Source organism: Symploca atlantica LB2515, assembly GCF_052546295.1.
Genome location: NZ_JBQWMT010000001.1, coordinates 519045 through 576715, shown reverse-complemented (window position 1 = coordinate 576715; position 57671 = coordinate 519045). Strand labels below are relative to the sequence as shown.

Annotated in this window: 46 protein-coding genes, 1 pseudogene and 1 CRISPR repeat array (2 of these 48 cut by a window edge); of the genes and pseudogenes, 15 read left to right on the top strand and 32 right to left on the bottom strand. The window is 44.1% G+C overall.

Features of this window, described 5'->3' with window-relative positions; all coding sequences use genetic code 11:
• The 15 genes from ACT7WV_RS02425 to ACT7WV_RS02355 all read right to left on the bottom strand — a co-directional run.
• Nucleotides 1-1418, bottom strand: partial view of a ShlB/FhaC/HecB family hemolysin secretion/activation protein gene (locus ACT7WV_RS02425; protein ID WP_445101373.1) — the 5' portion only. The gene continues 304 nt to the left of window position 1, outside the view; the window shows 1418 of its 1722 coding nt (coding positions 1-1418); the start codon lies at nt 1416-1418; its stop codon lies off the left edge, out of view.
• Nucleotides 1419-1869: 451 nt separating this feature from the next.
• On the bottom strand, nt 1870-3258 hold the full coding sequence (gene rppB / locus ACT7WV_RS02420; protein WP_445101372.1) for a two-component system sensor histidine kinase RppB: 1389 nt from the start codon (nt 3256-3258) through the stop codon (nt 1870-1872).
• Nucleotides 3245-3952: a two-component system response regulator RppA gene (rppA, locus tag ACT7WV_RS02415; protein WP_445101371.1), complete on the bottom strand. Its 708-nt coding sequence runs from the start codon at nt 3950-3952 to the stop codon at nt 3245-3247. The genes rppB and rppA overlap by 14 nt, the downstream gene beginning before the upstream one ends.
• Before the next feature lie 4 nt (nt 3953-3956).
• A complete protein-coding gene (locus tag ACT7WV_RS02410) occupies nt 3957-5432 on the bottom strand; it encodes a multicopper oxidase family protein (protein WP_445101370.1) in 1476 nt (491 codons plus the stop codon).
• Between the two features lie 116 nt (nt 5433-5548).
• Nucleotides 5549-6073 carry a cupredoxin domain-containing protein gene (locus ACT7WV_RS02405; protein ID WP_445101369.1) on the bottom strand — a complete coding sequence of 175 codons (525 nt, stop codon included), beginning with the start codon at nt 6071-6073 and terminating at the stop codon, nt 5549-5551.
• 20 nt (nt 6074-6093) lie between these two features.
• Nucleotides 6094-8355 (bottom strand): heavy metal translocating P-type ATPase, encoded by a 2262-nt coding sequence (locus ACT7WV_RS02400; RefSeq protein WP_445101368.1) that lies wholly within the window; start codon nt 8353-8355, stop codon nt 6094-6096.
• 44 nt (nt 8356-8399) lie between these two features.
• Nucleotides 8400-8744, bottom strand: coding sequence for a hypothetical protein (locus ACT7WV_RS02395; protein WP_445101367.1), 345 nt, complete (start codon nt 8742-8744; stop codon nt 8400-8402).
• 292 nt (nt 8745-9036) lie between these two features.
• A CRISPR array of direct repeats spans nt 9037-10338; the repeat unit is 37 nt; unit sequence GTTTCAATCCCTAATAGGGATTATAGGTAATTTCGAG.
• Between the two features lie 260 nt (nt 10339-10598).
• On the bottom strand, nt 10599-10886 hold the full coding sequence (cas2, locus tag ACT7WV_RS02390; protein WP_445101366.1) for a CRISPR-associated endonuclease Cas2: 288 nt from the start codon (nt 10884-10886) through the stop codon (nt 10599-10601).
• A gap of 6 nt (nt 10887-10892) precedes the next feature.
• Complete coding sequence (gene cas1d, locus ACT7WV_RS02385; protein ID WP_445101365.1) at nt 10893-11897, bottom strand: type I-D CRISPR-associated endonuclease Cas1d; 1005 nt, start codon at nt 11895-11897, stop codon at nt 10893-10895.
• A gap of 190 nt (nt 11898-12087) precedes the next feature.
• On the bottom strand, nt 12088-12681 hold the full coding sequence (gene cas4, locus ACT7WV_RS02380) for a CRISPR-associated protein Cas4 (protein ID WP_445101364.1): 594 nt from the start codon (nt 12679-12681) through the stop codon (nt 12088-12090).
• A gap of 33 nt (nt 12682-12714) precedes the next feature.
• Nucleotides 12715-13536: a CRISPR-associated endoribonuclease Cas6 gene (gene cas6 / locus ACT7WV_RS02375; RefSeq protein ID WP_445101363.1), complete on the bottom strand. Its 822-nt coding sequence runs from the start codon at nt 13534-13536 to the stop codon at nt 12715-12717.
• A 47-nt stretch (nt 13537-13583) separates the two neighbouring features.
• Nucleotides 13584-15872, bottom strand: a complete 2289-nt coding sequence (gene cas3, locus ACT7WV_RS02370) for a type I-D CRISPR-associated helicase Cas3' (protein ID WP_445101362.1) — start codon at nt 15870-15872, stop codon at nt 13584-13586.
• The gene (cas5d, locus tag ACT7WV_RS02365; RefSeq protein WP_445101361.1) at nt 15865-16656 is read right to left on the bottom strand and encodes a type I-D CRISPR-associated protein Cas5/Csc1; all 792 of its coding nucleotides are present in this window, start codon (nt 16654-16656) and stop codon (nt 15865-15867) included. Before cas5d ends, cas3 begins: the two co-directional genes overlap by 8 nt.
• 107 nt (nt 16657-16763) lie before the next feature.
• Entirely contained in the window at nt 16764-17804 is a 1041-nt protein-coding gene (cas7d, locus tag ACT7WV_RS02360) for a type I-D CRISPR-associated protein Cas7/Csc2 (protein WP_445101360.1), read from the bottom strand.
• Between the two features lie 11 nt (nt 17805-17815).
• Nucleotides 17816-20527, bottom strand: coding sequence for a CRISPR-associated protein Csc3 (locus ACT7WV_RS02355; protein ID WP_445101359.1), 2712 nt, complete (start codon nt 20525-20527; stop codon nt 17816-17818).
• 189 nt (nt 20528-20716) lie between these two features.
• Here ACT7WV_RS02355 and ACT7WV_RS02350 point away from each other — a divergent pair, with 189 nt between their 5' ends.
• Nucleotides 20717-21589, top strand: a complete 873-nt coding sequence (locus tag ACT7WV_RS02350) for a helix-turn-helix transcriptional regulator (protein WP_445101358.1) — start codon at nt 20717-20719, stop codon at nt 21587-21589.
• Between the two features lie 276 nt (nt 21590-21865).
• Complete coding sequence (locus ACT7WV_RS02345; RefSeq protein ID WP_445101357.1) at nt 21866-22309, top strand: Hsp20/alpha crystallin family protein; 444 nt, start codon at nt 21866-21868, stop codon at nt 22307-22309.
• Nucleotides 22310-22412: 103 nt separating this feature from the next.
• On the opposite strand, the gene ACT7WV_RS02340 is transcribed toward ACT7WV_RS02345, so the two are convergent.
• The 5 genes and pseudogenes from ACT7WV_RS02340 to ACT7WV_RS02320 form a co-directional block, all read right to left on the bottom strand.
• Nucleotides 22413-25442: a plasmid replication protein, CyRepA1 family gene (locus tag ACT7WV_RS02340; protein WP_445101356.1), complete on the bottom strand. Its 3030-nt coding sequence runs from the start codon at nt 25440-25442 to the stop codon at nt 22413-22415.
• Nucleotides 25443-25644: 202 nt separating this feature from the next.
• Nucleotides 25645-26097, bottom strand: a complete 453-nt coding sequence (locus tag ACT7WV_RS02335; RefSeq protein ID WP_445101355.1) for a nitrate reductase associated protein — start codon at nt 26095-26097, stop codon at nt 25645-25647.
• Between the two features lie 254 nt (nt 26098-26351).
• Nucleotides 26352-26603 (bottom strand): annotated as a pseudogene (locus ACT7WV_RS02330) (formate dehydrogenase accessory sulfurtransferase FdhD); the annotation flags it as partial.
• A gap of 202 nt (nt 26604-26805) precedes the next feature.
• Complete coding sequence (locus tag ACT7WV_RS02325; protein ID WP_445101354.1) at nt 26806-27180, bottom strand: hypothetical protein; 375 nt, start codon at nt 27178-27180, stop codon at nt 26806-26808.
• 85 nt (nt 27181-27265) lie between these two features.
• Nucleotides 27266-28036 (bottom strand): ADP-ribosylglycohydrolase family protein, encoded by a 771-nt coding sequence (locus ACT7WV_RS02320; protein ID WP_445101353.1) that lies wholly within the window; start codon nt 28034-28036, stop codon nt 27266-27268.
• 236 nt (nt 28037-28272) lie between these two features.
• On the opposite strand from ACT7WV_RS02320, the gene ACT7WV_RS02315 reads away from it, so the two are divergent.
• Nucleotides 28273-28992: a cytochrome b/b6 domain-containing protein gene (locus ACT7WV_RS02315; protein ID WP_445101352.1), complete on the top strand. Its 720-nt coding sequence runs from the start codon at nt 28273-28275 to the stop codon at nt 28990-28992.
• A 61-nt stretch (nt 28993-29053) separates the two neighbouring features.
• On the opposite strand, the gene rfbB is transcribed toward ACT7WV_RS02315, so the two are convergent.
• The 3 genes from rfbB to ACT7WV_RS02300 form a co-directional block, all read right to left on the bottom strand.
• Entirely contained in the window at nt 29054-30148 is a 1095-nt protein-coding gene (gene rfbB, locus ACT7WV_RS02310) for a dTDP-glucose 4,6-dehydratase (RefSeq protein ID WP_445101351.1), read from the bottom strand.
• A 280-nt stretch (nt 30149-30428) separates the two neighbouring features.
• A complete protein-coding gene (locus ACT7WV_RS02305; protein ID WP_445101350.1) occupies nt 30429-31988 on the bottom strand; it encodes a TonB family protein in 1560 nt (519 codons plus the stop codon).
• 221 nt (nt 31989-32209) lie between these two features.
• Complete coding sequence (locus tag ACT7WV_RS02300) at nt 32210-32929, bottom strand: precorrin-2 C(20)-methyltransferase (RefSeq protein WP_445101349.1); 720 nt, start codon at nt 32927-32929, stop codon at nt 32210-32212.
• A gap of 41 nt (nt 32930-32970) precedes the next feature.
• On the opposite strand from ACT7WV_RS02300, the gene ACT7WV_RS02295 reads away from it, so the two are divergent.
• On the top strand, nt 32971-33675 hold the full coding sequence (locus ACT7WV_RS02295; protein WP_445101348.1) for an esterase/lipase family protein: 705 nt from the start codon (nt 32971-32973) through the stop codon (nt 33673-33675).
• Between the two features lie 69 nt (nt 33676-33744).
• Here the strand turns inward: ACT7WV_RS02295 and ACT7WV_RS02290 are convergent, their stop codons facing one another.
• Nucleotides 33745-35724 carry a cation:proton antiporter gene (locus tag ACT7WV_RS02290; RefSeq protein WP_445101347.1) on the bottom strand — a complete coding sequence of 660 codons (1980 nt, stop codon included), beginning with the start codon at nt 35722-35724 and terminating at the stop codon, nt 33745-33747.
• 1046 nt (nt 35725-36770) lie between these two features.
• Here ACT7WV_RS02290 and ACT7WV_RS02285 point away from each other — a divergent pair.
• Nucleotides 36771-38081 carry an ArnT family glycosyltransferase gene (locus tag ACT7WV_RS02285; protein WP_445101346.1) on the top strand — a complete coding sequence of 437 codons (1311 nt, stop codon included), beginning with the start codon at nt 36771-36773 and terminating at the stop codon, nt 38079-38081.
• A 595-nt stretch (nt 38082-38676) separates the two neighbouring features.
• On the opposite strand, the gene ACT7WV_RS02280 is transcribed toward ACT7WV_RS02285, so the two are convergent.
• A complete protein-coding gene (locus tag ACT7WV_RS02280; RefSeq protein WP_445101345.1) occupies nt 38677-39069 on the bottom strand; it encodes an AbrB family transcriptional regulator in 393 nt (130 codons plus the stop codon).
• A 484-nt stretch (nt 39070-39553) separates the two neighbouring features.
• On the opposite strand from ACT7WV_RS02280, the gene ACT7WV_RS02275 reads away from it, so the two are divergent.
• The 8 genes from ACT7WV_RS02275 (at nt 39554) to sppA (ending at nt 47199) form a co-directional block, all read left to right on the top strand.
• Entirely contained in the window at nt 39554-39997 is a 444-nt protein-coding gene (locus tag ACT7WV_RS02275; RefSeq protein ID WP_445101344.1) for an Rrf2 family transcriptional regulator, read from the top strand.
• Between the two features lie 18 nt (nt 39998-40015).
• Complete coding sequence (locus tag ACT7WV_RS02270) at nt 40016-40405, top strand: GFA family protein (RefSeq protein ID WP_445101343.1); 390 nt, start codon at nt 40016-40018, stop codon at nt 40403-40405.
• A gap of 34 nt (nt 40406-40439) precedes the next feature.
• Nucleotides 40440-41420, top strand: coding sequence for an adenosylcobinamide-phosphate synthase CbiB (gene cbiB / locus ACT7WV_RS02265; RefSeq protein WP_445101342.1), 981 nt, complete (start codon nt 40440-40442; stop codon nt 41418-41420).
• A 114-nt stretch (nt 41421-41534) separates the two neighbouring features.
• The gene (locus ACT7WV_RS02260; protein ID WP_445101341.1) at nt 41535-42509 is read left to right on the top strand and encodes a M23 family metallopeptidase; all 975 of its coding nucleotides are present in this window, start codon (nt 41535-41537) and stop codon (nt 42507-42509) included.
• Between the two features lie 271 nt (nt 42510-42780).
• Nucleotides 42781-43374: a peptidoglycan-binding protein gene (locus ACT7WV_RS02255; protein ID WP_445101340.1), complete on the top strand. Its 594-nt coding sequence runs from the start codon at nt 42781-42783 to the stop codon at nt 43372-43374.
• Between the two features lie 200 nt (nt 43375-43574).
• Nucleotides 43575-44120, top strand: coding sequence for a bifunctional pyr operon transcriptional regulator/uracil phosphoribosyltransferase PyrR (pyrR, locus tag ACT7WV_RS02250; RefSeq protein WP_445101339.1), 546 nt, complete (start codon nt 43575-43577; stop codon nt 44118-44120).
• A 106-nt stretch (nt 44121-44226) separates the two neighbouring features.
• Complete coding sequence (gene fni, locus ACT7WV_RS02245; RefSeq protein WP_445101338.1) at nt 44227-45255, top strand: type 2 isopentenyl-diphosphate Delta-isomerase; 1029 nt, start codon at nt 44227-44229, stop codon at nt 45253-45255.
• A gap of 126 nt (nt 45256-45381) precedes the next feature.
• Nucleotides 45382-47199, top strand: a complete 1818-nt coding sequence (gene sppA, locus ACT7WV_RS02240; RefSeq protein ID WP_445101337.1) for a signal peptide peptidase SppA — start codon at nt 45382-45384, stop codon at nt 47197-47199.
• Between the two features lie 155 nt (nt 47200-47354).
• Here the strand turns inward: sppA and ACT7WV_RS02235 are convergent, their stop codons facing one another.
• The 4 genes from ACT7WV_RS02235 to ACT7WV_RS02220 all read right to left on the bottom strand — a co-directional run bounded on the left by ACT7WV_RS02235 (nt 47355) and on the right by ACT7WV_RS02220 (nt 52777).
• Nucleotides 47355-48032 (bottom strand): GDYXXLXY domain-containing protein, encoded by a 678-nt coding sequence (locus tag ACT7WV_RS02235; protein ID WP_445101336.1) that lies wholly within the window; start codon nt 48030-48032, stop codon nt 47355-47357.
• A 54-nt stretch (nt 48033-48086) separates the two neighbouring features.
• Nucleotides 48087-49457, bottom strand: a complete 1371-nt coding sequence (locus tag ACT7WV_RS02230) for a DUF2157 domain-containing protein (RefSeq protein WP_445101335.1) — start codon at nt 49455-49457, stop codon at nt 48087-48089.
• A gap of 103 nt (nt 49458-49560) precedes the next feature.
• Nucleotides 49561-50778, bottom strand: a complete 1218-nt coding sequence (locus ACT7WV_RS02225; RefSeq protein WP_445101334.1) for an AAA-like domain-containing protein — start codon at nt 50776-50778, stop codon at nt 49561-49563.
• Nucleotides 50779-51340: 562 nt separating this feature from the next.
• Nucleotides 51341-52777, bottom strand: a complete 1437-nt coding sequence (locus tag ACT7WV_RS02220) for an AAA-like domain-containing protein (protein ID WP_445101333.1) — start codon at nt 52775-52777, stop codon at nt 51341-51343.
• Between the two features lie 589 nt (nt 52778-53366).
• Between ACT7WV_RS02220 and ACT7WV_RS02215 the strand changes: the two genes are divergently transcribed.
• Nucleotides 53367-54920, top strand: a complete 1554-nt coding sequence (locus ACT7WV_RS02215) for a sensor histidine kinase (protein ID WP_445101332.1) — start codon at nt 53367-53369, stop codon at nt 54918-54920.
• On the opposite strand, the gene ACT7WV_RS02210 is transcribed toward ACT7WV_RS02215, so the two are convergent.
• The 3 genes from ACT7WV_RS02210 to rpaB form a co-directional block, all read right to left on the bottom strand.
• Nucleotides 54921-55460, bottom strand: coding sequence for a DUF456 domain-containing protein (locus ACT7WV_RS02210; RefSeq protein ID WP_445101331.1), 540 nt, complete (start codon nt 55458-55460; stop codon nt 54921-54923). It abuts the gene before it with no gap.
• Nucleotides 55461-56129, bottom strand: coding sequence for a cofactor assembly of complex C subunit B (locus tag ACT7WV_RS02205; RefSeq protein WP_445101330.1), 669 nt, complete (start codon nt 56127-56129; stop codon nt 55461-55463).
• A gap of 74 nt (nt 56130-56203) precedes the next feature.
• Entirely contained in the window at nt 56204-56944 is a 741-nt protein-coding gene (rpaB, locus tag ACT7WV_RS02200; RefSeq protein WP_445101329.1) for a response regulator transcription factor RpaB, read from the bottom strand.
• A 198-nt stretch (nt 56945-57142) separates the two neighbouring features.
• Between rpaB and radA the strand changes: the two genes are divergently transcribed.
• On the top strand, nt 57143-57671 hold the 5' end (the start) of the coding sequence (radA, locus tag ACT7WV_RS02195; RefSeq protein WP_445101328.1) for a DNA repair protein RadA. The gene runs 995 nt beyond the window's last position; only the first 529 of its 1524 coding nucleotides appear in the window; the start codon lies at nt 57143-57145; its stop codon lies off the right edge, out of view.

The following is a 57671-nucleotide window of genomic DNA, read 5'->3' as shown; positions in this document are numbered from 1 at the left end:
TGTAAGGCGCTTTGACGATAACCCCGGACACTAGATTGTCCGCCAAGGCTAAATTGTTCTAGGGAGACTAAAGATTGATCAGCTAGCTGCATTTCCGACTTTAATACCAAAATTGTATCTGGTGCTAAGAGGCGCAGATACTCAGCTTTACCGTGCCAGGTCAAAAATCGACTATCGGGGGCATCATCATTAATTGTGGCAGCAAAAGCACCGAGTCCTAAACTAAATTGCGATCGCAAAGCTAAGACTTGCCGATTACTGCGTTTGGTATATTCCTGAAAAAAGCGGAGGGCGGAAATTTTGAGCTCGCCGTCTCTATTCGCCCCTTCATACAGAGGAAAGGGCCCAATATTATTAAAGCCGATGATGGTTTGCGCTTCTTCACGAGAAGCCGTTAAGCCCAAAACAAATTCTTCTGTGGCAGTTTTGCGGAGGGGTTGACGGTAGGTTAGTTGATATTGCCGCGATTTTGATTCAATATCGAGAATATCCAGGGGTTTTTCCAGGATGTTACTGTTAGCGCGACCATGGGAGAGACTAAGAGTAGCGTTAAGAGAATTAAGTGGGACGGCGTAGCTGATGGTATCTAGGGCTTTGCTACCTTCTGATTGGCTATAGGATACACTGAGGCGATCGCCAAATCCTAAAAGATTGCCATGGGTAAGTTGAAACTGACGGCGAATCGTACCCACACTGGTGGAACCCTGGTTACTGGTACTCACTAAGGCGGAAAAAGCGTCAGCTTCTTTTATGTTAACTCTCAACACACTCAAGTCAGCACTTGACCCTGCTCCCCACTCAACTGATAAATTGGCGATTAAGGGGTCAAGTTGCAGTACATTGAGAGCGTTAAGCAACCTTTCTTCTTCCAGGGGGGTTTCTCTGGCAACAGCAAGTCTGCTGCGAATATATTTCGGTGTTAGTCGCCTGGTGCCAGTGACTTCAATCGCCTCGATTTTTCTTAACCTCCTGGGTAAGGCTACGGCAGTTTCTGCTACGGAGGGGACGGTGGATGCTTCTCCATTCAGGATGTTCTCTTGTCTGGTTATTTCTGTTTTTTCTTCTTCCTGTTCCGCTTTAGAGTTGGCTTCTCTTGCTATTTCTTGTCCAGTTGCGTAACTCTGATCAGAAAGCTTAAAATGAAAACTGCTATCTACAAAATAGTAAGTATTGTCTTCTGCTGTATTAGCTGGCAACCAAACCCTATTTTCCTTAAAGACAGTATCACTAGTAGACTCAGCGAAGCTAGCAATATCTAAATCTAATTCTTGAGTTTCCTCTAGTAGCTGATCCCCAGAGGAGGCAGTATAGTTTTCGGTTCTCCCAGTTTGATCAAGCATCAGTTGCGCCTTGACGCCAGCCATCGGCCAAAGTGCCAACACAACTGAATTAATCAACAAGAGGCGATAGAAATTCATAATTCATCTTGAACTCCTAACTAACTGAGTTCCCACCGCCGCACCCACCCACTGTTGCACGTCCACCATCACTAGCTGCTCTGACACAGGTAATTAAAAAAGCCACGGTATACACTGAGAGCCTTTAATCTCTAGAGTCTGAAAGCTTAAAGTTTGTCTCCTCTAGGTTGGTGGATAGTTTGTGATTCTCACTCTAGACCTGAAAAATCAAACAAATACTAACAGTACTATTTTTTGCATCTTTTTTTATGCTTTTCTCTAGCTATATTCTCTAATATTTTTAATATTGTCTAGTAGACAAATAGTACTACTAAATGATTTGTGAAATATTGATAGTTGTCTGAATTAGCTGATATCTTGATCTGTTGATTAATTAGGAATAAAAAAGTTTCACAAAACTTTTTTTCTCAACTAAAAATAAGAATCTTTCCACCTAACCAATAATATTTTTTCACTCCTCTGAAGGATCAACTAGACGAGAACAGGCACTCTCAGACGGAGCAACTGACAATGGCAAGCGAATCGTGAAAGTGCTACCTTTGCCTAACTCACTAGCCAGGGTTAAGCTACCTTGGTGCGCCTTAACGATTGCCTGAGCAATGGCTAAACCCAATCCAGCGCCACCTGTATGGCGAGAGCGATCGCTATTGACTCGATAGAAGCGCTCAAAAATCTTGGCCTGTTCACTTGGCGCAATGCCAATGCCAGTATCTTGGATACTTACCAAAGCCTGAGAGTCGCCGTAGTCTAAGATTACACGCACATCCCCGACCGCAGCAGTATATTGGATAGCATTAATGATTAAATTAGAAATCAGGCGGTAAAGCTGCTCTTGATCACCGAGTACATAGAGTGGTTGATGCACCCTCAACTCGGAAGTAAACGTTATTTTGGCAGAAACTGCCAACGCGGCTAATTCCTCAACTAAGTCACTAACCAGATCATTGAGACAACACAGTGTGCTGCGCATCGATAAAGCTTGTCGCTCTAGACGAGCTAGCAACAGTAAATCAGCAACTAATTGTGTAAGTCGTCGATTCTGACGCTCAATCGTTTTGAAGATATCCCGCGCCTCTAACTCAGACAAATGAGAGAGGCGTAAGGCTGATTCAAGCGTCGCCTGTGTCGCCGCTAAAGGTGTCCGCAATTCATGGGCAGCATCTGCGGTAAATTGTTGGATTTGTCGATAAGATTGGTAGATTGGTTGCATAGCTAACCGGGTCAACCACCAACTAGAGACGGTAACTAAGCTCATTGCCACAGGTAATCCTAAAAACAAAATCCATCTAACATTAGTCAGATAGTTGTCGAAGTCTTTAAGAGAACGTCCCACTTGCAAATATCCCCAAGGAAGATTGTCTTGGGTATGCAGTGACAAGGAAATTTGATCATAGCGATCGCCTTGAGTATCCTTGATCGTCTGCCATAATTGGTCTGTTGGTGTTACAGGTAAACCTTCTGGGATGATTCCCGCTACAGCAACCAGGTTTCCTGAAAGGTCGATTAAACGTACATAATAGTTACCTCGGTGGATAGCACCGAGAGTATGATGCTCCAGATTAGCTCCCTTGCTAATACAGCGTTCGTTACCTGGGCAAAGATCGGGCAAAACCCTCTTGACTCCAGGCTCCAGCCGTCCAGGTTGCTGGAGAATCTGCTCAATAATATCGTGTAAAGTACCAGCAACTGACTCGATTTCTCGGTCTATAGTTACCCAGTGAGCATGAGCGATCGCTTCATAAACTCCCAATCCACACAAGCCCAAAATCACACCCATCACGCCAGCATACCAGCTTGCCAATCGCCAGCGGGTCAGGTTAAACAGCTTATTTTGATTCATTTCTCAGATTGAGACGATAACCCATGCCATAGACAGTTTCAATCATCAAGCCAGTGCAGCCGGAAGATACGAGTTTGCGTCGCAATAAACGCATTTGAGCTGCCACCACATTACTCACAGGTTCGGCCCCCATTTCCCAAAGCCGATTCAAGAGCTGCTCACGAGTGATAATTTGGTTAGGATACTCCATAAAATACTCCAGTAACTGGAATTCTTTGGCTGTCAGAGGAATTACCTGCCTTTGGCTATTCGGGTTCTCCATGCAAATGCTGCCAGTGCTGTAGTCGAGGGTAAGGTTACCCAGCCGAAGTTGTTGAGGCTGTAGCTGGGGAGAACGGCGCTGTAAGGCTCTCAGCCGTGCTAGTAGTTCCGCCATGCCAAAGGGTTTGACTAAATAATCATCAGCCCCGGCATCTAATCCAGCCACTTTATCTTCCATGCGATCTTTGGCTGTGAGCATCAAAATCGGTAAGGGACTATTTTTAGCCCGCAAGCGTTGGCATAGTTCTAATCCAGAAAGTCCTGGTAGTAACCAATCGAAGATTGCTAGGGTGTATTGCGTCCACTGACTCTCTAAATATTCCCAGGCTTGAGTCCCATCGATAGCCCAGTCAACCACATATTTTTCCTGGTTTAAGGTTCGCTTGATGGCAGCACCTAAATCTGGCTCATCTTCAACTAGCAGAACTTTCATCAGGCTACTTCTGTATTTCCAGGAGACCCATCATACCTAAATCCTCGTGATCTAGAATATGGCAATGGTAGACGCTCTTACCAGTGAAATCCCGAAAGCGAACTCGCAGGCGAACTGTCTCACCAACTGGTACTAAAACTGTATCTTTCCACATTAGATAAGGTGTTGGCTGGTCATTGCGCCTGATTACTTGGAAAGGGTTAGTGTGTAGGTGGAAGGGGTGATCCATAACACCTGTATTGACAATTTCCCAGTCCTCAATTGTATCTAGCTTCACCTGAGTATCTACTCGCTGCGGGTCAAAGGCTTTACTGTTAATCTGAAAAACCATACCCTGCCTAGGAGCCATACCATGGTTGAGGGTGAAGCGTCTCACTGTTTGCGGCTCAGGCAATGCTTCTAGAGGAATCAGTTTTTCAGGTGACGGCAGAGGTTCGACTTGACCAGTATAGGTGAGTGTTGCCAAAGTCTGGGTGTTCGCTGTATTTGAGTTTCTCTGGCGGCCCATCATGCCACCTCTACCCATCATGCCACCTCTACCCATCATGCCCATATCACCACGGTTATAGGGCAGATTCAACAGTCGATATTGACCTGGTTGCCGTTCTCCACGCACCAGTACCTCCGCTCGTTCACCTGGAGTTAACAGTAATTCTGTCAGTTCCACTGGTTCAGATAAAGCACCGCCATCAGTGCTAATTAAATAAAAGGGGTGATCTTCCAGAGTCAGGCGGTAAAACCGAGAACTCGAAGCATTGAGCAGGCGTAGACGCAACAAGCCACCAGTGGGGATAGATAAGCTTGGGTTAACTTGGTCGTTGACTGTGACTAGCGAACCTTCCCGTCCCTGCATTTGTGACATGTGGTGTGGCGGCGTAACTCGCCCATCGGCACCCAAGGCAAAATCTTTGAGGAACAGAAACACTTCTTTCGCAGCGCGCAGTTCCGGTATTTTGTCTAACTCTCCCCTAATCACAAATATTCCACCCAAACCGCCAAAAACTTGCTCAGCTACTAAACCATGCCTGTGGGGATGGTAGTAGAATGTGCCTGCCGGATGGTCTTGGGGAATTGTAAATTCGTAAGTGAAAGTCTCGCCAGGGGGAATGTTGAGGAAGATATTGTCGGCATTGCCAGTCGGGGGGAGGTGCAAGCCATGATAATGGATATTTGTTGGCTCTGAGAGGTTATTGGTAAAACGGAGGCGTACGCTATCGCCCGGTTGAGCTTCAAGGGTAGGGCCAGGAATCTGTCCGTTATAGCTCAGCAGATAGGCTTGCTGACCCGCTAAACTAAGGGGAGTTGAGCGAGCGTCAAGGGAGACATCCAGAAGACCTCCGGTGCTGGTATGCTTATTAAGGCTGGAAGTCAAAATTTTCTGGGGCTGTGGCGTCTGAGCTGTGGCACATCTGCTGAGGAAGATACTAGCGGCAGTGGATGTACTCAGAGTCAAGAATTGTCGGCGGTTGATGTAGGGCATGGTGATCACTGCTAACGTCGATGAAAGGCGACTGGCGAGGGATCGAGGTAGCAAAACTTATGATTTGGGATTTTTGGCGCTTCCTTTCCCCTTGATACCCCTATTGTGTAACTCCTCTACTTAGTAGTACTTGCAGTATCTTCTACTTCTACAACTCCACGAAACATATTCATGCCACAATGAAAGGTGTAAGTTCCCGGCTGTTGTGGTGTAAATTCTAAGGGCGTTGTTTGATTAAGCAGCAAATCAACAGCTTTATGAAAGTCGGGTAACAACACTTTTTCTAGGCAACTACTGGGGTCTTTGCGAAAGAAATTGAGCCGCACAGGTTGACCACTCTTAACTACGATTCTATCCGGTTCATAGCCGCCATCAACAGTAATTTTTACTTCCTGAATCCCTTGATTAGCTTCAGCCTGCTGGGCTTGACTTTTACTGAGCAAAAACCACCAAAGTTCTAAACCAATTAATGCTAAACCACCTAGGGTAACGCCTACCTTCAGTGGTAAAGGTTGCTCAATGGGTCGAAATTCACTAGTTGGTGCTGCTGCTTGAGGTATTTGGGCTGTTGTCGTTTGGGCAATTCCTAGTAAAAGTCCTAAACTAATCAGGCTAGTAGTTATTTTTTGTTTATCTAACATTAGCTAAGTTCCTACTCAATTTACAAACGGGCTTGGGGTTGGAAATTGCGTAAACGTAGAGCATTAGTAACTACAGAAACTGAACTAAATGCCATCGCTGCACCAGCAATAATTGGGTTGAGTAACCAACCAAAGAAGGGGTAAAGAATGCCAGCAGCAATAGGAATCCCCGCACTGTTGTAAATAAAGGCAAAGAAAAGGTTTTGGCGAATATTTCTGATCGTGGCGTGACTTAGTTCAATGGCGGTGACAATACTGCGTAAGTCGCCAGAAATTAGAGTAATATCACTAGCAGCAATAGCAACATCGGTGCCTGTGCCAATGGCAATTCCCACATCGGCTTGGGCTAAAGCTGGTGCATCATTGATACCATCGCCCACCATGGCGACAATTTTATTTTCGGCTTGCAGTGCTTTGACTTGTTCAGCTTTTTGATCTGGCCGAACTTCGGCAAATACTCGCTTAATGCCTACTTCTTCGGCGATCGCTTTTGCGGTTTGCTGATTATCTCCAGTTAGCATCACCACCTCTAAGCCCATTTTCTGCAATGCCTTGACTGCCTCAACTGAAGATGGTTTCAGGGCGTCAGCTATCCCCACTAATCCCGCAACTTTGCCATCAACCGCAATCCAGGCGGTGGTTTTGGCGGCAGCTTCCCAAGTTTGTCGCTGTGCTTGCAGTGCTTGGTTAGCAATCCCCAATTCTTCCATCCAACGCTGGGTGCCAATTTGGACAAGTCTCTGTTCGACGATTCCTTGAACGCCTTTACCAGTAACGGCTTCAAATTCCTGGGTTTCTGGCAGTGGCATTGTCACCCCCTGAGATTTGGCATACTCAACCATTGCCTCTGCTAAGGGGTGTTCTGAGTTGCGTTCCACGGCAGCGGCTAAGCGCAGCAGTTTGATTTCGTTACTATTAGCAGTACCATCAATAGTTAGATAGTTAGTAACGCTGGGCTTACCTTGGGTAATCGTGCCAGTTTTATCTAAGACAATTGTTTGCAGTTTATGGGTTAGTTCCAAACTGTCGGCACCCTTAATTAAAATGCCATTTTCTGCACCTTTGCCAGTGCCAACCATGATTGAGGTAGGAGTGGCTAAACCGAGGGCACAGGGGCAGGCGATAATTAGGACACCGACTGTAGTAATTAGGGCGAGGGTAAGGTTACCCATGAAATCAAACCAAATTACGAAAGTTGCGATCGCAATCGCCATCACCACGGGCACAAACCAGCCTGTAACCTGATCAGCTAATTTCTGAATCGGTGCCTTACTTCCTTGCGCCTCCTGCACTAGCTTGACAATCTGCGCCAGCACTGTATCTTTGCCTACTCGTGAAGCCTGGAATTTAAAACTGCCTGTCTTATTAATTGTTGCGCCAATTACCTCATCCCCGGCTTGCTTCTTGACTGCCAAGGGTTCTCCTGTTACCATCGATTCGTCTATGGTGGAAGAACCGTCAATTACTTCTCCATCTACTGGGATTTTTTCTCCCGGACGCACAATGACGATATCGCCTAACTTCACTTCAGCTATTGGCAAATCTATTTCTTGATTATCCCGAATCACACGGGCTGTTTTGGCTTGCAGCCCCATAAGTTTGCGGATTGCCTCGGAAGTCTGTCCTCTAGCACGATTTTCTAATAATCTTCCTAGTAAAATCAGGGTGATCACTACTGCGGCGGCTTCGTAGTAAACTGCTGGTTCTAGCCCCTGAGATCTTAAGATGCCGGGAAAGAAAGTGGCAAAGATGGAATACAAATAGGCAGCGCCAGTACCCAAGGCGACTAAAGTATTCATATCTGCGGCATGGCGCTTTAAGGCTTTCCAGGCACCGACAAAAAAGGATTTGCCACACCAAAACATCACTGGTGTTGTTGCCACTAATTGCACCCAAGGGTTATGCAACCATCCTGGGATTAATGGCAGATGTAAGCCCATCATGGCTGGTAATGAGCCGACTACGAGTAGTGCACTGATGGTAGCACCAAGGATTACCTTATGCTTCAAGTCTGTTTGTTCGGCTTGACGGGCATCTTTTTCTGCATCCTCTCCGCCAGCACCCATTGCTTCTAATGGCTGGGCAGTATATCCAGCATCGGCTACGGCTTGCTGAATTTGTTCTAAGTTAGTGCGTTGAGGATTGTATTTAACTGTGCCTTGTTCCATGGCAAAGTTGACGCTACACTCCATAACGCCGGGAACGCCTTGGATTGCTTGTTCGATGCTACTAGCACAGGAGGCACAACCCATGCCTTGTAATCGTAGATGGCTTGTTTCCATGACTAACTCTAAATCACATTAGTGTGTAGCTGCTAAGGGGGCAACTACTCTTTTGGGGTTGGGCTGTTCATCATCTGCCCAGGTTGCTGATTATGGTTTCTCATCATCCCAGTGCCGTCTCCCATCATCGAGTTGCACTGTTCCCTCATTTGTTGCATCTGCCCCATCATTTGTTGCATCTGCCCCATCATTTGCTGCATCTGCCCCATCATTTGTTCATCGTGTTGGCGCATTTGCTCTGGGTTCATTTGCTGCATAGGATTAGATTCAGTGGGCGTTGCTGGCATCTGCGGCTTGGTTTGGGCAAATGAGGGCATCACACTCAGTGTTAGCAAGGCTATACCAGCGGCAGCAGCGCTAGTAAGGGTTTTACTATATATATTCATCATCTGGTTTCCATCCTTGAGTTGGTGTTCAACTACGCTTCTTGGGACTAGTTTAAAATCTCCAGTTAACTGGAGATTCTATGAAAAGCAATAAAAATTTACGAACTTCCCCAAATGCTTGGTAGTTTCAACCAAAACGCTATATTAATTTCAAGCTCTCATGAAAAAATGAAAACAGCATGAAATGCCACAGCTCATTAAGATCTGTGGTTGACTAAGGCTGTGTATTTTATTCCTTAATTTAGAGTTGATTAGAATTTTAACTATCCATAGTGGATAGTATTTGTCTCACCTTGTTTCAACCCCTAATAGGGATTATAGGTAATTTCGAGCTGCACCGAGTAATCAGCCTCGCTTGTGAGCCCAGTAGTAAGTTTCAATCCCTAATAGGGATTATAGGTAATTTCGAGATTCATGATGTTTTCCCTTGGTCGATATTACTTATTCTACGTTTCAATCCCTAATAGGGATTATAGGTAATTTCGAGCCTCAGCAGCTATGTTGTTGAGGTTTTGTACCTTGGGGTTTCAATCCCTAATAGGGATTATAGGTAATTTCGAGTAGAGAAAAAGCAGCAATTAGAGGCGATCGCTTGTGAGGTTTCAATCCCTAATAGGGATTATAGGTAATTTCGAGATGCGATCGCGTCACTCCAATCAGTCTTATCCTCTACTTCAGTTTCAATCCCTAATAGGGATTATAGGTAATTTCGAGAAGAGCGCCTAAGTCAGGTACAGCTACCCTAGAAAGTTTCAATCCCTAATAGGGATTATAGGTAATTTCGAGTTCGAGCCATCTGCTTGGCTGTTTCATCATCCCAGTGCGAGTTTCAATCCCTAATAGGGATTATAGGTAATTTCGAGTTCACATCCCAAACGCCAATTACATCTTTGTCGCGTTTCAATCCCTAATAGGGATTATAGGTAATTTCGAGAAGAGCTTTATCTCCCTCCACAGTCAGCCGAGCTTCGTTTCAATCCCTAATAGGGATTATAGGTAATTTCGAGGATCGCTAAGTAGTTTTGCATGCATCTCAAAAATGTTTCAATCCCTAATAGGGATTATAGGTAATTTCGAGTTAGAATATCAAGCGGATTCAGGTGCTCTCAATTGAATGTTTCAATCCCTAATAGGGATTATAGGTAATTTCGAGAGTACTCTCAGCCTTATAATCTTCGGCATGTGTAGTTTCAATCCCTAATAGGGATTATAGGTAATTTCGAGGCGTCCCTCAACCCATCGACCTAATCGACCAAGGTTTCAATCCCTAATAGGGATTATAGGTAATTTCGAGAGATCGAGCGAGATCGCCCCCACGTCGCGATACCCTCGTGAAAGTTTCAATCCCTAATAGGGATTATAGGTAATTTCGAGGAGATCTGCTCATTGTCCAGGCGAGTCGAGATCAGGTTTCAATCCCTAATAGGGATTATAGGTAATTTCGAGAAATAATGATCCAGATGCAAAAGCGATCGCCAATCTAAGTTTCAATCCCTAATAGGGATTATAGGTAATTTCGAGATCAAAAAGCTTTCAGCTCTGGGAATTCACAATTAGCCAGTTTCAATCCCTAATAGGGATTATAGGTAATTTCGAGAGCGGGACTCTGAAACCCTTACTATATTCAGTTTTCATGGTTCGATTGCGCGGCTCAAAAAAATTATAGCATTTCAGACTTTGGTGTGTGCAAGACCTCATCAAATAAACCTCCTCAAAACCTCACACAGTAAGCATTTGAGAAAATGCGCGGCTGATTTTTTGAGCCATAATCCTCAAAGCCTTGAACAGGAAGCGATTTAGCCATTTTTCTCAACCACCTCCGCCCAACACCTACCTAGCCGCGCAAAATACCTCTATTTAACTCCCCGTACCATCAACAAAAAAGATAGTTTCATCCCGAAGCTGTTCACCACCAATCCGTTCCACCTTACCTTGACAGCAAGCACACAGGAAATAGAAACGAATACTATCGGTATCAGGCTTAATCAGCTTACTAAGACGCGATCGCAACTTGGCATACTGAGTATTGGTCAAGTCACACTCAAATACACTGTACTGCATCCACTGCCCGTAGGACTTCAGAATGCTATGAATCTTTGTACGGCGCTTATCCTCCGCAATATCATAAGAAACAACCACATACATAACCAATTACCTCACAACCAACGGCGGATACTTCTCAATTTCTCCCATCAAATACTTCCCTAACAGCCGCGCCTGAATTTCAAACGCCTCCTGATAAGTACACTGCCTTTTCAGAACAGGATGCTTAAACTTAGATTGTTTTTTCTGTTCATACAATCGCAAAAACACCTTTAACCCTTCAGAAGTCAGTGACACCGCATTACTTACAGGTTCACTAGTAAAATCAGTTAACTTCAAAAACTTGCGATTAACTGCCGAAACGACTACAGCATCTACTACTAAAGGACGAAATTCTTCCATTAAATCCAAAGCCAAAGAAGGCCTACCATAACGCTCAACATGGAGATAACCTAGGTAGGGGTCAAAGCCGACAATATTAACAGCACTTTGTACATCGTGGCGTAACAAAGAATAACCAAAACTCAAAAGAGCATTTACCGGATCCGTGGGAGGGCGGCGACGTCTAGTTTTAAACTCAAATTCTGAACCACGAATTAGTTGATTAAAACACCCAAAATAAGCCGCACTACCTGCACCCTCTAAACCCCGTAGAGAATTAATCGAAGTAGTAGTATTAATCGGTGCGATCGCATCTTCTAAGCGAGTAATTCCAGCTTGAAGATCTAGTTGAGTAAATTCCCGTTCTCGACGTAACAAAGCACTGCGATAATTCTTCAGCTTACCTCGCACAAAACCCCGGACTACATGTATTGCTTGTTCTGTTTCTCCTATAGCTTGCCACTGCGCTTTTCTGACAAAGATATTTTTCGTCATTTCTGGCTGTAAACGACCAAGATACTTACCATTACCTGTAAGAAAACTCAAAGGAATATGGCGTTCTAAAAGTTCTTTAACCACGGCTGGAGAAACAGTAGCCCTTCCCAGAACTACAACTCCATCTATTTTAATCAGCGGTATATCCAACAGTTTTTGTTTATTAGCTTTTACACTGAGGCGTTCATCAGTTTTCCCGATGAAGGAATCATCTTGAGTAATGTAAACTGTTCCCATGGGATTGATTTGCTATTTAAGTAAGTGAGTGAGTAAAATTCGATGGGAGCATCCCAATTTAGCAACAACATAGTGCGTTGCCATAGCATGCGCGTAAGCAAACATCTTGCTCGCTTGTGGTTAATACGTGAGCATCTTGCTCACACTACTACACAAATTGACACAAATAAGATGCTCTCAATTCAATGCTCTAATCAACTTCCTGATAACGTCCTACTTTGGTAGTAGCTTGGGGCAAACATTGCGAATAAAAACTGCAACCTTGACAGCGTTTACTGTAAGTAGCTTGGGGCATAGCGCCAGTTTGCAGTAAGTAATTTACTGCTTGAATAGTTGCGATCGCATCTGCTCGCAATTCACCAGAAATTTCTACAGGTTGGCGTTGGTGGGAATGGGCGTAATAAACATAACCAGTAGTAACAGTTTGCCCCGTCATTTCTTCTAGACAAAGCGCTTGGGCGCAAACTTGCAACTCATCGTTGTCCCATTCACCCTTACGCCCTCGCTTATATTCCACGGGATACAATTTACCTGATTCTGACTCAATTAAATCAGATTTACCAATTAATCCATAGCGTTCTGATTTGAGCCAAATTGCCCTAACTTGCCAGGTTTCTTCCCGATGTCCCTCGCCCAAAGTATGGACGCGATCGTGTAAGCTAGTTCCCTCAATCGTGTATTGATTGTCGATAAATTCCCCTGCACAAAACATGCGCCAGCAGCGATGGGGACAGTAGGAATATTGGTTGAGGGAAGCGATGGGAATGTAGTCAGTTTCGTTCATAGGTGTGATGAGATAGATAGGACAAGAAATCCCTTATAACCGCCGCAACATGCCCATACCCATTGTGGTTTTCCTTCCCACGCCACTATAAAGAGCAAAATCAGCTAAGGCATTAATTTGCTGAATAATCAGCGTTTCAACATTGCCCAAGATCCGAAAACTGATAACCCCAACGCAGCCAATAAACTTACTACGAGAATCTGCAATTATTTCGGTGTGAATATCAAAGAAGCTGGGGAAAATATGTTCCACTAAGGTTTGAGGAAGTTCAATTCCACTGTATTGATTCCAGCGTTTTATTAAACTGTTAAACACTAATTCTCGCGAGGGTAAGGCACAGTCGTATTTACTTTGTCGGAAAGCGGTAGGCGTGCAGAAGGAAAAATCAATTTGGCGATTGCTTTCTGAAGCTTGCTCGTATAATTGGGCGTAGGTGCTAGCATTTGCCCAAGGTTGCGTAGATTGGGGAGTACCCAGGATACTGGTAATCTGCAAGTCAGCAGGGCCAAGATGCCAAGGATGATCTGGGTTAAGGTTAAGCCAAAGTCGGGTAAGCTTGCCAAATAAAGCATCATCCAACAGAGAAACTCGCCACCAACAAGGAGTACCACCAGGGATAGCTTGGGAATGTTCCCATTGCAGGGTTTTGTCTCTAGTAATGATCTGCCGTCTACTGACTTGCAAAGGGCTCAGAGTGAAGGCTTTATCTGCTGTAGAGTTGTGGAGGTAAGTACCTAAATCTTTGTCTACGGAACTGACAAGGGTGAGGAAGAGGGCGTGTAAATGTCTGCCAGTGAGAAATTGCGGGGGGATGGGAGACTGGGGGAGAAGGTTGAGGATCAGGCTGTGGGGCATTTTCCTTTAACTACTAAAATGGTACTGCATTTGAGCTGTAACAGGGTTCAAATTACCCAAAATTCTTCATCATCAGGACATTTCAACGTAACTCCAGCAGAAGCGATCGCCAAAATCCCAGATAAGCTGGGGAAGAATGTGTACTGCTTAGGTGAGGGAGAGTCGTAGGAAGAGACGAAAATTGGATAACACTCTAATCCTTGCTTTCTCAAACGCACGATCGCCCAACGATTCTTTGCAGTTTCAGAAACAATTACACCTGGAATAAGCTTTTTCTCAGTAATTGATGGTGTGGGTCTTATAACATCTCCGTGCATTCGCTTAATGCTACAATTTTCAAAGGCATAAAGCTTACACAAAAGAGTATTTTTGAATTCTTCTAAATCAGAAACTTGTAGCGAAAAGGCTAGATTGTACGGTTCATTAGCCCGTGATTTTACCTCGATAATTTCTCCATCAATCTCAAACTCATAGAAACGTAATAAGTGAATTGGGTCAAGATTGGTTTCTCCTACTTCATCTAACAAAAGATTTTTCGGATCATAAATTTTCAGACTCTCAAATAAGCTGTCTCTAAACCGAAATAGAGGGGCATAGCTTTCCCTAATAATTACAGCATACTTTTGTATATCTTGCGCCAGTTCTTGGTCTTCCTTAATCATCTTTTCAATCTTTTTAAAAGAATCGCGACCAGCACTAATATCCTCATAATCTTCTGGGCAATAAGCTCTGAGATAACTCATGACAAAGCTTTGCCCACCTTTGACATATTTCCAATCTTTTTGAATCTCTTTGACAGTTTTCTTGGCAATATCTTCTGCTCCTTTCAATACTTTCATTCGCTTTCGATAATAGTCCCACTCTCGTTTGCCATTAAGGACGTTTTGAAGCGTTTGATAGAGTTGAATAACCAAAGATTCGCTAACTAGGCTTTCTAGAAAACTTTCAAGCTCAAGTAAAGGTTTAGCTATCTCTAGAAATGCTTCAGAACGCCAGTAAATTTCTAAAAACGGACGGTTCATGCAATCTAGACTTTCTAACATTTGCTGGAGGGATTCTCGTCCCCCAGAACAGTCTAGATTCTCGATTCCTTGTTCCCAAGCTTGTTCCGGTAAATAAGCGATCGCTTCTGAGGGAATATTAGTTTGTTTCTTACCCAAAACCCGCCCTACCCTACCAAGACGCTGCCAAAACGAAAAGCGATCGCGGGTTGAAAAAATCAGCCAATCAAGATTCTGTCGTTCTGGCTCAATTTCACGTTCAAAATTAAACCCAACATCTACTGTACTGGTTGCTAGAATCACTTGCTTTTGTGCTGCCTTTTGTCGCTGATTGCTCGGTGTACTACCTGTAATGCGACCACAAATATTTTCTAAACCTCTTGCTCTTAACTGATCAGACAAACGATTGAGTATATCTTTAGAGTCGAGAATTACTGCACCATTGCGATCAGGATAATTTTGTATTCTTTGAACAACTTCCTTGGCAATGTCAGCAATCAGCGCATCTCTGTCTAAGTGTTTGCGAATTTCTAAACTAACAGCCGTTTGAGAAGGGATGAGATGCTCAGTTTGTGATTCTCCATTAATTGAGGAATTAATTCTTACTCCAGATTGTTCAAGGGTTCTCAAAGCTTCTTCGCAGGCTGGTTCTGGAGTTGCTGTTAAAAGCACAACTTTGCGATTGTACTGAAAGTAACCAAACTCTTTTGAAAGAGCTAAATAAAAGAACAAACTAACAAGTTGTTTTGCATCATACAAGTGAAATTCATCAAAGATGACTGTTGCAAAACTGTTGTAGAATTCACTGGCAATATTTCCCCGATCTAATCTGTTGTAGGCAAAAAACGTTGCGTAATAGAAAATATCTGGGTTGGTAATGAGCAAAATTGGTCTACCGCCACCACATTCCGGAAAAATAGTTGCAGGTTCACGCAGCACATTATAGAGCTTTTCTCCTGAACGTTTACCAACTAAATCATCTCGCCAACTCTTGACATGCTTTGCAGATGCAGCTTTAACAATATGAGGTAAACCAGCATCGCGCACAAATTTTTCTGCTGCTTCAGTTTGTTGTTCAATCAGTGCATTGGTGGGTGCAATGTAGACAGCGTTACGCTGGGAATTATAGTGCAGCACACTCAATCCCGCTTTGGTTTTTCCAGTTCCTGTTGGTGCTAGGTCAAGGATGATATCATTTATTTCTGCTGCCTTATAGACATCAACTTGGTGCTGAAGTGTCTGATTCGTGTATGCTTGCGCCAAGTCTGAGGGTAAGTCAGGATTGGGACAGGCGGCAATGCTACGGGGTTCGAGGTTAATTTTCAGATTACTCATCAGTGCGTCCACCACAAAATTTGAGATTTGCAGGTAAGGTAAAATCGCCAACTTTCCAAGCTTCTCCATGAAACCGCAAGTTTTTGAGCAGGGAAACAGGAGGAATGGAGATTAAGTCAAAGGTAAATAGTTCGAGATTATTCGGTAAATCAGCCGCACTAAGATAGACATTGCAACAATAATCACCAACGGGAAGTTGCGTTACCGTCAGTTCTCGCAGGACATCAACACGCACTTTGCTGGTAAATTTGCCAACGCGGATGTATTCAGGTAGTTCTCTATTGCCAAATACCAATGTCTGAAAGCGGCTACCCCGTTCAATCATTCGCAAACGTCCAGTTTGAGGAAAATTGCTGGGGCGAAAGGTGTTGGGCTTTTTCCCCGTTCGTTTCAGGGGTAAATCTTCCCGTGCAGTTGCCACACGGTTATTAGTCATGGCATACCAGTAAGAATCAGACAAAGCATTGAAACGTTCAAACCGAAAGGATAGTCCTCCCTCTACTGGGTAAGCCGGAAGGATATAGCACTTTTCTGCTAATGGGGTAAGATCTTCTAGATATCTAGGTCGTCCGGTATCTTTCCCCGTCAGACGGTAAGGCGATCGCGCCCATCCCAGGGCATAAGCAAGGGCGTAATTGCCGATCATACCTTCGGTGTAGTAAGTATCTGATAATTCCCGCGAAGCAAAAAAGACAGGTTCGGCACACCACAACTCGACTAAGCGAGCAGTTGGAAACGGTAGGTTAGTGTCGGAGGAAGTGAAAGAAAGTTCTAATTGTGGCATAGCTTAAGCTGTCACGCATTTAAATTGGATATGAGTAGCGACCAAGATGGTCGCACTACAAGGATTTCGCAATTATTGACAGTAACGTTTAAATGACAAACAGCTTACTATTCCTGTTTATTACCTCTTTCCTTTTTCTTCCCTTCACTTTTAACCTTGCGGAGTGATGCATAAGATTGATCGAGGCGCTTGAGAAATGTTTCCTGTTCAGTTAAATCCCAATGGTGATCGACATCAGCAATCAACGCATCACATTCATCAGTAGACAGTTGCACAGAGATGCCCCGTTTGTTTGTCCAGTTGGCAATGACGGATTGAGTTACTGAAACTAAAGCTTCAGTATTAAAAGGATGTTCGATCGCTTTTCCATCCGCCATCAATTTGTCGTAAACACCCTGCACTAATTCAAGAGAACTTGGCAGTTCTGCAATCCCACCAAAAATACCAAGAATCTGGTTTTCCATCCGTCCAACGCGACTCGAAACAGCCCCATAACGGCTTGTGAGCAGAATGTTGCCAAGGGCATAGCGCAACTCATCAGCGGTTACATCTTTGAGCGTGACGATATCAAGGAAATGAATGCCAGGTTTAATGTATTCGCTAGTATTGAGTCCCTTTGAGGTTTTTGTTTCGTCTTCTGCTTCACCAGGAAGCCGCATTGTACCATTTTCGTAGACAGCGTTAAGTGTTCTATTTCCTATGAGTTCTGTAGATGGTAAGACACTAAAAGCATCTTCTGTCCAAACGCGGCTTTTCTGCGAACCAATGTTTTCTCCTCGACCTGCTGCAAACCCATAAAGAAAACAGTCAATGCAATCTCCACATGGATGATTAGTATTTAATGAGCAAGTGAAGTTTTTATTCTGATCTTTACTGGTGTAAAGGAGTTCGTGCGATCGCAGAAATTCCCGCCCTCGTCGTCTCTCTGGTGCAACCTGTTTGCGTTTAGTCATCACTAATCGAGGAATTGACTCAGTATTTTCAACTCCAGCCTGAACATACTCACTGCACATCGGTTCCCCTGTACCTTCAGTGCGAAAAATCGTTTCAGATTTTGTGGTGCGGAGGACAACAACACCGATTGTGCGTCCTTTGGGAAAGTTTTCGTAGCTAGAGGCGAGAAATGGCTTTAGTGTTTCAATTGACATGATGATTTCTCCTATTTAGCTTCAGTTGCTTGTTTAGTTTGGGCTTTTAGTTCTTGACGGGCTTCTTGTAAAAAGAACAGATAAGCAGCTTCGAGAGTTTTGCTATCAGTTAAAAGCCGTTCTGGACGTGAATGGTAAACTTCCTCAAACAGTTCTCTCAGAATTTGATAAAACTGTTTGACTTGCTCATATTTAGTTGCACCAACACCGTGTTCTCGAATGCGATCAAGGCGGGTGTGATAGTCCTGAACCAGAGCAGCAAAAATCGTTTCCCAATCCATGTGTGATTTACGCGATCGCACTGCTTTGATAAATTCAGAAAAGGGTTCAGCTTGTGCAGTACGACGAAATGAACTACCCCTTAGTTTGCCCACTTCAGCAATATGAGCTGCTTGTTTGAGATAATGTGAAACGCGATCGTGTTCTTCTGACATAAGACTCTTCAATAGTGTGGTTAAAGGTTCACAAATACGAGTCCAAATTGCTTCCAAGTTTGGATCATCTTGTTCTCGTAAAACCCATCGTAATAGGACAAAATAGAGATTGAGTGGTCGTTGGGCAGCGCGTGCTAAATCGTAGAGGCAGTCATCTTTTTTCTGAAGACTAGCAATGCTGATACTTAATTTACCAATGCACTGTAAACGCTCTAAAACCTCTTCAGCCGTCAAAGCAAATTGCTGTTCTTGTTTAGATAAATGTCCTTGACGTTGATAACTTCCTGATCTAAGTAACGGTTGAAGTGCAGAAGCAATTCCCTCAACTCTGCCAAACACATCCCACTCTGGCTCAACTTCTAAATTGGCACTGAGAATAAAGGGAAATCCAAAATCAGGAGCAAGAGATAGTTCTAGCGCCAAGCGTAACGATTTAAGCAAAGCAACTGAATTATTGGCATCACCCCAAACCACGGGAATTGTCACGGTAGAGTAGGTAAATTCTGGCCTTTTTGGCAGTGCAAACCCGACAACTTTATTGGCTTTAAACGCGATTAAGTTATCTCGATATAATTGCAACTCATCGATTGTTACCGTTCCCCCTTCTCCGTTCGTTGCTGCTGTATCGTCAAGCCACTTTCGCCAAATAGCTTGTAATTGAGGACTTGACCCTTTAGGTAAAGCAAAGTGTAAATATAGTGGGTCTTGTTTGCTGGCTTTGGGAAAGTTAGCCCCCACCGTCATTAGTTGGTAAGCCAGGGATGCCAAAATATCTGCCCGCCGCTTGGGTTCTGCACTCATACCACCGGGAAGACGATTTGAGAAAGCTTGTACCTTTGTTCCTGGCGGCATTTTGTTAGAAATCAATTCATCAACCTGAGTAGAAGTTGCTCCCAGAGAACAACGTTGACGAGGATTTGCCTCAACATAAGCTGTCAATTCTGCAAACTTTTTCCAATCGGTTGCCCCAGAAAAATTTAGTAATCGCCTAACTGCTATTATTAAATCCTCTGAAACATCAACATCTTCAGTTTGTCGGATTTGAAACGAATCTTGTAAAGTTGTGTGAATGCTTTCTATTCCACGTACTACAGCTTTAACGGCAAACAAACTACGCCCATATTGAGCATTGAATGGTTCTAACGCAGTACGTTGTTCAGCAGAAAGTCCAATCTGGGTAGCAATGCGATCCCAAGCAGCTTTAGGACTGAGTTCGGCTTCTCGATAGCTGAGATAGGCTGCTTTCATTCCTTCGGAGAGCGCAAACTCATCAGCCGTTTCTACAGGAGTTAAGCCCACTGCTTTTGCAGTAGCGATCGCGTCTTCTCCTGCATCTTTACCGTACTTCTCAATATCTTGTGCGACTTTATCCGATTTATAACTGCTTAGCTTCCTGGTTAGCAGAATTTCGACTTGCTCAAGGGCACCTTCTAGATTCTGTTGAATTGCTTGCGGATCAACTTTAATTCCATCTTTGGTAGCTTTAACAAGTTGCTCAATATTGCTACTAAAAACCCGATCAATCTTTTTCTGCCATGCTCTTGCAATCTCAACGGTTAAATCTTCTTCTGGAAATGCTTCACCTTCAAAAATTTGTCCATCAGGATCAATAGCAAGGGTATGCAAACCGCGCTTATGCAAGACTTCTTCACAGGCAGAGAGTAACAGGGAAGTTAGATAACCTCGATCTTCCGATAACCTCACTTCAAACAAATGACTAGAACGACCAAAAGCAACTGTTAATTCATTTTCTACCTTACGAATCCGCGTTTCTTTGGCAATTCCTAAATCAAATAAATCGCCACCAATCAGCATGGCTGCCCAGCGTTTGATTTGGTCTTTCATTTGGGGATCTTCGGCAACAAACCGCATCCCATCGCTATTACCGTGACCAGAATGGCTTTCAATCAGTCGGCGAATAAGTTCAAGATCGTCATCTGTTTTGACAAGTGTAATTACACCAGCATGCTCAAGTTGTTCTGTTAGAAAGCTGCGATCGCGTGCCAAAGTTTTGACATTCCGTCCATCTTCTGTAAGTTTATTCAAATCGTGAACAGCAGTTGCAGCAAGGATGCAAGGTCGCTTTTCTTCAGGAACTTCAGCAATTTTGCTGACGGTGAGAACAAACTGACAGGCTGAATCGAGGTGTTCAGCAAGAGTCCGTCCTTTGCGTGTCCCATACTGTCCATGAGTTGCGTGTAACTCGTACAGCCTAGGGCGAATTTCCTTAAAATAATGCTCATCTAAACTTTCCGGCTCACGGTTCAGGAGCCGACGACGTTTTAGCATCTTGCTTTCCTCTCATTTTTTAGGTAGGTGTAAGCACTGCGCTCAATAAGATGCGATATTGAATACCGCCAAGATTTGCGACAGGACTCACACTTAAACTTTATAGCTGGATGGTATGATGTACTTGCAAAATCTAGGATTACATAAATTGAGAATAAGTACAAGTACATTTTTGTCTCTACTCTTAGAATGCCCAGAAAAAAGGAAACTCTAACACTATCTGTTCCGCCAGGGACAAAAAAGCAGCTAGAAGCGATCGCCCGTCGCCTAGGCATCTTCTGGGGTAAAAGTCCCAGTCCCTCCGGACTCATCAGTGCGATCGCACAACAAAAGCTCGAAGTCGGACAGCCTTTTGTCCTCAACCACACCCAAGTTGCCGCACTCCAGCAAGCCACCAAAGTCCTCGTTGATACAGGCTACGTTGGAGAAGCACAAACCCTTTCCAATCTCTTGTCAGAGCGGGGAAATCTCTCAGCCCCCTTGCGTCAAGCAATCCTCCAACAAGTCATCCAGCCTGCTGTGGCATGGCGCATCATCGTTGAGCAACAAATTAACAACCAACAACCCTTTCGCCTGCTCTACGGTAATGCTCAAGGACAGGACTTAGCCTACACAGTGCGTTATGCGGAAATCACCTTTGAAGAAAAGCGCTTTTACCTGGAAATCTGGTGTGAAGAGACCGAAGACATTAAGGATACGGACTTTCCCGAACTCATCCATAATCGCTGTCTACGCCTGGATCGTATCAAAACAATCATACCTACTAGTGGACAATGGCGTGATGAGGGCTTAGATCACTTTAAAGTGTACTTACATTTTAGGCGAGGAATGGTTAAAGCCTACGAACCGAGAGAAGCGGATATTAGCAATGAAGTGATCGGAGAGGAAAGCCAACCGGTGCGGCAAGTCGTGCGGCGTGTCTCCAATCCCTTCTGGTTGATTCGAGAAGTTCGACGCTACGGCAGAGATTGCACGGTGATATCACCAGAAAATGTACGTGAACAAGTCAAGAAGGAGCTTCGCGCTGAATGCCAGCACTACGACTTAGAGGTTAGAGACTAGTTGCCATCAATACCAGCTCCCGATTGAGGATTAGTACATCAGTCTGCTTACCCATTTCCTAACGTCAACTCAGGCAATTTATACGGTTTCCCGAACCTCCTGTTTTACAGTTTACCGCCCATAATCTTAGCTGAAAATCATAGACGGTAATCACCACCAATTTAGGGATCAAAACCGAACGAACTACACTAATTCTTTGCCTAATATAAGAATCAAAGGCACAGATTGAAAGACTAAAGCTGCCAAACCAAACATCATTTATAAGGAGGAAGAACTATGCCATTAGTTCGTTGGAACCCCTGGCACGAGATTGACACTCTGCAACGGCAATTCAACCGCTTACTTGATGACAATGTAGTACCAGCTTCTTGGCAAGATTCCCAGAGCTTTTCAAGGATGCCTGCTGTCGAAATAGAAGAAACTCCAGAGGCTATCCATCTAAAATTGGAAGTTCCTGGCATGGAAGCCAAAGACTTGGACGTGCAAGTTACAGAAGACTCCGTTTCGATCAGCGGTGAACGTAAATCAGAAGCCAAGACCGAAGAAAAGGGCATAACCCGCAGCGAATTCCACTACGGAAAATTCCAGCGAGTAATTCCCTTACCTGCTCCGATTCAAAACACCAAAGTTGAGGCAGAGTATAAAGACGGTGTATTGCGTCTGACATTGCCCAAGTCTGAAGAAAGCAAAAATAAAGTAGTCAAAGTCAACCTCGACTAAGTGATTGCTTAACCTGATGAGCATAACTCATCAACTAGATGGTAGTTTAACTTAAGAAAAAGCCCGGTGGCTCTCAGGCTACCGGGCTTTTTTTACTGCAATTCTACTCAAAACTAAGAGCAAGCTGAACATAATTAGCTTGAGCTGAATTCTCGGACTTAGTATCTACTTGACCAGAAAACTCGTTTTGCCAAACATCACCAGTAGCTGGCAACTTACCACCAAAAGCCAACCAGTATTTGAACACTTCAACCCTACCATCGTCGGGATTAAGAACCCGATAAACTCTCAGTCGCTTTTTCTCCCGACTTTCTGAGCGGATACATCTGAGTCCGTAGCCAATTTTGTCCAAGAAACGTCTAATAATAACGATGGGGGTAGAATTCTTTGCCAATCCAATACCCACTGCGGTTCTAATTGCAGAACGGTTAGCCAAGGCGAGCGCGGCTACACTTCTCAAATCTTCGTCAGTATTCCTCAGCTCTCGATCGCGGTCAGCCAATAGCACTGGGATACCGAGCAGTTCCATTGTGCCAATAACCGCTCCTAGCTGGTTTCGGTTAAAATCTGGAAGAAAGATACTGCCTTGACCAAGGTCAAGTAGCCTTCGTGCGATCGCAGCATCTCGCTCTGCTAGATACTGGCGACCCAGGGTAAGAAAGTAATGAACTTGTAGCTTATGATACCAGCCATCATCATCCTTAGCTACCAAGTTGGCTGTCACAGGGACGCCATAACGCACCTTTAAATCATACTTCCGCTGGGAGCGCCGCTCGGCTAAAGTCTTGACCATCCGCCTGTTTAGGTTTTGATACTGCCGAGCACTGAGTTCCTCAGCCGAAGCCACCGCCTCACATTCTGCCTGATAGTTCTGGTTTCTGACAGCAGTAATTGCCGTCATTAGAGAATTATTCTCCCCCTGAGACACCAACCCTTGTTGATTTTTCCCCTTTTTTGAGGCAGCCTCAGGAGGTACATCCACAACCTGATGACCTTCAGCAACCAAAGCCGCGACAACAGATTCTCGATAGTTGACCATCGAGGCATTGAACCGGACTGCCATCTTAGCCCAACAAAGCAAAGATTCCGCCTGAAAACCCATATCCAGGTCGTCGAGAGCATGGAAATCAGTTTGCTGTAGCAAGCGGATATTCAACTGGGTAAGGCGATGTCCAGAACTAAGCAGTGAAGGTATCGAAGTCGAGCCATTCCCGACTTGATTAAAGCCATAGGATGCTACCCAGATAAACCGGGGCAGATTTTCTCTAACTCGTCCTAAAGCCTGTCTAACGCTATTCTCAGCTTGAATTCCTTGGGCAATTCCCCAGACTGAGGTGAAGTGTCCTTGCACTTCAATACTTACTCCCGTTTCAATTGCCGGACTAGCTAAAACGATGTCATACTTACCTAAAACCTGATTAAGATTATTGATGCATCCATAGGCAGGATGAGTTGGTTCTGCTAAAGATTCAGAATCAAGGCGCAGAATCCGCAGTTGGGGAAATTGCTTTTTCAGGTAAGCTTCGAGGGTGCAGGTTCCCCATTGACTTTTTTTCTTTTGAGCTGAGAGACAAACAAAGGGTTTCCCGCCCTCCCGAATGTGTCTCTCTAAATCTTTGACCAGTCTTTTGGGAGTACTTTCTGTATAGTTATTGACTTGCCAAGATTCTTCTAATTCTGGTTGCCACTCGTTCTCAACAATCAATGGCTGTACAGGGAATCCTGCCAAGCTAATTAAGTAATCTAGGGAAATATCACTCAAGTCAGCATCAGCAAGAAAGACTTTGCCCGAACCATCCAAAACATTTTGGATTAGAGTTTTCAAAGACTTGAGAATGGCAACGCGATTGCTTTGACAAGTGCTAGAGTTCAACCCATGCCAAAGGACTTGTTCCACTTCATCAATAATTACTACCCCACCAGACCAGTTAGCAGGATTAAAATGAGCCTGAGAATCGGGATGAAGGGAATCAAAGCACAGACCATATCCTTTCACCGCACCTGCTGGGTCATCGCGTACCTCGGTGATATAGTTGAGGCCAAAGCGTTGGCAAAGTGCCTCTACCAATCGCACTCGATGACCCACAACCAAAACCCTCTGCCCATTTTCTAGGGCTTGAGAGACAATGCTTTCTAACAGCTGAGTTTTGCCTGTACCTTTGGGGGATTTAATGCCAATTAGTTGAGCTGCGGCGGGAAAATCTAGCTGGGGGAGATAGCGGCAATTGAGTTGAATATCACTCTGGTAAGTTAGCTTCGCTAAAGCCTTAGCTTTCCAAGTATCGAGAGTGGTTGCCCTTTGATATGCTTGATCAAAAACACTCTGCCCATGAGTTGCCAATAAGTCATCTACTCCCTTACCCAGTTGGAGGTTCCAAGTGATGACTTTGACTGGGCAACCAGTCTGATTCAGTAGGTATCCTGTTTTGCGGATAGCGGCATTGACTGCCTTGATCGTATTAGGTTTGGCATCTTGGTCAAAAACTAGATATATTGGTCGGTTTTGGATGGCTAACTTCTTTAATTGGGGAATGAGGCGAGATTTCCCGATGCGGTTTCCCAGTTCGTCCCTAGGTACTCGATAGCCTCCATTGACCCCTGGTAAGGCTACAGCAGCATAGCCTGCGGTGAGTAGTGCCCCAGCTTTCTTGGCTCCTTCGGTGATGCAAATCGGCAGTTCTGGGTGATTCATCAGCCACTCCCAGAAGCCGAAGTCTGGTTGATCTTGCTCAATATCTTCTGGTAAAACTGTGAGACCGTAGCGATCGGCAATGCGCTGCCAAAGCTCAAGGGGAACTCGCAGGGCAAAGATTCCTGTGGGCGCTTTGGGGGGATGTTCGTACTTAATCAGCTTCTGATTCTGGAGAGAACGACGTGGTTGGCTGGGTTTGAAGCAACCCCAGAGGTCATCAGAGCCAGTAAGTAGATCGATCCCTGAACACCACCATCCGCCCTGTTGGGTATGTTCATAACGCTGGAGAATATAGTTGCTCACTCTGCCATCATTACGTCTGGGAATGGCATCGGAGTAAAGTAAATATTCTGAGGGGCAAGAGCCTTCTAAGGCGGTAACGTTGAGGTGAGTCAGTTGGTCATCGACACAACTGGCTCGCCACTCTAGCAAATGGTTCATGGATTTGATGAAGACTCAAGCAACAATAACGCTACATATAGTGGTGTAGTACTAGATTTTAATCACTAATGGCACTATCTGCGACATTAATTTTCTTGAGGGAAATTTAGCAGGTAAGAGGAGTATGGAACTCAAATGCTTCCTCAAGCCTGGAATTTATCGGTGACTAAAACTCCTCACCCCTAAAATCCAGTCGATGGGATTAGACTAACTGGAACTCTTTGAGGGCGGGCAAAAAGTTTTTGTTCTCATGACTAGGGCGACTCAGTTTTATTAAGGCGAAACGCTGTAAGGGAGTCAACGATGCCCACTGGATTACAGTTAGCGATGCTCCTAATTCCTGAGCTTTTTCTTGGATGGTTGGTGGAATTTTTGTGGCATCTATCCAGGCGGGATCAGGGTCAATCGGTAAGTCAGAAGGCAGCGTATCAGTATATTTATGCACTAGATGCCGTAAATATTGCCGATAGGTTTCGATATCATCTGCTGTGATCACTGGCATGGCTACAAGTGCCTGACGCTCTTGTTGGTTAAACTGGTGCCAGTGGGTTAGTTTTAGCTTGATGCCGCAGCTATCTAATTTCATCCGTACTTGCATGGGAATGCAGTGCAGGGAATCAACAAAGTCTGTTTCAAACTGGAAAAAATGAGGCATGAACATAGCAGCCCTGATGAATTCGGTATTTAAAATGTAGCGGTTATCAGTTGAGGGAATACACCTTAGTCTTTATTGTTTTTCAACCAAGTTTGTTGTGTTCTATCTAACGTGAAAATCGCCACACTCATCTCACTCTCTCCCATAACCAGTAGATTACTTAGTAAGGCTAAGTAATTTAGAGGGAGAGAATGTTGGTAGATAATTTTACAGTGGGAGAGAAGTTATTAATTGTTAATTTTTAATCGTATCAGTCAAACCGATGCCGTTTGTATACGCTCTCTACCTGTATACACGTTAAACCTTTCTCCACGCAGAAATCCTATTAGGGTAATGCCAAGCTCTTGGGCTAATGCTAATGCTACGGCTAAACTGCTAGGAGCAGAAACAGCACAAACAACGGGGATACTAACTACTAAAGACTTTTGCAAAATCTCAAAACTATAGCGTCCACTAACAAGTACTAGATGATTATTTAAAAGCAACTTGTTACTGAGTAGATTAGATACGCGATGGGTAGTTAATCGATATTAGATACAGGCAACACTAAAACTCGCTAGCTGTGTTGTTGAAATTGGCTATTCAACTAAGCTGAAACAGCCAAATGTTCGCTACACAACATCAAAACTAATCTATTCCCTATTTCTCCTAGCTGTTTCCTAATTACCCCAATTTATGAGTAGCATTCTTTTTGCCATTTACTCTAGCTTAGAGGAGATTGCCCGCCGGAACTTGCTCTGCTCGACGATTCTCCAGATTTATAGTTAAATTTTCATCACTCCGGCGTGCTTCCCAATTGCCAGAATCAAATAAGTTTATTTGCCAACGTCCCTGCATAAAATCTTCATCTTCGGAAACCGTGCCTGTGTAGCTAACAGAATGACGATTACCAGTGATGTAGCGTTTATCGAAGTTGATTCTGCGTCCAATTACTTCACCCGTTAGTGAAGCTTCTCCTAAATGATTTTCATCTAGAATACTGCCACTTAGGGCATTACTACCTTGTAGCAGTGTCAGTTCAAAGCGGGTAGGAACTCCCTGCTGCCAGTAGGTTCCTAGCCACGTACCACTTAAATCTGCCATAACCGAACCTGATCACAATCTCAAGAGTCACTTTCTACTATCGTAGCGATCGCACCCGCGAACCCCAAATTCTCCCCAACCACTTTTATAGATCGTATTTCCGGGTAAACTCTTCGGTAACAGAGCTTAGCTGCTGATCTAGGTGAAATAAAACCTGTTCCCTAATTGCTTTTGGCACGCCACCGTAAAATGCCTGGGCAATACTGCCAGTAATACAAGCTATGGTATCGCTATCACCACCTAAAGAAATAGCATTACGAAGGGCATCCTCAAAATCAGTGGATTCTAAAAAGGCAATAATTGATTGCGGAACTGAACCTTGACAGGAAACATCAAACTGATAAGTAGGTCTAATTTGGCTAATAGTTGGTTTTAAGTCATAGCCAAATGTTGTTTCAATGTAGGATTTAATAACAGCTTTATCCTGACTTGTACGTGCCAGAAAGACGGCAGCAGCCGTTGCCTGTGCCCCCTTAATACCTTCAGGATGGTTGTGGGTAACTTCAGCCGTGCGCTTAGCTTCTTCGAGTACAGAGTCTAAATTATTAAAGGCAAATCCTACGGGAGAAACTCGCATTGCCGAACCATTACCCCAACTGTTGTAGGGTTCACTATGGCTAGATTGAGCCCAAGCGGCAAAGTTTCCCCCATAACCAGCATCGGGATAACGACGGTAGTAGGATTTGAATTCTTTGCTGTAGGTGCCACCTTGGAGAATAACATCGGCAACTGCAACCGTTAGCACTGTGTCATCAGTGAAGCGGCATTTGGGCTGGAATAAAGAGAAATCTTTGGTTTTGATGGGATTTATCTCGTAAACGGAGCCAATGATGTCACCTGCGATCGCTCCCAGCATGGTAGTTTTTTATCTTTTAAAATTGATTATAGTCATAGACTGCTCAAACAAAGGATAAGGTTAAAGCATTGGTTAAACAGTAATGCTAGTTGTAGATGGGATTTCTTAGGTTAACTGGATTTACGACAATAGGCGATCGCATTGATGTTTGGCTGTACCTTGTTTAGCTATTCATTTATTTCGTAATAAAGACTTTTTCCCTCAGTTAAAATAAGGGCTAGCCGCTTCCTTTTCGTATGCCTGCAAAATATTCTCAACCCTATCAACCACTACTTCTCCGTATACTGCACGGATTAACCGGACTCTTCGTCATTGCTGCCATCCTGACTGCTTTTTGGACTTACAACACCTATGATGGACGATGGGGCAAAATTCCCTTGCCACAGTTTAAGACTATTGAAGGTATTCACGGCACATTTGGTCTCTTCGCCTTGCTCACCTTTCCTTTATTTGTCCTCTATGCCTTTCATCGCGGACAAAAGCGGCTAATTCACCCAGATTCCTTGATGAAGCTAACACAAACTGGCAAACCAATCTGGTGGTATAACCTACATCGATTAACTAATACCTTGGCTATCCTGGCACTGACTTTTGCTCTCTTTTCTGGCAAGATGATCGATGAGAAGTGGTTGCCCATGGGAGAACTCAATCATAGTTGGTACTATGCTCATCTCATTTCATGGGTGATCATGGTAATCTGTATTGCACTTCACCTGTTGATGAGTGCTAGGGTGGGAGGCTTATCGCTGCTACAGTCAATTCTCGATTGGCGATTCCGTAGTCAAGATAGTCCTGCTCGATGGAGTAAACACATATCTGACTGGTGGTACAGTTTCCGCCTCGCCTCCGTTAAAACCTGGTGGCAGTCAGCTTCTACTCTGAGAGTTCTAGAAGTATTTGTGCTGGTTAGTATTGCTGCTGCTTGGATTATTTCGCTCCTTAAGGAGTTGCTGTAGTTCGTCGTCTTTGAGTAACCGTAATCTAGCGAACACTGCTGTTGCTAGTCGCATGTCCAGTTTACCGTTGACCATTCTCTTTAGACAATAGCTCCTCCCACCAGGGATGGTTATCTAGATACCATTGAACCGTTAAGCGTAGCCCTTTTTCTAGAGTTGCTTGAGGCTTCCAAGCCAATTCGGCTTTGATCTTACTAGTATCAATAGCATAACGGCGGTCATGTCCTGGTCTATCTTGTACAAAAGCAATTAAATTGTCGCAAGGACGCACAGGCAACTGGGGATTTAACTTCTCTATTAACTTGCACAAAATATTAACTAAGTCAATATTCGTTACTTGATTATTGCCACCTATATTGTAGGTTTCCCCAGGAATTCCCTGATGAATAACCACATCTAGAGCACGGCAATGATCATCAACGTAGAGCCAATCCCGCACATTTTGACCATCTCCATAAATAGGCAGTGGTTCGCCTCTGAGCATATGAATACACATCAGAGGAATTAGCTTTTCTGGAGACTGATAGGGGCCATAGTTATTGGAGCAATGAGTAATTAACGTGGGTAAACCGTAGGTACGATGGTAGGAGCGAACTAAAAGATCTCCCCCAGCCTTTGACGCTGAATAAGGACTGTTGGGAGCGTAGGCAGATGTTTCTGTAAAAGCTGGTTCATCAGGTTCTAGGCTGCCATAGACTTCATCGGTGGAGACTTGTAGAAAGCGCGCTTGTTCTGGGCATCCGCGACGCTTCCAGTGTTCTCGGAAGACGTCTAGCAAAATGGACGTGCCTAAAACATTGGTTCTGACAAAGGCAACCGGCCTAAGAATCGATCGATCAACGTTGGATTCAGCCGCCAAGTGAACTACTGTATCAATTTCTTCTGCTTTGATCAGAGCTTCTACTAAAGTGCGATCGCAAATATCTCCCGGTACGAACCGGAAGTTCTGCTTCTCTTCTAAAGCTTCTAGATGGCGCTGGTTCCCTACATAGGTAAGAGAATCAAGAACCACCACACGGTCAGCTGGATAGGCGTTACACCAGTAATGAACGAAATTTGAGCCGGTAAATCCTGCTCCTCCCGTTACCAGCAACCGTCGGGGTGACGTTGGTTGATCTCGATTGACCCCTTGCCGATTGCTCACGCGGTTTTTCATCAAAAAGAAGTCTCTCCCGGAGAAATACCGTTTATTAGGCTAACTTAATTGTGCCTTGATCACTTATGAAAAATTACAAAGCTTTAAGGCAAAAATATGATCATCACGATTTTACCTAATAATTAGCTATTTATACAGTTAAAATCTCTTGCCATATTCCGCGCTTAACGTTAGCATTTTCACTGCCATTTCAGGGCTTACAAAAAAAGCTATAGACCGAGCAAACAAAACACTAAGGGGCTGATGATCTAGCCAGGTTTGTTTGTGGCAGTCTCCTGGATTACCTCTGAGGTGAATCTTCGGTAACTGGTTTTTTAGTGGCTGGTTTTTCGACTTCAGTTGCTGGGGCTACCGGTTCTTCAGTTTCAGAGGTTGGGGTTGCAGTTTCTTGAGCTTCAACGGCGGGAGTTGCTGGTTTTTTGTCTTCGGATTCTGCCGTCGGGGGAGTGGGACGCTCTGAAGCTGGAGTTGCTGGTTTTTTCTCCTCGGATTCTGCCGTCGGGGGAGTGGGACGCTCTGAGGCTGGGGCTACTGGTTTTTTCTCCTCGGATTCTTGCGGAGTGAGGTTTTGAGGAGCATTGTCCTCGGTAACTGAGTCTTGAGGTGCCGTGTCTTGGAAAAGAGTCAGAGACGGGCAAGTTTGAGGATTGTAGGCAAACTGGACATTGACGCGATAAAGTTTTGGCTTACCTGTTGGATTGGCAAAACTGCGCCCTTTAATATCTGCGCGTGCTTGATCATTGAAAATTTGATAACCTGAACTTCTAATTAGCTGCGAATCAGTAACCTTGCCATTACTATCTACTGAAACCCCATAAACGCTAGTACCTTGGAGCTTTCTCACGCAGGCGTCTCTGGGATAAGTGCCAGTAAGGCTAATCGGTTCTGTTGTGGCTTGATTCACCTCTGGCTGCTTTTGATTCACACTATCCAACCAAGCAACATAATTTTTCCTAGCTTCATCGTTGCTGGTATTGGTTCCGTCAGCTCTGATGCTGTTGCGCCGTTGACGGAGTTCTTCACTAAGGGCTACCACCGCTCTCTGTTGCTGTAGGGCAATCGGATTTTGCTCAGGAGATGCTTCAAGCTGAGGTTTCTCGTTGTCGTTGGAGTTGGAAAATTCTGGCGGTGCAGTTTCCGGCTTAACAGACACCTGTGGCGTCTCTTGTGGCGTTTCTGGGGGAGCAGGGAATCGTCTAAACTGATAGTCGCGAGCAATACTATACTGCCGCTGTGGGGGAGCTGTCTCGGGAGTAAATCTTTCTGAATCTGATGCTTCGGGAGTAAACTCTTCTGGCAGGGAGGGCTTCACACCCAGAGGACCAAGAGGACGGGAGTTTCGAGGGTTAGTAGATGGCAGTGGAGGCAGTGGCGTATTAGGTTTTGACCGTTGCGGAGACTGGTAGATCCGCGAAATACTGTTGGGCAAACTCCGGTTAGGACGCCTCAGACGTATACTGCCGGATGAGGGTAGTGGTGGCAAAGAAAATTGTTCAGTTGAGCCTGAAGGTAAGGAACTCAACGGGAACTGGTAGAGAGATGTGTTGCCAGAAGGTGGCGGCTGTAAAGGGGAAGACGGCAGTGGTGGAAAAGGAGGCAGTGGCGACAATTGATTGGAAAGAGACGGCAAAGACGGTGAAGGCTGTGGTAAGCGGCTCAATTCTAATGGTGTTAATTCCATCAGTTGAACAGCATCGGGTTTTGCCGGCTTTTCCCGGGACAAAAGGGGTGGTAGCGTTAGTCCCAGGAGTGCATGGATGCCTACGGAAGCCATAACAGCAATACTGGTTGGCTGGCTCAGCTTTTCGGGGAGGCTTTGAAAGAAGGAAGCGTAGGACATAGCAGTTATAGTTTAGTCAGCTGCGTCTTGATTGGCAGATTACAATATCAGGCAATTTTAGAGAATTAGCTGCTGCGTTGCTTATGGGACTTTTAATGATAGTCTCAGGAGTTGAAAAACGGGATGGTCAATTTGTCGGTTTGTCAGTTTTCTGACTAGGAGAGAAGGACTCTACCTCGACCATAAAAGTTGCCATCTATCTCACTTTACTTAACCACTTTCTAGGTTAGAGATTGACTAACATTCACAATTAACAGGGAAAAATAGGGCAGTTTCAGGGTGGAGAGATGACGTAAATCATCATAAATCACCTGCTCTGATAGTGTGGCTCGTGCCACAACAGAAGCATTCTCTAAGAGTCCAGCGCGGTTGAGTATTTCCCAAACCTGTTCGTATACCGAACTTACTTTCATTAGTACCACGACATCTGCCCAAGCTAAAACTGTTTTCAGTTCCTCTACATTGTAGAGAGCCGGTATCACCGCAAGGCGTTGAGCACGCATTGTTAAAGGCCCTCCTAGAGCCGACGCTGCTGCCATTGGTGAGCAGACTCCTGGTATCCTGAGGATCACACTTTCAGGATGCAGCTGTTGTAGGATCTGCGCCAAATAGGTAAAGGTGCTGTAAAAACTGACATCTCCTTCACAGGCGAAAGCAACATCTTGACCTAAATTTAGATATTGCCAGACCTGCTGAGCTCCCTTTAGCCAAGCCTGAGTCAGAATAACTTGGTCTTGTACATAAGGGAAGTCCAATGCCAACTTTACTTGCTCAATTTCCAGCCATGGCTCTACAACCTGCTGAGCAAAACCCGGTTTACCATGAATACCAGCAGGAAAAGCTACTACTGGAGACTCTCTCAGGATACGCAGTCCTTTGAGGGTAATTAATTCGGGATCTCCGGGACCAACGCTGATGCCATAGAGGGTACCTAGTTGCACGGTAATCTAAACTCTAAAATCTCTAACATTGAGCATGACAAATGCCATTACCAACTGTTATTTTACCTGGATATTTTGCCGGGGCAATTGAATACCGTTCTCTAGAAGAATCTCTTAAACAGTTAGGTTTTCCTACAGTTACAGTACCACTTCGGCAACGGGATTGGTTACCTACCGTAGGCGGTCGCTCGATGGTGCCGATTTTGCGAAAACTTGACCGAACTGTAAAACAACTAATTGAAGAGTACAATACTGCTCAAGTTAACCTGATTGGTCACTCAGCTGGAGGTTGGATTGCTCGGATATATCTGGGAGAAATGCCTTACACTATCCACGGAGATGTTACCGAATCAACCCACAGTTTGTGGCATGCTCATCCTTACATTTCTACTCTGGTAAGTTTAGGCACGCCTCATGTTAGCCAAGAGCGCTGGACAAAACGTAATCTAGATTTTGTCAATCTTAATTATCCCGGTGCGTTTTATCCCACCGTTAAATATGTTTGTGTTGCTGGTAAGGCAATATACGGCAAACGCAGTTTGGGTAGTTGGCTGGCTTACAGTAGCTATCAACTGACTTGCTCAGAGGGTAACTGTTGGGGAGATGGCATTACTCCCATTCCTGCTGCCCTATTGCAAGGTGCCACTAATCTTACCCTAGAAGGGGTTCTTCATTCACCTAGAAGAGAGGGCATGTGGTATGGTTCACCCCAAGTACTCCAGTCTTGGGTAGAGCATTTAACTTGAGTTTGTTGTCTAAAAGTTGAAAACAGGAATGGTAATTGAGCTGCATACACCAGAATCTGACTTATAGTCTCAATTTTCAATTTTCAACTCTTTTGCTGGCGGTTCCAGCACTTCCTGATCAGGATTTTTGACTATTTTCTCCACAGCGGCTGCTGAGGCAGGAGAGGCAATAGGAATTTCTTCAACTTCTGGCAACTTCTCTACTGCCAGACGGGAGGAAGAACTGCCACCGGATAAGCGTTTGAGAAGTTTTGGTCTGGGGTCATGCAAGATGTAAGTAACTTGATCTCCTGATTGCCAATTTTCCGCAGCACTAGCAACTTGAAAACTCCCTTCTCTTTCCATCAGTAATGGTACAAGTTCTCCTGAACGAATTAAAGCTTGTAAATGAGCTTTTTGGAAAGCTAACTCTGGTTCTCTGAGTACTGTTTTGCCCAATTTAACTTGACCCTCATTGAGATATTGGTTCCAAGTCTTGATTGACAGTTGGGCGACAAAAGCCTGATTAACTTTAGAGCTGTTTTTCGGAGCATTGACTTGGGGATCGCGAGGAAATACTGCTAAGACTCGCGGCGGATTAAATTCTTCAACTGCTCGTTGAGCTAATACTAAATTCACCTCACCATTTTTAGTCATAGCTAAAAACGTCCCCATCGAGTCTAAACCTGCCTCTTCCAGAGCCTCAATATTCAGACCACTGCTTTGAATCACTGGCAAATTTTCTTCCTCTGCCTGTTGACAAGCTTCCGGATCTGTATCGATCAGTACTACCGACTCTCCTCGCTCTTGGAAAAGACGGGCAATTAGACGACTCAAAGGATTACAACCGATAATTACGGCTCCTGTTGCCTTTTCCTCCGGGTTAAGTTTTAGCAATTTGGCTACCCAGCGGGCAGTTAACCCTTGTAAAAATACCGTCATGATGATGGTGAGAAAGACAAGAGCTTTGATGGAATCACCACCATTAATCCCTCGCTCTGTTAAGAGAATCGCAAACAAAGAGGCAACGGAGGCGCTGACAATTCCTTTGGGGCCAATCCAGGATAAAAATACTTTCTGCCGCCAATTGAGTCCGCTGTTCCAAGTACACAAAGTGACACTGATGGGGCGCACCACAAACATCAGCACGAAGATAGTGAAGAGACTACCCCAGCCTAGGGCAAAGACACTGGCAATTGATAAATCAGCTGAGAGCAAAACGAACAACATTGAGACTCCCAGGACTGTTAATTGCCCCTTAAACCTGCGCAATAAGCGCTCTTCTGGCAGAGAAGAGGCTCCCAGCACAATACCAGCAACCACAGTTGCCATTAGACCAGATTCAGAACGAATCGTTTGTGCCAAACCAAACAAACCCCACATTCCTGCCAGAACTACCAGGTTTTTGAGATTTTCTGAGATCAAGTTGGGACGCTTGAGAATCAAACCCAACAACCAGCCACCGATACCGCCAATAGCAGCACCGATGCCAAGACGCATAATCAGACCGATAATTGCTTCTGAAGGGCCAGCATCGGAGTTCAAAATTGTATCTAGAACCACAACCGCGAGTATGGCACCTACCGGGTCAATTAAGACGCCTTCGCCCTCCAGGAGAGTTGCCACTTGTCGATCTACTTCTACCTGCTTGAGCAGGGGACCAATGACTGTTGGGCCAGTAACAACAACTAGAGAGGCGTAAAGGAAGGCAATAGACCAGGGAAACTCACCTAGCCAGTGAGCTGCCATACCGCCACCTAGTAACGTAACTAGGGTTCCTAGGGTGACTAGGTTTCTCAGGCTACCGGAAACTTTACCTAAGTCCCGCAGCTCTAGGTTGAGCCCTCCTTCAAATAGAATGACTGCTACGGAGAGCGCCACAATTACTTCTAGACCAACTCCCAGTTCCTGCGGGTGTAATAGACCAAAGCCATCTGGACCGAGTAAAACCCCAAACATTAGCAAAAAGACAATGCTGGGAATTTTGAGGTATTCGCCTATTACCTGGGCACTGATTCCGGCGAAGATGGCAATGACCATCTGTAGGGTTAGTTCAAATGATCCTTCCATATCGGTAAGTGTCGCAGGTACTCAACTCGGGTCTTAATGCCTTATTTTGTTTGTGCAAAAGCATGATTAGGTTTTGCACAAACGATAACGGAGACTGGTGATCTGACAAGCAAAGACGCGCGAGATGTTCTATCAACAATGTACAGCTTCCAATAAATTAAGGTACTAATTACTATTCTGGTCATAATCTAGAGTTTGGCACTTACTCCAGAGCTTTGCTATCAGTCTCAATAAAAAGAATGATCTTCCCTTTCCGGAAGCTATTTCTCTCTCTCAAGAAGGGTTTGTTACTCTCAAACATCTTTAGGAAAGAAGCTAGGCCTCACTTTTATCGAGCAATCTTCCAGATTAAGCCACTCGAAATAGCTATTGCGGGGCAAACTGTGATTGTCGTGAGTTTCTCCTCCTGCTTGCGCAATAAGTTTTTCTTTATATTTTGTCGGATTATCAACTTCCTTTCAACTATGCAGTGAGCATTCTTGTTAAAGAGATAGCTTAAAGTAGCTCTGCGCAATGCTTTGTCGGTTTTACGATTGTTAATCTGCTGGCTTGAGTTAGGGTAGAACTACCGTAGAAAATATAGCCTGTCAACGCCAATATTTTAGTGAAAAATTAATATGATTACGGAATTGCTATGGTTACTCTGACTTTAATCTCAGGCAAAATTATCCTGATGTGATGATATAAGGGCGGAATAGGGGTTGGGTATAATCTACCGTTTCTCATACAATCACGGAAGCGACTATTCTTCAATGTCTTAATTTACAGATGAGAGTGCCAATTAGATTATCTAGGAAAGACTAAGTAAAGGACGCTACCGCCTTCATCGGGACTGCACTGGTTGTTGTGCCAAACAAAGCTGACTCACCAGCCCTCAAGCTCAGGAAATAAATCTAACTTTGGCACCATGAATTTCTCATTCATAATTGAAAAGTCACCTATAAAGTAATTCTGCTGCTGTGCTCCACGTTGAGTGGTATCAGCCCATCTGATTGCCCAGATAAATACAACTGGCTGGAAAGCAGCAATATTAATTGTTGATAAAGATGAATCGTCAAACTTTTACATGGGGTCGCTCAGAAAACCGAATTCGCAAGACTGAAAGCTGGATCGAGGGGTTGTGGGTTTTAGGGTTACTCCTAGCTGCACTACTTTTATTCGGAATTAACTTAGAGAGTTTACCACTTTTATCTTGGGCAGAAGGAACGGTTGATCTGATTGCTCGTAAAATACAAGCGGCACCTCTGGCATCTTGGGAGTGGCTTTACCCCACTCTTCCAGGTAAATCTGAGTACCCTCAACCCCCCCTACTCTATTGGTTGATTGGCTCTGCATATCAGATGGGTGGCATTAGCCCTGGGATGATGCGCTTACCTGGTGCAATACTGAGTGCTCTCTCAATACCCTTACTTTATGGAATTGGCAGAGAATTGTTCCCCTCGCGTCAAAGCGCAATTTTCTCTAGCTTAATTTATCTAACTCTCTTGCCGGTGATTTATCACGGGCGTCTGGCGCTGTTAGATGGAACAGTATTATGCTTTGTGTTACTCACGATGTGGTGTGTTTTGCGATCGCGTCGTGATTTACGCTGGTCACTGGGCATTGGTATTGGATTAGGCTTAATTTGCCTTACTCAAGGTATTCTTTTCGGACTTTTACTAGGAGTAATTGCACTAGTTTTTCTAGCCTGGGATACGCCTAGACTACTAACTTCTGTTTATTGGTGGCTGGGTGTGTTGCTTGGTTGTTTTCCTGGGTTGGCATGGTACGCAGTTCCCCTAATGCCAACAAGTCAAATATTAGGTAATTCCGGCACAAAGATCCTACCTTCTCTGTGGGCATTAGTTAATCGTCAATCTCGTCCTTTCTGGTACTATGCGGTAGAAATTTTCTGCGTACCTTGGTTACTTTTCTGGTGTTATGGTCTGCGGCTTGCCTGGGACAATCGCAATTGGGGCTGGGGAAAGTTGGTACTGGTTTGGACTGGTATTTATCTTTTAGCTATTCCAGTCATGCTCGCTAAACTTTCCTGGTACATCTTCCCCGTTTACCCAGCCTTAGCCCTGGCTGGTGGTGCTCAACTAGCGTATGTTTGGAATTTACCTAGTGCTCAATCCTATCCTCGTCTTTGGAGTCTCAGCTTAAGCTTACTGGCTTTAGTAGCTGGAGCGACTACAGGCGGCCTCTATTTTTCCATCAACGCAGGAGCTTATCGATCATTATTTTTGTTTTTCGCTTCAGTTGCTCTCACTATGACAGTGGCAGCTTTTTTAGCAGCGCGACGTAATTTGCAATTTATTGTGATTCTTTTTTGGGGTACATATATCTCTTTACTACTTTTAATAGCGTTTCATTGAAAGAGGCTTCGCCTAAATCTTTAGTTTTGGCGAAGCCTCTCGTTGATAAATTAATTACTAAGACTAAATCCCAAAACCACTAAGCAGCCGGACTAGAGATTAAATTAAATATCAATCCTCTGTTCCTTAAGGGGATATAAGCATAGCTTAATCAATTAAAGAGGAGCCTGACCCCTAAACCGGAGCAGGCTATTGTGCGGGGCGACAAGAGGAGTAGAAAAACCCCGGGGTATAGGCTCAGAGAAAGCTTGTAGATCTGATAGATCTGAACATTTAATCCCCTTCCCATCCATACACTTTTTGCAGAGTTTATTAATTGTATCAGCAGGCGTACAAACAGGAATGAATCCCGCCGTCAAATATTTTGTGACGGGAGTTTCTCGCTAGTTTAGATAAAGCGACAAAAAAAATTCCTATTAACGGTGCCTTAATTCTAGGTTTTTCTCCAGAACACTAACTACAAATGACTGAGTAACAACAATCGCGCTTACTAGACAGCAAGTAGCTAATTGTTCTAGCGACTGTTGGCAATTGCAGTTTGGTTTAGCTTTGATGCACCTATCGCTCCGCTCCATCTGTCGCTTATCTTGACGACTCAGGATGCTTCAAGAGATTCTTCGTCAATTTGTTTCAAGTGAATGTGTTTACGTCCTAGGGTAATTTCAAATTCATCCCCTGGTTGTAAACCCATCTGTTTAGTATAAGCAGAGCCGATCAGTAGGTTACCGTTAGACTGCACCGAAATGCGATAACTGGCACTACGTCCTCCACGACCATTACCATTGACTTTACTGTCTAACTCAATTCCCTCTGCATCAATAAGAGCATTGAGGAATTTCATCATGTTGACTCGCTCTACCCCGTTTTTTGTCACGGTGTAGTAGCCACAGGCTCTGGCTTTTTCTTCTTTACTGAGGTTTCCCAGTTCCTTGACTTTCTTTATCAGCGCATCACCCATTAAGGGTTCAGTTTTTTTCTTTTTAGCCATCAACTTGGATCTAAAACTAAGAACTTAAGTGGTTGTCGGGTTTCAGTTGGACTGAGAGTTAACTAAGACAATAAAATCTTAGTGTACTATCAGCATATCAAACTATATTACACAAAGAGTGTCAACTTGCTTGGTCATATTTATTTGTTCAGGGTTTTTACTCACGTCGTTACTCCAAGGCCTAGGTTGTGAAAAACTGATACATCGGAATAATGTTAGTTGTTCGTAGCATTGATATCAAAAATAAAACAAAAACCGTCTGCTCACAGGGTGATCACTTTCGCCCTCGACTAAGCTTGAAGATAAATACACAGGATTGTAGTTAATGGTTCGACCAGAGTTGGAAAAACAATAAGACTTGTAGAACAGTTAACTGCGACCTTAACAATAACTCAAAAACAAGACTGACTTGAGGACTTAAGCAAAACTCATTAGCTGATCAGGCGCAAAAATTTTCGCTGTAATACAAGGATTTTCCATCTCTATGAAGCTGACTAATCGCGGACACTACAGTGTCAAAGCGTTACTTGATCTGAGCTTACAGCCTGAGTATGGACCGGTATCTGTCAAAGCAATCGCCCGCCGTCAAGACTTACCAGCTCCTTACTTAGAAAAACTGCTTATTGAAATGCGTCATGCTGGTTTAGTTAAATCAGTGCGTGGTTCTCAAGGTGGCTATCAATTAGCCCGTGAGCCTGCACAAATTTCTTTAGGTGAAATTCTTGAAGCTGTTGGTGAAACAATCGAACCATTACCTCGCCATACTCCAGACACCACCCAAGCAGAAGATTGGGTAACATTTACTCTTTGGCAAAGGCTACACCAGAAACTTAAAGAAGCGTTGTATAGTATAACTCTTGCCGACCTTTATTATGATGCCCGGAGCTGGCAAGCTGCTCAAGGAGAGCAAACCAGTTTCGTTGTTTAAATAAATTTTGCAGCAACGATGACAAACAGGAATGAACCGGTTACTTATGATGGAGGCTGTCACTGCGGTATTGTCCGCTTCCGTGTAATTGTTGACAAGCATGAGGCAATTGATTGCAATTGTTCGATTTGCCAAAAAAAAGGATTCTTACACCTGATTGTCCCCCCTGAGCAATTTACCTTACTTAGTGGTGATCAAGCACTAACTACATATACCTTTAACACTCACACTGCCAAGCATACATTTTGTAGTATTTGTGGTATTCATCCCTTTTATCGACCTCGTTCTCATCCGCAGGCAATTGATGTTAACCTTCGTTGTCTGGAGGGCAATGTTCTCTCGGAATTTAGTATTGTGCCTTTTGATGGTGCTAATTGGGAAGAGAATGCCCACAAAATCAAAGAATAGTCACTGATCACCAAAGTGGGAAACTTAAATATTGGTGAGTTTTGATACAAACTATACAGTTTTACTACTAGCTGCCCTGTTGGATTACCTGATCGGAGACCCCTGGGGATGGCCTCATCCAGTAAGATTAATGGGCTGGATAATTTCTCGTTTTACTCAATTAACAATTAGTAGCTTCTCAAAAAAGTGGCAGCGCCGCTTAGCTGGAATTATTCTGGGTGTAGGACTAATAATTGCTAGCGGATTTACAGGATGGTTAATCTCAGCAGTAGCAACTAGGATTCATCCCTTGTTGAGCATTATTCTAGAAACTATCTTACTAGCAAGCTGTTTTGCTGGTCGCAGTTTGCGCTTAGCCGCAGTCGATGTTTTGCAACCTCTAGTCATCGGAAAATTAGAACTAGCGCGTTCCCAATTAAGTCAATATGTTGGTCGAGATACCAATAACCTCTCTGAGCCAGAAATCTTGCGAGCTATTCTGGAAACTGTAGCTGAAAATACAACAGATGGAGTGATGGCTCCCCTATTTTATGCAATTATCGGAGCCTTTTTGCCTGGGGTAAGTAGTGTTTCCTTCGCCTTAGCTTATAAAGCAGCTAGTACCCTGGATTCTATGGTTGGTTATCGGCAAGAACCCCTAGCAGATTTAGGCTGGTTCAGTGCCAAATTTGAAGACTACCTTACTTGGCCAGCCTGTCGCTTAACAGTATTGACTCTAGCAGTTGTTTCCAGAAAACCCCAGCAAGTTTGGCGTTTATGTCGCCGTGATGCCAGTAAAGATCCTAGTCCTAACTCCGGGTGGAGTGAATGTGCTTTTGCCGCAATTTTAGGTGTTCAGCTAGGCGGCACTAATTATTATCGCGGAATTCCTCAGCAGAAACCGCTTCTAGGCGACGCCATAAACCCGATCACACCGCACAAAATTGATCAAGCTTTGCAGCTAACCCGTCACTGTTTTCTGATTTGGCTGGCAATAGCATTTTTATTTATCTTGACTTTTCACAACACATTCTGAAACTATCAGATAGCGAAAACTTTTCCAGACTAGCTTGATATTTTTATTTCTTGACCAAAAATTAAGCAACTCTTATCCTCTGAAAGCTGGTTCCGACAAATACGAGGTAAGTAAGTGAAAAAAGCTAATAGTACTAAACTTTTGACTCTAAGTTTAATTGGGTTGATGTTGCTCAAAATAGTGGGAGCAGCAATTGCCCTGGCTTCCCCTCAACCAGTCACGAATAGAACAGCTACCACAATTACTGAGGATTCAGCCACCTCAAATAGTGCTCAATATATTTGGCCTACTCAAGGAGAGTTTGGTGCGGGCTTTGTTTCTAACTCAGAATATCTACACGAAGGTATTGATATTGTCGGAGCAATTGGCACTCCGATTGTGGCGGCGGCTGCGGGTGAAGTTGTCTTTGCAGGTTTTGATGAATACGGATTTGGTAATTTAGTAGAGATTAAACACCCTGATGGCACTTTGACCAAGTACGCCCACAACAATCGAATTTTAGTTAGAAAAGGTCAACAGGTGAGCCAAGGTGAAATAATTGCTGAGATGGGTGATACGGGAAAAAGCATTGCACCCCACTTGCATTTTGAGGTTCACCCCGCAGGTCAAGAGGCGGTTGATCCACTTCCTTTGCTCCCGCCTTTGCTAGCCGGAGTAGTTCCCTCCCTACCCAAGTCCTTGGTAAGCCAGTCCACGGGATCAAATTCTCCTCAGTTTATCTGGCCAAGCCAGGGGAATATTGTCGCTGGTTACGTTACGGATCCTAAACAATTACATCAAGGAATCGATATTGCTGCTCCTTTAGGTAGTCCGATTCTGGCGGCTGCTGCTGGTGAAGTTATCTATGCAGGGCCTGATAGTTCAGGTCGAGGAAAATTAATAGAAATTAAGCACCCTGATGGCAGTCTCACTCGCTATGGCATTAATAGTAGAATTTTTGTCAGCCAGGGGCAAAAAGTAAATCAGGGTCAAATTATTGCCGATATAGAAGGCAATGCCGATGGCAGTACACCCCACTTAGATTTTGAAATTTACTACGAGGGTCAAGGCCCAGTAAATCCCTACCAATTGCTACCCCGCAGATTTTAGCCCAGTTGTCTAGGGCTGTCTTCCAGATGCGATCGCTCAAGATAAAACCCGTGTCCTAGTGTATGCTCGTTTGGCTAGGGTATTTACATCTCCTCAATCCCATTTTTTACCGAAAAAAGAGCTAATTGTATGATTTCTTAATGTAAAGACTACCGACATCCTCATTTTCTGATGTTATGATTTGTTGCTATCATCGGTAGCATTTTATGGCTATCGTTGGTGGCATTCAGTGCAACCCAATAGAGATATCCACCAAGTAGAGAAGAGGATTATGGAAGCACTTGCATACACTCATTCATCCGCTGCCTATGAAGAGGCAGAAAATTTTGGTTTACCTGAACTGACTTTGTTTAATGGATTGAATTGGAAAAAGTTTTCTAGTTCATCTGTGATGGCTTTACTACCTGTGACGCTGTTCTTGAGCGTGATTAGCGTAACCAATGCAGCCTCAGCTTCTGGCTATAGTGTCGTATCGCTCCAGAATGCTCTTAAGAGGGCTGGCTATTTTCCCGGTCACGTTAGCTCAACAGGATATTATGGCCCAATCACCAGGAATGCGGTCATCAGATTCCAAAGAGCCAATGGGCTGAGGGTAGATGGGGTTGCTGGTCCACAAACCAGAAGAGCTTTAGGGATTTCTCACTATGGCTATCAACCCACCCACCGTAAGCATCGTTCCTATGGTGGCGGTTACCGTGTAGCAACCCATGGCAGCAATCTGCGCATCCGTTCTGGTCCGGGAACAGGCTATCGCGTTATTGGTAGCTTGTACAACGGCAGCCGCGTCAGCCTTAGTGGTCGTTACTCTGGCGGTTGGTCGCAGCTTTCTAACGGTGGTTGGGTATCTGGTACCTACATCAGATAACTTGACTCTGCCAAAAGGCCCGCGCCATAGCCTTAAATAACACTCCTAATTCCTAAGGCAACGCCTTTCGGTTTAAAAGTTCCCCTCTGTTGTTTTCTGAGCGAGTATGTAGACGCTTAAACATCAGAGGGCTTTTGCTTAGCAGATACTATTAACAATTAATATTTAGCTATTGAACTAGCTGCGACAAATAATTCAGGATGCGCACTCAAATTATTGAAATTCTCTCAGCCGAAGAATTACGGCGCACAGTCACCCGCTTGGCATCTGAGGTGATCGAGAAATCTGGAGATTTGTCTAAACTTGCCCTAGTGGGCATTTATACCAGAGGTGTTCCTTTAGCCAAAATGCTAGGACGTCAAATGGAAATGTTAGAGAACTTGCCAGTGCCAGTAGGGTCAATAGATGTTACATTTTACCGGGATGATTTGGATCAAATCGGCGTGAGGACGCCAGCAAAAAGTGAAATCCCCTTCGATATTTCTGGTAAAACTGTAGTGTTAGTAGATGATGTGATCCGCACCGGACGCACCATTCGCGCCGCTCTGAATGCAGTTAATGAATACGGTAGACCTCAGACAATTCGTTTACTAGTTTTAGTTGATCGAGGTCATCGGGAGTTACCGATTTGTCCCGACTTCACTGGCAAACAGCTACCAACAGCCAATGAAGAACAGATCAAGGTTTATCTACAAGATGTCGATGGACAGGATGGGGTAGAGTTAATCAAAGTTATTTCCCCTTGAGTTGGTCAATTAGTGTTGAGTTTTGATGGCTTAAGAGTAGGTGACGGGTCGGTCGATGGGACAATCAAGATTGTCAACCAACGTAACTAGATGAATTCCTGCAGCTATGACCCAAACCCAAACACGCAAGGCGGACCATATACGGATTTGTCTAGATGAAGATGTGCAATTTCAACGCTTAACCAACGGACTAGAAAAATATCGCTTCACCCACTGTTGCTTGCCAGAAATCAACTGTAATGAAATTGACTTGAACAGCAAGTTTCTGGGAAAAACTATGGGAGTCCCCTTGCTGATCTCCTCAATGACTGGCGGTACACAACAGGCAAAAACGATTAATTTTCGTCTGGCTGAAGTTGCCCAGCACTATAAACTAGCAATGGGTGTAGGTTCCCAAAGAGTAGCGGTAGAAATACCACAGGTTGCCGATACTTTTGCCGTGCGATCGCTTGCTCCTGATATTCTCTTATTTGCCAACCTTGGTGCAGTTCAGCTTAACTACACCTACGGACTAGATGAGTGCCAGCGCGTGGTTGATCTTTTGCAAGCAGACGCCCTCATCTTGCATCTTAATCCCCTACAAGAGTGTATTCAGCCCCAAGGTGACACCAACTTTCGAGGCTTACTTAAGAAAATAGAGCTTTTGTGCGCTAAGCTGCCAGTACCCGTAATTGTCAAAGAAGTAGGAAACGGTATCTCAGCAGTAATGGCGCAAAAATTGCTCAATGCTGGTGTTAGTGCGATCGACGTGGCTGGTGCTGGTGGGACATCTTGGGCAAAAGTGGAAAGTGAACGGGCCTTAAGCGACAAGCAAAGGCAATTGGGATTGACCTTTGCTGATTGGGGTTTACCAACGGCTGAATGTATTACCAGTATTCGAGCGATTGCCCCAGAAGTCCCTCTAATTGCCTCTGGAGGATTGCGCAATGGATTGGATATTGCCAAAGCGATCGCCCTAGGAGCAGATATTTCTGGTTTAGCCTGGCCTTTCCTCAAGGCAGCATCTGAGTCAGCAGAGGCAGTTGATTCCCTAGTACAGCTTTTAATTGCAGAAATTACTACCGTTCTCTTTTGCACTGGTAATGCCACTTTATCCGAGCTTAAGAACTCTAATGTGCTACAGAAGTTAGGATAAGGATCAAATAGTTAAGGGTGAGAAAGTTTTAAGTTGTAAGTAAAAAACAACCAGAAAAATTCTCAATTTTGACCTTTAACTCTTAAAAATAAAACTTCCTAGTCTCCTCTTTTGCTGCCAACCCCAATGCGTCAATTTATTAAGCAGACTTTTGCTAGCCTGATTGGAAGCCTCGCCGGACTAATTTTGTTTTTCGGTTTAGGAGCGAGTGGACTGCTCTTTTTACTAATTGCAGTAGCCTCAAAAGATTCTGAACCCCTAGTTAAAGACAAATCGGTGCTGGTTTTTGATCTATCTTTAGATATAACCGATAATACTCAAGCCTCAAACCCTAGTGAGGCACTAGAAGAGGCGCTATCAGCTCAAGAAACTAACAACATAAAACTGCGCCAGGTTCTTGATACCTTGGAGGCAGCCCGTAAAGACAAACGAATAGTTGCTCTCTATCTAGACGGTTCTCAAAGCTCAGGGATTAGCAATACTGGCTGGGCAACCCTCACTGAAGTAAGAAATGCCCTCGAAAGCTTCAAGGCTGCAGGCAAAAAAATCATTGTTTACGATGTTGATTTGGGAGAAAAGGAATACTACCTCGGCTCTGTAGCAGATACGGTAATTATTAACCCGATGGGAGTTATGGAGTTCAATGGTTTGGCCTCTGAACAACTATTCTTCACGGGAGCCTTAGAAAAATACGGTATTGGTGTTCAGGTAATCCGAGTCGGGAAATACAAATCAGCCGTTGAACCCTTCATTCTCAAACAGCTAAGTTCAGAAAGTCGGCAACAAACTCAAGAATTGTTGCAGGATGTTTGGGGTGAATTTCTGACAAGTGTTAGCCAAAGCCGCAAGCAAAGCCCTCAGCAGTTACAGGCAATCGCTAACTCTCAAGGATTATTGACAGCTTCGGAAGCCCTCAGCCGAGGTTTAGTAGATAGAATTTCCTACTTTGATGAGGTGATTGCTGACCTCAAAACGCTAACTGGTAGTACTGAAAAAGATAAATCTTTCCGGCAAATTAGCCTCAACACCTATGCTAAAACCCAAACTAAACAACTCCAGCAGCGCAGTTCTGCAAATAAAATTGCTGTGGTTTATGCTGAAGGCGAAATTGTTAGTGGTCAAGGTAACGTCCAGCAGATAGGTGGTGAAAGCTTTGCCAGACAACTACGCCAGTTGCGACTAGATAAGGATGTTAAAGCATTAGTACTGCGGGTTAATAGCCCCGGTGGTAGTGCTACGGCATCGGAAATTATTCAGCGGGAAGTACGACTGATCAGCAAAGAAAAACCAGTGATTGTTTCCATGGGCAATGTGGCAGCTTCTGGAGGTTATTGGATTTCTACCTACGGTGACCGAATTTTTGCAGAACCAAACACAATTACTGGTTCTATCGGTGTTTTTGGATTGCAGTTTAATGTCCAAGAACTAGCTAACGAAAATGGCCTTACCTGGGATGTTGTCAAAACCGGTCGTTTTGCCGATAGCCTGGGTGTTAGCCGTCCTCTACAGCCCCAAGAGTTAGCCATCTCTCAAAAAATAGTTAACCAGATTTATAATCAGTTCCTTGACAAAGTGGCAGAGTCTCGCAAACTACCCAAGAGTAAAGTACAAGAAATTGCCCAAGGACGGGTTTGGTCTGGTAAGGACGCTAAGCAACTGGGTTTAGTAGATGAAATTGGAGGCATTGATGCAGCCATCGAATATGCTGCTAAGCAAGCTAAGTTAGAAGATGATTGGCAACTGGAAGAATATCCAGAAGTGCGCAGCTTGGAAGAACGGATTTTAGGAAAGCTTACGGGTACAGAAAAGGTTAGTCAAGGGCAAGTGTCTGACCCATTGACCGCCAAATTTGTCAAGTTAAAAGAAGATTTAGCTATTATCAAGGCGATGAATGACCCCAGAGGAATCTACAGCCGTCTGCCTTTCAACTGGCGAATTGATTAAACTTTGTCGGGGTAATAGTAATAGGAGGAACGACCGCTCTTAGCCGCTGAAAATCTCGCTTCGCGGGAAAATGGTTAATTGAGCTGTACATACCAGAATCTGGCTTATAGTCTCAATTTTCTATTTTCCATTTGCCATTTGCCCTCACCACTTATCTAGAAACGATAATTAAGGATCCGCTCTTGATCACCCTCTCTAAGCTGTGCCCAAATGCTTACTGGTACGGCTTCACCTTGCTTATTTACCTTAATTTCCATGACAATTGGTGGGGTTTGCGGTGATGAGTTCGGCTCCACTTGTCCAGCTTTACCGAGTTCTGTGTTAATTTGCTCCCTTTGATCCTCAGGCATGTAATAGGTTTCTAGGCCATACTGGACAAAACCACCCTGGGCAATACCCTTGAGAAAAATCTGATTGGCTGATAATTGGCTAGGTAGTTTAGCCCTGAGAAAAATCGGTTGCCAAGCAAGTGGCAGTTCCGCTGAATCAGCTTTTTCTGGCGCTTGCAAAACTACATAAAGAATAGTGCCAGGTTCAATCAGAGAAACATCTTGACCATCGGGTTGAGTAATTTTTTGCTTGGGTAATTCTTCCCAACCTTTGAGCTGGCGCAAGTTTTCCTGACTGGAAATGTTATATCTAAGGGTCTGAGAATAGCCTCGCAGCAGTTCATAGGGGTCAACTGGTGCTGTCTGAAGAATAACCGTTTTGCCAGTCAGCACAGTGTAAACTGCCTGGGTCGGAACGGCAATAATTAGCGCGGTTTGAAATAAAAAAGGCACCCAGAACCGCCAGAGAGGTGTGTTTTTTTTGGAGTCTGAGTTAGATGTCATCTTAAGTCCTCTTTCTTATCCCCCTTGTCTTCAACGTTCTCCCTCTTCCAGTTTCTATTCCCCAACACCTATTTTGCGGACGTAGCGCTCGAACCAAAGTCCGGCCGCAATGACACCGAAACCACATAGTAGTAAAACAAAAGATTTGAAAAGTAAATCGGTATCGTACTCCCACATGCGGGTTAAAATTTGCAGAGTCAGTAGCACCATACCACCCCAGAAAAGCTTGCGTTGACCTTGTGCCAGTCCCTGACGCACTAAGCCAACAGCGAGTACAAATAAAAGCAGGTTGAAACTTAATACCGCCTCGAAGGTTAACCCACCAGTACTGAGATGCCAATAGGGAATTAAACCACCAACGACAATCATCCCAGCCACGAAAATGCTAGTTAAATCTAATCTGCGCCACAGCCGCAACCATTCCCCAATAGTTAGGCAGCTTAAAATCAGAATATCTACTAAGAGATAGCTAGGTAATCGTGCTGTATCGTCAACCGATGGTATTGAAGAAGTGTCCCACCAGCCATGGAAAGATAACAGATAAAACACAACTCCCAGAAAAGTTATGGCAAGAGTACGAGCTGTACTATTGAAAGACTCAGCTCCCTGAAGGCGCTCTACCCAAAGATTATCTCTGTAACCCCAGAGTAGCGCCGCTGGTAAAGCGCAAGCGACTGCAGCTATCCAGGCTGGAGAACGAGACAAATTTTGCTCGATCAAATTAGCCTCTAAAAAGCAAACTGTGGCGATCGCACCTAGACGGAAAATCCACCGTGAACGACACCAATAAGCCAGTGGAATAAACATTAAAATAGCTAAAATCGGCAGATGTTTAACTATCTGCCGCAACCAATAAAACTCTCCTACAGCTAAGAATTCTGGCTGTCCCTGACCCTGAATGTACCCTAAGCTGATTAAAAGGATTGCTACTATCCCCAAGGAAGTCAGCTGCAGGCCATAAGCCATTGCCAAAATACCTAATCCCCAAAGGAGATACAACTGATAGAGCAGTCCACTCTGATGAAACATTTGAGACATCAGAGCCATATTTGCCCCTAAAATTAGACCTCCTAAGAGTAATAATCCCTGTCCCAGGCGGCGTTGCCATCGCTGAATTGGTCGTCGCCAGAGGTAGAAGCCAGTGATGTTGACTGCCAAAAACACACTGAGCAACAAGATCACTTTTAATTCTCTGTGCCAAGCTTGCCAGTTAGCGGCGACAAAAGTAATCACACCCAAACCTAAAAGGATGCTGCCCAACCCCAGTAAAATCACGACAAATCGGTTACGGGCGGCTGTCTCTAGGTCACTAAATTGATAACGTTCTGATAGTTGCTCATAAACAGAATCATCGATTAATCCCTCAGTTCGCCATTGCTCTGCTTCTTGACGTAACTGACGACGAAATTTATCTAAAGGCATCATAACCTTTATGATAATGCTATGTCTGACAGAGTTTGCGCTTCTCTAATCCTAGATTTTTTAATTGGGGTAATTGCTGTTAATCACCTCAATGGCTCCCTAATTGTCAAGCTGCTGAGTAGCTAGGCAGTTGGGATAGTTGTTTTTCTAGCCAATCTTGATTAAAAACCTCTCGATAAATAGGATTTTGCACAACAAGAACTCCGTTGCGTTTCTCGACTAACCCAGACAGGAGTAACGCTGTTTCTGCAACGCTTTCTTTGGCGATGATGCCCCTTGCTTGACTAAGAATTTTTGAGTTTCGCCGGGGGATTGAGGAAGATTCTCTTTTGCTCCTCCTCTTCTGATTTGAGGGGTTCAAAATTTGCCGATAAAGCTGCAAAAGTAGCCCGGTATCTTGTTCACTCAGGAGGAGGCGATCGCGTATGGTGCGCAGATGCACTGGCTCATCGTTGGTTTCCCAATTGTCAATTACCTGCTGGTGTACCAGACGCTCAATCAATTTTTCTTCTTGACCAGCAGACACTATTCCCGGTGTTAATGCAACTAGTTGACAAAGTTTTTGCGTCAGAAACGGTTGCCCTCCTGTCCAATGCAAGATGCTTTTGAGTACTGCCATTGGGTTTTGGGCTTTGTTGACCAATCCTTGGGCTAATGGCTTAACTTCTGACAATTTAAAACCGGCTAAGGCGATCCCATAGCCAGCCTTAAAAGGAGTAAGTTTGGGATTTCGGATCAACTCTGGGGGAGCGGCTACCCCAAACACAGCAAAAGTAAGGCGTCTATCAGCTGGATGTTCTACTCTCTGACTATCGTAGCGGCTCAGCAGAGCAAAAAAATCTTCGGTGCAGAATTTTAGACCCAGCAAAACATCAATTTCATCTAGGCAAATAACAATCTGCTGCTTAGGTAAGTTGACGAATAATATCTGTTCTATAAAATTAGTTAATTTTTGGATAGGAGATAGAAATATTTGAGATGTCCACCAGGAATTTAAATCTAGCTGTTGATGACAACCAAACTTTCTTGACAACTCAAAACATATTCCTTTGTACCACTGCTCTGGTGTGCTATTTTCGCTACTGGCGTTAGTCAAATCTATTGCCGCACATAGCACTCCTGCTTTTCGCAACCGCTGTATGGTTTGTAGGCGCAAGCTAGATTTGCCCATTTGCCGAGAGTTAAAAATATAGCAAAATTCGCCGGCTCTTAGAGCCTCGTACAGTTGTTGATCTGCACTTCGTTGAACATAACAGGGATGATCAAATCGAAGGCTTCCTCCGACTTTATAGTAATCAGGCTCGGAAAATAAGCTCTTGCTCATATTATCAATAGCCAAGTGCAAAAATCTCTATTTGATTTTGTGGTTGGCAGTTTCAGAGCATTAGAGCTGAATCTTGGAAGCTCTCCTTCAATATCCTTGAGGAGTAACTCTAGAATATAAACAACGATAGAATATAAACAACGATTAAGCTAGCTCGTGTAGTTGTGTTTCTACACCACCTTCCTATCTAGCTCTTCTGATGGCTCAGAAAAAAAAGCATAGATTTTATTCGCTCCAATTGGGATAAAATCACTCATAAATTAGTTAACCTAGATGTGTATCCATCTTCGTTGATCATCCCTCCTCATCATATACCTTAAACTGGGTAATGCAACTGAATTGCTTGGGTTGTAGGCTCATGGAGCGTAACATCCCTCTGTGACCGGAAATTTGTCGCTCTCTAGACTAAGTAGCTCAGACTCCTCTTCGGGTTGCCTTGCGGCTACAGAGAGGCTTACTCCCTAAGCTGCGCCCGTCCACAGCTAACGCTAACATAACTATTACTTTTTCTAACTTCATCTGCTCTGTCCCGCATCTATTACCTTGGGGGAGTAACTTGTTATCAGGGAGTCGTAAGTCTAACACGAAAATATTGACGGTATAGCTCGCAACTAGGCATTGCTTTATCGCCACATAGTTTTACTAGACCAATACTTTGTAATCGGTAGACTAGCTGTGACGCCAGCAAAACCGGGCTGCTGCTGCTCACTACTTGCTTCATCGCTGCGGCTAGTTGTGAGTCTTGTAGGTACTCTAGCTGTCGTCGCAGATGATTATTATAAATGCCAGACTCTGTAGGAGCATACTCCAGTAACTTTTCAAAAGTGAAAGCTTGTGATGCATCGTTTCCTGGGTAGAAAAAAGCTAAGCCAGTAGCGTTTTGCTCCTGAAGGTAATACAAAGCTAGTTGCACTAGATAGGGGTGTCCTCCCACCAGTTCCATCAGTTGTCGAGTTTCATCGTTTCCCCAGTTAAGTCCATAGCCTCTGGCTAAATGCTTAACTTGCTGAAAGTTCCACTCTGGGAGAGCAATAGGTAGCCCAACATTAAACGGCGATTGATTAATATTTAGCGGCAAATAATCTTCCGTAGAATAAACTAATAATAACCGTAGTTTTTGCCAAATTGGGTTTTCATTAGCTTCTTCGTACCAAACTCGCAGCAGGGGCAAAAAATCTTGAGCAACTTGAGGATAGGAGAAGATGCGTTCAACTTCATCTAAACCTAACAAAAGAGGATCGCTCAGCTGTGGTAATAAGTATTCTTCAAAATATCTAGTGCAACTAGACTTAGCTAAATTAGAATCTTGCTCCCAGTAGTCATCCAACTTAGGTTCTATATTTAACTTCCAGCTAATAATTTTACAAAACCAGCGCAGTAAGTGATTGAGATTGCTAATTGCTCCTTGATCTGCTTGTTGGAAACTCAGACGTACTGTTTTGTAGCCCTGCTTATTTGCCCCATAAGAGATAATGTAGTTAAGCAGCGAAGTTTTGCCCATCTTTTGAGGTGCTTTAATCCGGATTAAGGCTCCTGGCTGCAAAATTTCTCGGCAACAAAGTGACTCAATCGGAAAACGCTCCACGTAAAAAGGAGAGTTGATACTGACTGAACATCCAGGAAAGCTAGGTTTAAATAATTCGAGATTATTTCTTTCTAGGGAATAAAATGAGAGATTTTCCTGGCTTTTGAAGTTATTTTCTGTTTCTTGTTTCTGTATTATTTTATCCCTGGACTTGTTTACTTGCAGTTGCCTTCTCAACACAGAACGGATATTACTTTTGGTAATTTTTTCACCAACAGTATCGCTAAGCTCTTGCCATAGTCGAGAGCCAACAATCCGCAAGTAACCAGCTTCATAATCGAACTCCTCAGCAATCTCTTGATAGCTTTTCCCCTGCCAACACTCACGCAGCAGCAGTTCTTGAAGATCACTCAATTGCCTTGGCTCTAACAGAGTGTCTAAAATTCCTATTGCCTGTTCTACATCGTAAATCATGAAATTATCGGAGAATTAAAACCTTATTTTTACTTATTTTTAAATAAAAGTTAATCTTACATTGACTAAATATCTAACTTTATATAACAAATATTACCTATTCCATACTAGGTTTACCCCAATGCTTGCTCACCTCGAAGATAGAAAAATTACAGGTTAATATATTTAGAGAGTGATTAATGGGTAACCTTAAAGTTCGCTAACTATAAAAGTTATACGCTATTTGTTAAAAGTTAAGGTCACGTTATACCAGCAAAATGATATACACTTTAGGGGTTTTCCCATGCTAATGTTTGTCCTAGATTTATTATCGAGTTTTGCTGAGAGTACTGAATCACTCTCAGTTGATTATTGAGGAAAATTTAACTCCTTAAGGCTTCGCTCCAACTTATTTAACTCCTTTGTAGCGTAAGATTATCTACTGACAAAATCGGAAAGGGTGCATCTCTAAACATTCCCTTAAATACCCGACACCGATAAAGTCTACTAAATGAAATATCTTCAGCTTACCCAAAAAATTAACTTCTGGCTGACTTCTTGGGGAACCATCAGCGCCGATACTCTCAAAATTTTACGGGGGAATTGATTTATGAACACTGATGATCTTAAACAACAAGTTCAATCTACCCAAGACTGTTTTGAGACAATTCGGCAATGTACTCAAAGCTTGCTAACTCAGCCCAGAGCAGTAGTAGTAGAAGCAATTAATGAACTCTCTACTACACTAGAAGAGTTGCAACAGCAGAATCAAGAGGTACTCAGCTTTAGTGGAAATAGAGCCTGTGATCAATCTTTAGTAGTTGATCCGGCTAAAGAGTCTAGGTATTGTCTTGATATCAAAGAAGATAAACAGACGACAGAACCCTTGCTAGAAACGGAAGAAAACTTCCGTGCTATCTTTGAGCAAGCTGCCGCAGGAATTGGTCAGTTAACCCTATCGGGCAAGTTTGTCCTGGTAAATCGACAGTTCTCTAGCCTACTAGGATACACAGAATCAGAACTTTTAGAGCGGACTGTCCAGGAAATTACCTATCCAGACGATCTAGAACCTAGCTGGGAATATGCACGTCAGCTACTAGAAGGCAAACGGCAAACTTATTCTCTAGAAAAGCGTTACATCCGCAAAGATCAGCAGCTACAGTGGATGCATTTATCAGTATCTCTATTGCGGGACTCTCAAGGAAATCCCCAATACTTCATCGCCGTCATTAAAGATATTAGTGAGTGTAAAAGGGTACAGACTCAGCTAAAACAGCAAACCCAGCAGTTAGAGGAGACTCTCCAGGAACTCCGCAAAACTCAAGCACAACTAATTCACACAGAAAAAATGTCGAGTTTGGGGCAAATCGTAGCGGGCGTCGCCCACGAAATCAACAACCCCTTAAGTTTTATCTGTGGCAATTTGCTGCACTTGCAAAATTATTCCCAGGATTTACTGGAGTTATTGCAATTGCATCAATCTCAACAACCACCTACCCCGGTACTCCAACAGGCAATGGAAGAAAAAGACCTAGACTTTTTAAGAGAAGATCTGCCTAGGCTGCTGAATTCCATGAAAACAGGAAGCGATCGCATTTATGGAATTGTCCAGTCATTGCGCAACTTTTGCCGGGACGAAGGACAACTGAAGACGATGGATATCCATGAAGGTATCGAACATACTCTGATAATTTTGTGTAATCGTCTACAAGCTAATCTTGAGCAGACGGCGGTGGAAGTTGTTAAGGAATACGATAATATACCCCGCGTGGAGTGCTACCCAGGCAAGTTAAATCAGGTGTTTATGAATATCTTGAGTAATGCCATCGAGGCACTCGAAGAATTAAGACAACACCAAATCCAGGACAATCAGTCGGCAAAACCTTGTGAAATTCGGATTCGCACGACATTGGTTAAGCCAGAGAAAGTCGTGATCTCGATTGCTGACAATGGGCCAGGGATGTCACCAGAGACACTACAGAAAATATTTGACCCTTTCTTTACTACCAAATCCGTGGGACAGGGGGTAGGATTAGGCTTGGCTGTTAGTCATCAAATTGTGGTCAATCAACACCAAGGACAGTTACGGTGTATGTCAACTTTGGCAGAGGGAACCGAATTTGTGATTGAACTTCCTGTAGTTCAGAATCGCAATTGTTGTTAATTAAATCCCAGTTCCTGGCGGCCAGGTGGTGAATACAAAGACTACCACAGCGGCAAAAGCCAACATGCCCTCAATTAAATTGCCAATTACCGAACCCACGACAATGCCTAAACTAGCCTTTGATGCTAACCTGATTCTTGGCTCTAGCTCTAACTCACGCCGATAGAGAAATTCTCCGATAAATGCTCCCAAAAGCGGCCCCACAAGAATACCGAGCAGTGGCCCACCAATGAGCCAAGCAGGCAGCAGCCCGAAAAATCCCAGTATTAATCCGATAATTGCCCCAATTTGACCCCATTTGCTAGCGCCAACACCTTTAGCTCCCCAGTAGGTAGCCAAAAAATCAATGGCTACACTGAGCAACAACACCAGGCAGGCAACTGCTATAGCCCAACTAAGACCACCAAAACCGCTAGCTACTCCCCAAACTAAAATTGCCACTACAATCAAGCTAGAACCAGGAATTCCTGGAACCACTGCTCCGATAACACCCACTAGCATCAGAGCAAGTAATAACCAGTAGAGAACCGTTAAAGACATTTAAATTTCCGCCAGTGCAATATCATCTGCATAGCGACTGAGGGTGTTAGCAATTTTGTCGGCAATCCCCTCAATCCAATTTTCGTCTTGTTTGGTGTAGCTGCGAGGGGCGTTGGCTCCTAAAATTAAGGCACCCTGGTTGCCGATGGGTTGGCAGATTAGACCCTGGGTGTTTTCTGGCAAATAGTCAAACTCAATACTTCCAGGATACAGTTTCAGGTTGACTAAATAGATGGGTTTTCCTTGTTCTAAAACTCGTTGCAAAATTGCTCCTGGTTTGACTTCTTGGTTAGTACCCAGGATGCCTCGACGCAACAATACCTTGCCCTGATACCAAACTATTAGCGATCGCGTTACTGTATTCATTAGCAATAAATGGGATGCCCAAGCAAGCTCTGTCTTGACTTCCTCCGGTAGCTCTGCTGCCAGTTCAAAGCCTTGCTCCCCAATTAAATCAACCGCTTCCGGCTGACGTGGCTGCACCTGTTGCCAGAGTAAACCTGTCAAAACCAATACCGCACTCAAAATAACTCCCAAGGCATCAGCACGCGCCTGAGAGTCTGTTAGCTGGGGTGTGAGCAATCGATTAGATAGTAGTAATACTCCCCCCAACCCGCCAACCACTAACGGTAGCTGCCGTAGTACGGAATTTTGATCAGGTTTAGCCATGCTTAAATCAGTTAAAAAGAAAGACTAAAATCAATCCCAACAAAAAATTATTTGTCAATGGTAATTTTTAATTTTTATTTAATTGAGGCTTCCTCTCCCGGTTCAATAATTCTTTGAAATAGATAGCCAGTACCTCTGGCGGTGAGAATCAGCTCAGGATTGCTAGGATCGTCTTCTAATTTCGCCCGTAAGCGAGAAATGTGAACATCGACAACGCGGGTATCTACGTGGCGTTCTGGCGTATATCCCCACACCTCTTGTAAAATCTCTGAGCGAGAAAAAGGTTCTCCAGAGCGACTGACTAGCAACTCTAGTAAACTAAATTCCATCCCGGTGAGACGAATGCGTTCATCTCCTTTGTAAACCTGTCGCTTGTTGGTGTCGATTTTGATATTCGCCACATGGATGACACCAGAACTAGGAATTCCGGAGGCTCCCACTTTATCCACCCGTCGCAGCACGGAGCGAATACGAGCTTCTAATTCTTTAGGAGAAAAGGGCTTGACTACATAGTCATCGGCTCCTAACTCTAAACCAGTAATTCGATCGGCAACATCCCCCAAGGCAGTTAGCATGATAATAGGAATGTCTGATTCCTTGCGCAGCTCTTGGCAAACACCATAGCCATCGAGTTTCGGCATCATTACATCCAAAACTACCAAGTCAGGGTCAGCTTTATGGAAGATTTCTAGTGCCTCTTCTCCATCAGCGGCCGTAACCACATCATAGCCAATCATGGAAAGACGAGTCTCCAAGATACGGCGGATACTAGCTTCATCATCGACAACGAGAATTTTTTCTTTATGAATTTCCAATTGACTCAAGACTCCTGAAATCTACTCAGTGAATTGTTAATTTATCAGTAGCTTATCCATAGAATATTACTTTATAAGAAGGTTTTTTAAGGCTTCAACTTTATATATTAATAATCTATGACGGCTTTTCTTAATTTTTGTTTATAAATTAAAACTTTTTTAATAGTTGGCAATAGTTTTTGGGACTTTTAGATTAGGATGGCAAAGCCAAAATCCTTATATGTTTGTAACGCCTGCGGTGCAGAACACTCGCAATGGTTTGGCAAATGTTCATCCTGTGGTGTATACAACTCCTTGGAAGAAGTGGTTAATCAAGCCCCAGTCAACCTAGTGCGCGGGGGGCGGCAATCTACCCATGATTACAGTAACTCTGCCAACAAAGGGCCAGCTCAACCGAGATCATCCCTCAAATTTTCCGAAATTTCCAACCACTCTCAGCTCAGGTTTGCTTCGGGCTATGGTGAACTTGATCGAGTCTTAGGAGGTGGGATTGTTCCTGGCTCTTTGGTGTTAATTGGCGGCGATCCTGGTATCGGCAAATCAACTCTACTACTCCAAGTAGCTAATCGACTAGCATTTGAGCACCGTATTCTCTACGTTTGTGCCGAAGAGTCGGGCCAACAAGTAAAGCTGCGGGCTTCTCGCCTCGGCGTGGGTGCAATGCCAGTGGAGGCAGAGACTGGTAACGGCGCTGTTAAACAACCCAAAACCTCTTCAAAATCAACAA

Bases quoted from the DNA above. Each gene is read 5' to 3' on its own strand.
- rppB (WP_445101372.1), bottom strand. From the start codon at position 3,258: ATGAATCAAAATAAGCTGTTTAACCTGACCCGCTGGCGATTGGCAAGC.
- rppA (WP_445101371.1), bottom strand. From the start codon at position 3,952: ATGAAAGTTCTGCTAGTTGAAGATGAGCCAGATTTAGGTGCTGCCATC.
- ACT7WV_RS02410 (WP_445101370.1), bottom strand. From the start codon at position 5,432: ATGCCCTACATCAACCGCCGACAATTCTTGACTCTGAGTACATCCACT.
- ACT7WV_RS02405 (WP_445101369.1), bottom strand. From the start codon at position 6,073: ATGTTAGATAAACAAAAAATAACTACTAGCCTGATTAGTTTAGGACTT.
- ACT7WV_RS02400 (WP_445101368.1), bottom strand. From the start codon at position 8,355: ATGGAAACAAGCCATCTACGATTACAAGGCATGGGTTGTGCCTCCTGT.
- ACT7WV_RS02395 (WP_445101367.1), bottom strand. From the start codon at position 8,744: ATGATGAATATATATAGTAAAACCCTTACTAGCGCTGCTGCCGCTGGT.
- cas2 (WP_445101366.1), bottom strand. From the start codon at position 10,886: ATGTATGTGGTTGTTTCTTATGATATTGCGGAGGATAAGCGCCGTACA.
- cas1d (WP_445101365.1), bottom strand. From the start codon at position 11,897: ATGGGAACAGTTTACATTACTCAAGATGATTCCTTCATCGGGAAAACT.
- cas4 (WP_445101364.1), bottom strand. From the start codon at position 12,681: ATGAACGAAACTGACTACATTCCCATCGCTTCCCTCAACCAATATTCC.
- cas6 (WP_445101363.1), bottom strand. From the start codon at position 13,536: ATGCCCCACAGCCTGATCCTCAACCTTCTCCCCCAGTCTCCCATCCCC.
- cas3 (WP_445101362.1), bottom strand. From the start codon at position 15,872: ATGAGTAATCTGAAAATTAACCTCGAACCCCGTAGCATTGCCGCCTGT.
- cas5d (WP_445101361.1), bottom strand. From the start codon at position 16,656: ATGCCACAATTAGAACTTTCTTTCACTTCCTCCGACACTAACCTACCG.
- cas7d (WP_445101360.1), bottom strand. From the start codon at position 17,804: ATGTCAATTGAAACACTAAAGCCATTTCTCGCCTCTAGCTACGAAAAC.
- ACT7WV_RS02355 (WP_445101359.1), bottom strand. From the start codon at position 20,527: ATGCTAAAACGTCGTCGGCTCCTGAACCGTGAGCCGGAAAGTTTAGAT.
- ACT7WV_RS02350 (WP_445101358.1), top strand. From the start codon at position 20,717: ATGCCCAGAAAAAAGGAAACTCTAACACTATCTGTTCCGCCAGGGACA.
- ACT7WV_RS02345 (WP_445101357.1), top strand. From the start codon at position 21,866: ATGCCATTAGTTCGTTGGAACCCCTGGCACGAGATTGACACTCTGCAA.
- ACT7WV_RS02340 (WP_445101356.1), bottom strand. From the start codon at position 25,442: ATGAACCATTTGCTAGAGTGGCGAGCCAGTTGTGTCGATGACCAACTG.
- ACT7WV_RS02335 (WP_445101355.1), bottom strand. From the start codon at position 26,097: ATGCCTCATTTTTTCCAGTTTGAAACAGACTTTGTTGATTCCCTGCAC.
- ACT7WV_RS02325 (WP_445101354.1), bottom strand. From the start codon at position 27,180: ATGGCAGATTTAAGTGGTACGTGGCTAGGAACCTACTGGCAGCAGGGA.
- ACT7WV_RS02320 (WP_445101353.1), bottom strand. From the start codon at position 28,036: ATGCTGGGAGCGATCGCAGGTGACATCATTGGCTCCGTTTACGAGATA.
- ACT7WV_RS02315 (WP_445101352.1), top strand. From the start codon at position 28,273: ATGCCTGCAAAATATTCTCAACCCTATCAACCACTACTTCTCCGTATA.
- rfbB (WP_445101351.1), bottom strand. From the start codon at position 30,148: ATGAAAAACCGCGTGAGCAATCGGCAAGGGGTCAATCGAGATCAACCA.
- ACT7WV_RS02305 (WP_445101350.1), bottom strand. From the start codon at position 31,988: ATGTCCTACGCTTCCTTCTTTCAAAGCCTCCCCGAAAAGCTGAGCCAG.
- ACT7WV_RS02295 (WP_445101348.1), top strand. From the start codon at position 32,971: ATGCCATTACCAACTGTTATTTTACCTGGATATTTTGCCGGGGCAATT.
- ACT7WV_RS02290 (WP_445101347.1), bottom strand. From the start codon at position 35,724: ATGGAAGGATCATTTGAACTAACCCTACAGATGGTCATTGCCATCTTC.
- ACT7WV_RS02285 (WP_445101346.1), top strand. From the start codon at position 36,771: ATGAATCGTCAAACTTTTACATGGGGTCGCTCAGAAAACCGAATTCGC.
- ACT7WV_RS02280 (WP_445101345.1), bottom strand. From the start codon at position 39,069: ATGGCTAAAAAGAAAAAAACTGAACCCTTAATGGGTGATGCGCTGATA.
- ACT7WV_RS02275 (WP_445101344.1), top strand. From the start codon at position 39,554: ATGAAGCTGACTAATCGCGGACACTACAGTGTCAAAGCGTTACTTGAT.
- ACT7WV_RS02270 (WP_445101343.1), top strand. From the start codon at position 40,016: ATGACAAACAGGAATGAACCGGTTACTTATGATGGAGGCTGTCACTGC.
- ACT7WV_RS02255 (WP_445101340.1), top strand. From the start codon at position 42,781: ATGGAAGCACTTGCATACACTCATTCATCCGCTGCCTATGAAGAGGCA.
- pyrR (WP_445101339.1), top strand. From the start codon at position 43,575: ATGCGCACTCAAATTATTGAAATTCTCTCAGCCGAAGAATTACGGCGC.
- fni (WP_445101338.1), top strand. From the start codon at position 44,227: ATGACCCAAACCCAAACACGCAAGGCGGACCATATACGGATTTGTCTA.
- sppA (WP_445101337.1), top strand. From the start codon at position 45,382: ATGCGTCAATTTATTAAGCAGACTTTTGCTAGCCTGATTGGAAGCCTC.
- ACT7WV_RS02235 (WP_445101336.1), bottom strand. From the start codon at position 48,032: ATGACATCTAACTCAGACTCCAAAAAAAACACACCTCTCTGGCGGTTC.
- ACT7WV_RS02230 (WP_445101335.1), bottom strand. From the start codon at position 49,457: ATGATGCCTTTAGATAAATTTCGTCGTCAGTTACGTCAAGAAGCAGAG.
- ACT7WV_RS02225 (WP_445101334.1), bottom strand. From the start codon at position 50,778: ATGAGCAAGAGCTTATTTTCCGAGCCTGATTACTATAAAGTCGGAGGA.
- ACT7WV_RS02220 (WP_445101333.1), bottom strand. From the start codon at position 52,777: ATGATTTACGATGTAGAACAGGCAATAGGAATTTTAGACACTCTGTTA.
- ACT7WV_RS02215 (WP_445101332.1), top strand. From the start codon at position 53,367: ATGAACACTGATGATCTTAAACAACAAGTTCAATCTACCCAAGACTGT.
- ACT7WV_RS02210 (WP_445101331.1), bottom strand. From the start codon at position 55,460: ATGTCTTTAACGGTTCTCTACTGGTTATTACTTGCTCTGATGCTAGTG.
- ACT7WV_RS02205 (WP_445101330.1), bottom strand. From the start codon at position 56,129: ATGGCTAAACCTGATCAAAATTCCGTACTACGGCAGCTACCGTTAGTG.